Annotated in this window: 50 protein-coding genes and 1 pseudogene (2 of these 51 cut by a window edge); 20 read left to right on the top strand and 31 right to left on the bottom strand. The window is 70.7% G+C overall.

Annotated features, from left to right (window positions below):
- The 7 genes from ASF43_RS06730 to pdeM form a co-directional block, all read left to right on the top strand.
- Window positions 1-391: the 3' portion of an arsenic transporter gene (locus ASF43_RS06730; RefSeq protein ID WP_056177902.1), read on the top strand. Its footprint begins 893 nt before the window's first position; only the last 391 of its 1,284 coding nucleotides appear in the window; the start codon falls outside the window, past its left edge; the stop codon is at window positions 389-391.
- 13 nt (window positions 392-404) lie between these two features.
- Entirely contained in the window at window positions 405-1,580 is a 1,176-nt protein-coding gene (gene chrA / locus ASF43_RS06725) for a chromate efflux transporter (protein WP_056177900.1), read from the top strand.
- A gap of 18 nt (window positions 1,581-1,598) precedes the next feature.
- Complete coding sequence (gene arsC, locus ASF43_RS06720) at window positions 1,599-2,030, top strand: arsenate reductase (glutaredoxin) (RefSeq protein WP_056177898.1); 432 nt, start codon at window positions 1,599-1,601, stop codon at window positions 2,028-2,030.
- Window positions 2,014-2,157: a hypothetical protein gene (locus tag ASF43_RS30475; RefSeq protein WP_156373172.1), complete on the top strand. Its 144-nt coding sequence runs from the start codon at window positions 2,014-2,016 to the stop codon at window positions 2,155-2,157. Before arsC ends, ASF43_RS30475 begins: the two co-directional genes overlap by 17 nt.
- A 14-nt stretch (window positions 2,158-2,171) precedes the next feature.
- Window positions 2,172-3,377, top strand: coding sequence for an MFS transporter (locus tag ASF43_RS06715; protein WP_056177896.1), 1,206 nt, complete (start codon window positions 2,172-2,174; stop codon window positions 3,375-3,377).
- A gap of 134 nt (window positions 3,378-3,511) precedes the next feature.
- Complete coding sequence (locus ASF43_RS06710; RefSeq protein WP_056177895.1) at window positions 3,512-6,073, top strand: ligase-associated DNA damage response DEXH box helicase; 2,562 nt, start codon at window positions 3,512-3,514, stop codon at window positions 6,071-6,073.
- Window positions 6,073-6,735 carry a ligase-associated DNA damage response endonuclease PdeM gene (gene pdeM, locus ASF43_RS06705; protein ID WP_056177893.1) on the top strand — a complete coding sequence of 221 codons (663 nt, stop codon included), beginning with the start codon at window positions 6,073-6,075 and terminating at the stop codon, window positions 6,733-6,735. The genes ASF43_RS06710 and pdeM overlap by 1 nt, the downstream gene beginning before the upstream one ends.
- A gap of 94 nt (window positions 6,736-6,829) precedes the next feature.
- Here pdeM and ASF43_RS06700 read toward each other — a convergent pair whose 3' ends face one another.
- From ASF43_RS06700 to ASF43_RS06670, 7 genes are read right to left on the bottom strand one after another with little or no spacing between them, the layout of a single operon-like run.
- Complete coding sequence (locus tag ASF43_RS06700; protein ID WP_056177891.1) at window positions 6,830-8,284, bottom strand: amidohydrolase family protein; 1,455 nt, start codon at window positions 8,282-8,284, stop codon at window positions 6,830-6,832.
- Window positions 8,281-9,183 (bottom strand): MurR/RpiR family transcriptional regulator, encoded by a 903-nt coding sequence (locus tag ASF43_RS06695; RefSeq protein ID WP_056177889.1) that lies wholly within the window; start codon window positions 9,181-9,183, stop codon window positions 8,281-8,283. Before ASF43_RS06695 ends, ASF43_RS06700 begins: the two co-directional genes overlap by 4 nt.
- 2 nt (window positions 9,184-9,185) lie before the next feature.
- Window positions 9,186-10,475 carry an amino acid deaminase gene (locus ASF43_RS06690; RefSeq protein ID WP_056177887.1) on the bottom strand — a complete coding sequence of 430 codons (1,290 nt, stop codon included), beginning with the start codon at window positions 10,473-10,475 and terminating at the stop codon, window positions 9,186-9,188.
- Complete coding sequence (locus tag ASF43_RS06685) at window positions 10,475-12,370, bottom strand: dipeptide ABC transporter ATP-binding protein (protein ID WP_056177884.1); 1,896 nt, start codon at window positions 12,368-12,370, stop codon at window positions 10,475-10,477. Before ASF43_RS06685 ends, ASF43_RS06690 begins: the two co-directional genes overlap by 1 nt.
- A 2-nt stretch (window positions 12,371-12,372) precedes the next feature.
- Window positions 12,373-13,212, bottom strand: a complete 840-nt coding sequence (locus tag ASF43_RS06680) for an ABC transporter permease (RefSeq protein ID WP_056177882.1) — start codon at window positions 13,210-13,212, stop codon at window positions 12,373-12,375.
- Window positions 13,209-14,150 (bottom strand): ABC transporter permease, encoded by a 942-nt coding sequence (locus tag ASF43_RS06675; protein ID WP_056177879.1) that lies wholly within the window; start codon window positions 14,148-14,150, stop codon window positions 13,209-13,211. The genes ASF43_RS06680 and ASF43_RS06675 overlap by 4 nt, the downstream gene beginning before the upstream one ends.
- A gap of 3 nt (window positions 14,151-14,153) precedes the next feature.
- The gene (locus ASF43_RS06670) at window positions 14,154-15,719 is read right to left on the bottom strand and encodes an ABC transporter substrate-binding protein (protein WP_056177877.1); all 1,566 of its coding nucleotides are present in this window, start codon (window positions 15,717-15,719) and stop codon (window positions 14,154-14,156) included.
- Window positions 15,720-15,868: 149 nt separating this feature from the next.
- Between ASF43_RS06670 and ASF43_RS06665 the strand changes: the two genes are divergently transcribed.
- The 3 genes from ASF43_RS06665 to ASF43_RS06655 all read left to right on the top strand — a co-directional run bounded on the left by ASF43_RS06665 (window position 15,869) and on the right by ASF43_RS06655 (window position 18,234).
- Entirely contained in the window at window positions 15,869-16,258 is a 390-nt protein-coding gene (locus ASF43_RS06665; RefSeq protein ID WP_056177875.1) for a RidA family protein, read from the top strand.
- Between the two features lie 112 nt (window positions 16,259-16,370).
- Window positions 16,371-17,366, top strand: a complete 996-nt coding sequence (locus ASF43_RS06660; RefSeq protein WP_056177873.1) for a tripartite tricarboxylate transporter substrate binding protein — start codon at window positions 16,371-16,373, stop codon at window positions 17,364-17,366.
- Window positions 17,367-17,646: 280 nt separating this feature from the next.
- A complete protein-coding gene (locus tag ASF43_RS06655) occupies window positions 17,647-18,234 on the top strand; it encodes a hypothetical protein (RefSeq protein ID WP_056177871.1) in 588 nt (195 codons plus the stop codon).
- Between the two features lie 7 nt (window positions 18,235-18,241).
- On the opposite strand, the gene ASF43_RS06650 is transcribed toward ASF43_RS06655, so the two are convergent.
- The 7 genes from ASF43_RS06650 to cyoA are packed head-to-tail and all read right to left on the bottom strand — an operon-like array spanning window position 18,242 to window position 24,983.
- Entirely contained in the window at window positions 18,242-18,784 is a 543-nt protein-coding gene (locus ASF43_RS06650) for a response regulator transcription factor (RefSeq protein WP_056177869.1), read from the bottom strand.
- Window positions 18,774-20,111 carry an ATP-binding protein gene (locus tag ASF43_RS06645; RefSeq protein ID WP_082497647.1) on the bottom strand — a complete coding sequence of 446 codons (1,338 nt, stop codon included), beginning with the start codon at window positions 20,109-20,111 and terminating at the stop codon, window positions 18,774-18,776. Before ASF43_RS06645 ends, ASF43_RS06650 begins: the two co-directional genes overlap by 11 nt.
- Before the next feature lie 37 nt (window positions 20,112-20,148).
- Complete coding sequence (locus tag ASF43_RS06640) at window positions 20,149-20,883, bottom strand: SURF1 family protein (RefSeq protein ID WP_056177866.1); 735 nt, start codon at window positions 20,881-20,883, stop codon at window positions 20,149-20,151.
- The gene (gene cyoD, locus ASF43_RS06635; protein ID WP_056177864.1) at window positions 20,880-21,299 is read right to left on the bottom strand and encodes a cytochrome o ubiquinol oxidase subunit IV; all 420 of its coding nucleotides are present in this window, start codon (window positions 21,297-21,299) and stop codon (window positions 20,880-20,882) included. The genes ASF43_RS06640 and cyoD overlap by 4 nt, the downstream gene beginning before the upstream one ends.
- Complete coding sequence (gene cyoC / locus ASF43_RS06630) at window positions 21,299-21,967, bottom strand: cytochrome o ubiquinol oxidase subunit III (RefSeq protein WP_056177862.1); 669 nt, start codon at window positions 21,965-21,967, stop codon at window positions 21,299-21,301. Before cyoC ends, cyoD begins: the two co-directional genes overlap by 1 nt.
- Window positions 21,960-23,963: a cytochrome o ubiquinol oxidase subunit I gene (gene cyoB, locus ASF43_RS06625; protein ID WP_056178187.1), complete on the bottom strand. Its 2,004-nt coding sequence runs from the start codon at window positions 23,961-23,963 to the stop codon at window positions 21,960-21,962. Before cyoB ends, cyoC begins: the two co-directional genes overlap by 8 nt.
- Before the next feature lie 9 nt (window positions 23,964-23,972).
- Window positions 23,973-24,983 carry a ubiquinol oxidase subunit II gene (cyoA, locus tag ASF43_RS06620; RefSeq protein WP_082497679.1) on the bottom strand — a complete coding sequence of 337 codons (1,011 nt, stop codon included), beginning with the start codon at window positions 24,981-24,983 and terminating at the stop codon, window positions 23,973-23,975.
- A 177-nt stretch (window positions 24,984-25,160) separates the two neighbouring features.
- Here cyoA and ASF43_RS06615 point away from each other — a divergent pair, with 177 nt between their 5' ends.
- Entirely contained in the window at window positions 25,161-26,492 is a 1,332-nt protein-coding gene (locus ASF43_RS06615; RefSeq protein WP_056177860.1) for an MFS transporter, read from the top strand.
- A gap of 121 nt (window positions 26,493-26,613) precedes the next feature.
- Here ASF43_RS06615 and ASF43_RS06610 read toward each other — a convergent pair whose 3' ends face one another.
- Window positions 26,614-27,204 carry a molybdopterin-dependent oxidoreductase gene (locus ASF43_RS06610; protein ID WP_056177858.1) on the bottom strand — a complete coding sequence of 197 codons (591 nt, stop codon included), beginning with the start codon at window positions 27,202-27,204 and terminating at the stop codon, window positions 26,614-26,616.
- A 197-nt stretch (window positions 27,205-27,401) separates the two neighbouring features.
- On the opposite strand from ASF43_RS06610, the gene ASF43_RS06605 reads away from it, so the two are divergent.
- On the top strand, window positions 27,402-28,271 hold the full coding sequence (locus tag ASF43_RS06605; protein ID WP_056177856.1) for a pirin family protein: 870 nt from the start codon (window positions 27,402-27,404) through the stop codon (window positions 28,269-28,271).
- A 49-nt stretch (window positions 28,272-28,320) separates the two neighbouring features.
- On the opposite strand, the gene ASF43_RS06600 is transcribed toward ASF43_RS06605, so the two are convergent.
- Window positions 28,321-28,611 (bottom strand): YkvA family protein, encoded by a 291-nt coding sequence (locus ASF43_RS06600; RefSeq protein ID WP_056177854.1) that lies wholly within the window; start codon window positions 28,609-28,611, stop codon window positions 28,321-28,323.
- A gap of 88 nt (window positions 28,612-28,699) precedes the next feature.
- On the bottom strand, window positions 28,700-30,748 hold the full coding sequence (locus ASF43_RS06595) for a diguanylate cyclase domain-containing protein (RefSeq protein ID WP_056177852.1): 2,049 nt from the start codon (window positions 30,746-30,748) through the stop codon (window positions 28,700-28,702).
- A gap of 87 nt (window positions 30,749-30,835) precedes the next feature.
- Here ASF43_RS06595 and ASF43_RS06590 point away from each other — a divergent pair, with 87 nt between their 5' ends.
- The 3 genes from ASF43_RS06590 (at window position 30,836) to ASF43_RS31335 (ending at window position 33,166) form a co-directional block, all read left to right on the top strand.
- On the top strand, window positions 30,836-31,279 hold the full coding sequence (locus tag ASF43_RS06590; RefSeq protein WP_056177850.1) for a YbaN family protein: 444 nt from the start codon (window positions 30,836-30,838) through the stop codon (window positions 31,277-31,279).
- Window positions 31,276-32,481 (top strand): VanZ family protein, encoded by a 1,206-nt coding sequence (locus tag ASF43_RS06585; RefSeq protein ID WP_162241774.1) that lies wholly within the window; start codon window positions 31,276-31,278, stop codon window positions 32,479-32,481. Before ASF43_RS06590 ends, ASF43_RS06585 begins: the two co-directional genes overlap by 4 nt.
- A gap of 88 nt (window positions 32,482-32,569) precedes the next feature.
- Entirely contained in the window at window positions 32,570-33,166 is a 597-nt protein-coding gene (locus ASF43_RS31335) for a PEP-CTERM sorting domain-containing protein (protein ID WP_235578149.1), read from the top strand.
- A 76-nt stretch (window positions 33,167-33,242) separates the two neighbouring features.
- On the opposite strand, the pseudogene ASF43_RS06575 reads toward ASF43_RS31335, so the two are convergent.
- The 9 genes and pseudogenes from ASF43_RS06575 to ASF43_RS06535 form a co-directional block, all read right to left on the bottom strand.
- A pseudogene (locus ASF43_RS06575) lies at window positions 33,243-34,240 on the bottom strand (NAD(P)H-dependent flavin oxidoreductase).
- A 28-nt stretch (window positions 34,241-34,268) separates the two neighbouring features.
- Window positions 34,269-35,768, bottom strand: a complete 1,500-nt coding sequence (locus ASF43_RS06570) for an AMP-binding protein (protein ID WP_082497645.1) — start codon at window positions 35,766-35,768, stop codon at window positions 34,269-34,271.
- A gap of 112 nt (window positions 35,769-35,880) precedes the next feature.
- On the bottom strand, window positions 35,881-36,576 hold the full coding sequence (locus ASF43_RS06565) for a TetR/AcrR family transcriptional regulator (protein WP_056177844.1): 696 nt from the start codon (window positions 36,574-36,576) through the stop codon (window positions 35,881-35,883).
- A 50-nt stretch (window positions 36,577-36,626) separates the two neighbouring features.
- Window positions 36,627-37,211, bottom strand: coding sequence for a GNAT family N-acetyltransferase (locus tag ASF43_RS06560; RefSeq protein ID WP_056177842.1), 585 nt, complete (start codon window positions 37,209-37,211; stop codon window positions 36,627-36,629).
- Window positions 37,208-38,623, bottom strand: coding sequence for an efflux transporter outer membrane subunit (locus ASF43_RS06555; RefSeq protein ID WP_056177840.1), 1,416 nt, complete (start codon window positions 38,621-38,623; stop codon window positions 37,208-37,210). Before ASF43_RS06555 ends, ASF43_RS06560 begins: the two co-directional genes overlap by 4 nt.
- Complete coding sequence (locus ASF43_RS06550; RefSeq protein ID WP_056177838.1) at window positions 38,605-41,742, bottom strand: efflux RND transporter permease subunit; 3,138 nt, start codon at window positions 41,740-41,742, stop codon at window positions 38,605-38,607. Before ASF43_RS06550 ends, ASF43_RS06555 begins: the two co-directional genes overlap by 19 nt.
- A 289-nt stretch (window positions 41,743-42,031) precedes the next feature.
- A complete protein-coding gene (locus ASF43_RS06545) occupies window positions 42,032-45,166 on the bottom strand; it encodes an efflux RND transporter permease subunit (RefSeq protein ID WP_056177836.1) in 3,135 nt (1,044 codons plus the stop codon).
- 12 nt (window positions 45,167-45,178) lie between these two features.
- Complete coding sequence (locus ASF43_RS06540) at window positions 45,179-46,357, bottom strand: efflux RND transporter periplasmic adaptor subunit (RefSeq protein ID WP_235578148.1); 1,179 nt, start codon at window positions 46,355-46,357, stop codon at window positions 45,179-45,181.
- A gap of 184 nt (window positions 46,358-46,541) precedes the next feature.
- On the bottom strand, window positions 46,542-46,979 hold the full coding sequence (locus ASF43_RS06535; RefSeq protein ID WP_056177832.1) for a universal stress protein: 438 nt from the start codon (window positions 46,977-46,979) through the stop codon (window positions 46,542-46,544).
- A gap of 240 nt (window positions 46,980-47,219) precedes the next feature.
- Here ASF43_RS06535 and egtB point away from each other — a divergent pair, with 240 nt between their 5' ends.
- From egtB to ASF43_RS06520, 3 genes are read left to right on the top strand one after another with little or no spacing between them, the layout of a single operon-like run.
- Window positions 47,220-48,536 (top strand): ergothioneine biosynthesis protein EgtB, encoded by a 1,317-nt coding sequence (gene egtB / locus ASF43_RS06530; RefSeq protein ID WP_082497644.1) that lies wholly within the window; start codon window positions 47,220-47,222, stop codon window positions 48,534-48,536.
- A gap of 8 nt (window positions 48,537-48,544) precedes the next feature.
- Complete coding sequence (gene egtD / locus ASF43_RS06525; protein WP_056178182.1) at window positions 48,545-49,510, top strand: L-histidine N(alpha)-methyltransferase; 966 nt, start codon at window positions 48,545-48,547, stop codon at window positions 49,508-49,510.
- A gap of 28 nt (window positions 49,511-49,538) precedes the next feature.
- Entirely contained in the window at window positions 49,539-49,820 is a 282-nt protein-coding gene (locus ASF43_RS06520; protein ID WP_056177830.1) for a DUF427 domain-containing protein, read from the top strand.
- Between the two features lie 13 nt (window positions 49,821-49,833).
- Here ASF43_RS06520 and ASF43_RS06515 read toward each other — a convergent pair whose 3' ends face one another.
- The 4 genes from ASF43_RS06515 to ASF43_RS06500 form a co-directional block, all read right to left on the bottom strand.
- Complete coding sequence (locus tag ASF43_RS06515) at window positions 49,834-50,508, bottom strand: class I SAM-dependent methyltransferase (RefSeq protein WP_235578147.1); 675 nt, start codon at window positions 50,506-50,508, stop codon at window positions 49,834-49,836.
- Window positions 50,505-51,266 (bottom strand): PIG-L deacetylase family protein, encoded by a 762-nt coding sequence (locus ASF43_RS06510; protein ID WP_056177828.1) that lies wholly within the window; start codon window positions 51,264-51,266, stop codon window positions 50,505-50,507. The genes ASF43_RS06515 and ASF43_RS06510 overlap by 4 nt, the downstream gene beginning before the upstream one ends.
- Window positions 51,254-52,252, bottom strand: coding sequence for an acyl-CoA dehydrogenase family protein (locus tag ASF43_RS06505; protein ID WP_056177827.1), 999 nt, complete (start codon window positions 52,250-52,252; stop codon window positions 51,254-51,256). The genes ASF43_RS06510 and ASF43_RS06505 overlap by 13 nt, the downstream gene beginning before the upstream one ends.
- Before the next feature lie 83 nt (window positions 52,253-52,335).
- Window positions 52,336-54,741 (bottom strand): catalase, encoded by a 2,406-nt coding sequence (locus ASF43_RS06500; protein ID WP_056177825.1) that lies wholly within the window; start codon window positions 54,739-54,741, stop codon window positions 52,336-52,338.
- A 145-nt stretch (window positions 54,742-54,886) separates the two neighbouring features.
- Between ASF43_RS06500 and ASF43_RS06495 the strand changes: the two genes are divergently transcribed.
- Both ASF43_RS06495 and ASF43_RS06490 read left to right on the top strand, forming a co-directional pair.
- Window positions 54,887-55,669 carry a transglutaminase family protein gene (locus tag ASF43_RS06495; RefSeq protein ID WP_056177822.1) on the top strand — a complete coding sequence of 261 codons (783 nt, stop codon included), beginning with the start codon at window positions 54,887-54,889 and terminating at the stop codon, window positions 55,667-55,669.
- A 2-nt stretch (window positions 55,670-55,671) separates the two neighbouring features.
- Window positions 55,672-55,902 carry a hypothetical protein gene (locus tag ASF43_RS06490; RefSeq protein ID WP_056177820.1) on the top strand — a complete coding sequence of 77 codons (231 nt, stop codon included), beginning with the start codon at window positions 55,672-55,674 and terminating at the stop codon, window positions 55,900-55,902.
- Between the two features lie 72 nt (window positions 55,903-55,974).
- On the opposite strand, the gene ASF43_RS06485 is transcribed toward ASF43_RS06490, so the two are convergent.
- Window positions 55,975-56,084: the 3' end of a Crp/Fnr family transcriptional regulator gene (locus ASF43_RS06485; RefSeq protein ID WP_056177818.1), read on the bottom strand. 610 nt of this gene lie beyond the right edge of the window; the window shows 110 of its 720 coding nt (coding positions 611-720); its start codon lies off the right edge, out of view; its stop codon occupies window positions 55,975-55,977.

Raw genomic sequence — 56,084 nt, 5'->3', positions numbered from 1 at the left:
TGCAGGGCTGACGGACCGCATGGCCTCGTGGCTGGACTGGTTCGCGCAGGGCGGCATCTGGGGCGCGGCGCTGGGCACGGGGGTGCTTGCGGCGCTGCTGTCGTCGGTCATGAACAACATGCCCACGGTGCTGGTCGGCGCGCTGGCCATCGATGCCTCGCAGGCCAGCGGCGTGGTGAAGCAGGCCATGGTCTACGCCAATGTGATCGGCTGCGACCTGGGGCCCAAGATCACGCCCATCGGCAGCCTGGCCACGCTGCTGTGGCTGCACGTGCTGCACAAGAAAGGCACCACGATCACCTGGGGCTACTACTTCAAGGTGGGCATCGTGCTGACGCTGCCCGTGCTGCTGTTGACGCTGGCCGCGCTGGCGCTGCGGCTGAGCCTGTGAGGGTGTGCAGGGCATGAGGTCCACGCTCAAAGTCTTCCTGGCCTTCCTGCAGCTGGGCCTGACCTCGTTCGGCGGCCCGGTGGCGCACATCGCGTACTTCCGCGCGGAGTTCGTGGACAAGCGCCGCTGGCTCGACGAGGCGAGCTTCCTCAATCTCGTAGTGTTCTGCCAGTTCCTGCCGGGGCCGGCAAGCAGCAAGGTCGGCATCGCGCTGGGCCTGCGGCGTGCAGGCGGGTGGGGTGCGCTGGCGGCCTGGCTGGGGTTCACGATGCCCTCGGCCATCGCGCTCATCGTGTTCGCGTACGGCGCCACGCGGTGGACCGGTCTTGCGTCGTCGGGCGCCGTGCAGGGCCTGAAGATCGCGGCCGTTGCCGTGGTGGCGCAGGCCGTGTGGTCCATGGGCAAGGCGTTTTGCCCCGACCGGCTGCGGGCCAGCCTGGCTGTGGCCGCCGCGCTGCTGGTGTGGGCCGTGCCGGGAGCGGCCGGGCAGTTCGCCGCCATCGCGCTGGGCGCCGTGGTGGGGCGCTGGGCCTTGCGGCTGGACGGGCTGGCCCCGCTGGCGCAGCACGACTACGGCGTGTCCCGGCGCACCGGGGCGATGCTGCTGGCCGTGTTCGGCTTGCTGCTCGTGGCGCTGCCGGCCCTGGCCGCGGGCATGGACTCGCTCTGGGTCTCGGCCATCGCGGCGATGGTCCAGGCCGGCGGCCTGGTCTTCGGCGGCGGCCACCTGGTGCTGCCACTGCTGCATGCCGGCGTGGTGGCGCCGGGCTGGGTGGGCAACGACGCCTTTCTTGCGGGCTACGGGGCCACGCAGGCGGTGCCGGGGCCGCTGTTCACCTTCGCGGCCTACCTGGGCGCCGTGATGCCGTCGCCGCTGGGCGGCTGGGCGGGCGGCCTGGTGCTGCTGGTGGCCATCTTCGTGCCGGGCTTCCTGCTGGTGGTGGGCGCGCTGCCGTTCTGGGAGTCGCTGCGCCAGCAGGTCGGCGTGCGGCAGGCGGCCGCGGGCATCAACGCCGCGGTCGTGGGCCTGCTGGCGTCGGCATTGGTCGACCCGGTGGGCAAGAGCGCCATCCACTCGCTGGCCGACGGGCTCATCGCGCTTGCCGCCTTCGCGCTGCTCGTGGTCTTCAAGGTCTCCCCGGTGGCGGTCGTCGGCTTCGCGGCCGTCTGCGGCTGGCTTGTCTTTTAACCACCTCATACTTCGAACATGAGCGACATCACGATCTACCACAACCCCGCCTGCGGCACCTCGCGCAACGTGCTGGCGATGATCCGCAACACCGGCGAGGAGCCGCAGGTCATCGAGTACCTGAAGACCCCGCCCGACCGCCCGACGCTGGAACGGCTGATCGCGGCCATGGGCATCACGCCGCGCGAGCTGCTGCGGAAAAAGGGTGAGCGTTACGAAGCGCTGGGTCTGCAGAGCCCCACGTGGACCGACGCGCAGATTGTCGAGTTCATGCTGCAGGAGCCGATCCTCATCGAGCGGCCCATCGTCGTCACGCCACTGGGCACGCGGCTGTGCCGGCCGTCGGAACGTGTGCTCGACCTGCTGCCTCGGCCGCAGCAGGGCGCGTTCGCCAAGGAGGACGGCGAGCCCGTCGTGGACGAGAAGGGCATGCGTGTCGCCAAGCCCTGAGCTGCCGAACCTCGAGGGCGCGGGCTTGCGCCGGCCCGACCTGGCGCAGTGTCTCGGGCACTGCTGCAGCGAGCGGCGCGAGAGCGCCCGGGCGCTGCGCCAGCGGGCGCGCCTGCGCAACACCTGACGGGCGCAGCCCAGGTGCAAAGCCGAACCCTGACCACCGTACTGCTGGGCGTGGCGCAGACCCTGGCCTGGGCGTCTTCGTACTACCTGCCCGCCATCCTGGCGGACGCGATCGGCCGCGACGTGGGGGCCACCAGTGCCACGGTCTTCGCCGCCTTCTCGGTGGCTTTGCTGATGTCCGCGGCCATCGGTCCGTTCGCCGGCAGGTTGATCGACCGGCACGGTGGGCGGCCCGTGCTGATAGGCAGCAGCCTGGTGTTCGCGGCCGGGCTGGTGGCGCTAAGCCAGGCCCGGCAGCCGCTGCACGTCTTCGAGGCCTGGGCCGTGATGGGCCTGGCGATGGGCAGCGGGCTCTACGAAGCGGCGTTTGCCACGGCGGTGCGGCTGCACGGCCAGCAGGCGCGGCGCACCATCACTGGCATCACGCTGTTCGCGGGGTTTGCCAGCACGGTCGGCTGGCCTTTGAGCGCCTGGCTGCATGCCAGCGTCGGCTGGCGCGGGGCCTGCCTGGCATGGGCCGGCCTGCACCTGGCCATCGCCTTGCCGCTGTACGCGATGCTGCCCCGGGCCAGCCGTGCCGCGCCCATGCCGACAGAGGCAGCGAGCACGCCGGGCGGCCCCGCGGGCCTGCCGCCGCACCAGCAGCGCCGCGCGGCCGTGCTGCTTGCCTTCGTGTTCGCAGCCGCATGGTTCATCAGCACGGCCATGGCCGCGCACCTGCCCCAGCTCCTGCTGGCCGTGGGGGCCGGCGCGGCGGCGGCGGTGGGCATCGCGGCACTGGTGGGGCCGGCCCAGGTGGCTGGGCGCCTGATCGAATTCGCGTTCCTCGGCCGCGCGCATCCGCTGCTGTCGGCGCGCCTGGCCACGCTCGCCCATCCACTGGGTGTCCTGTGCATGGCGGCGTTGGGTGGCGCAGGTGCCATCGCATTTGCGGTGCTGCATGGGCTGGGCAACGGCATCCTGACCATCGCGATCGGCACGCTGCCCTTGCTGTTCTTCGGCGCGCAGGGCTATGGCCAGCGCCAGGGCTTTCTGATGGTGCCGGCCCGCGTGGTGCAGGCCGGCGCGCCGTTCCTGTTCGGGCTGGCGGTGGCGCGGTGGGGCGTGGGGGCACTGTGGATCTCGGGTGGCCTGGCCATCGCGGCGTGCCTGGCGTTGGGCTGGCTGGCACAGGGCATGCGCGCAGAGGCGGCGCGGTCTGCGCGCACCGGTGCGCAGTAGCGGGCTTGTCCTGCACCAAAGCCGGGGAGGGCGTGGCATCCTGCGCGGCTCATGCGCTGTTGCCTTCACGCTCCCCACCTCGTGTGGCCGCTGCCCCCTGAGGGGGCTGCACTCCAGCTTGGGGCGGCACGTCGATGAAGAAGCCCCTGCAGACCTGGTTCGCCGCCCGCGGCTGGAAGCCGTTCGCGTTCCAGCGCGAGGTGTGGCAGGCCATCGCCGCGGGCGAGAGCGGCCTGCTGCATGCCACCACCGGCGCGGGCAAGACCTACGCCGTGTGGCTGGGCGCGCTGCAGAGCTTCGTGCAGAAGGAGATCGTGCGCCAGGGCAAGCCCGTGGCCGCGCCGCTGACCGTGCTGTGGATCACGCCCATGCGCGCGCTGGCAGCCGACACACTGCGCGCGCTGCGCGAGCCGCTGGCCGAGGTGGCGCCGCACTGGTCGGCCAGCGCGCGCAGTGGCGACACGACCTCGGCCGAGCGCAGCGCGCAGGACCGGCGCTTGCCGACCGTGCTGGTGACCACACCCGAAAGCCTGTCGCTGCTGCTGGCCAAGGCCGACGCGCGGCAGCTGTTCGCGCACTTGCGCCTGGCCGTGGTGGACGAATGGCACGAGATGCTGGGCAACAAGCGCGGCGTGCAGGTGCAGCTGGCGCTGGCCCGGTTGAGGCTGTGGCAGGGCGCGCTGTGCACCTGGGGCATGTCGGCCACGCTGGGCAACCTGGAGCAGGCAAAGGATGTGTTGCTGGGCCCGGGCCGACCCGGCCGCCTGGTGCGCGGCGCCGTGCCCAAGAAGCTCACGATCGACACCTTGCTGCCGCCGCGCGCCGAGCGATTTCCCTGGGCCGGCCACCTGGGCCTGGCCATGCTGCCGCAGGTCGTCGCCGAACTGGCGGCCAGCAGCACGGCACTGGTGTTCACCAACACGCGCTCGCAGGCCGAGATCTGGTACCAGGCGCTGCTGGAGGCGCGGCCCGACTGGGCCGGTGAGATCGCACTGCACCACGGCTCGCTGGACCGCGGCGTGCGCGAGTGGGTGGAGGCCGGGCTCAAGGCCGGGCAACTGCGCGCCGTGGTCTGCACGTCCAGCCTCGATCTGGGCGTGGACTTCCTGCCCGTGGAGCGCGTGCTGCAGATCGGCTCGCCGCGTGGCGTGGCGCGGCTGCTGCAGCGCGCGGGCCGGTCCGGCCACGCGCCGGGCCGGCCATCGCGCATCACGCTGGTGCCCACGCACAGCCTGGAGCTGGTGGAGGGTGCAGCGGCACGCGTGGCCGTGGCGGCCGGGCAGGTGGAGGCGCGCGAGCCGCCATCGCAGCCGCTGGACGTGCTGGTGCAGCATCTCGTGACGGTGGCGCTTGGCGGCGGGTTCATGCCCGATGCGCTGTACGCCGAGGTGCGCACGACCCAGGCCTATGCGCTGCTGGCGCCCGACCGCTGGCAGTGGTGCCTGAACTTCGTGCGCCAGGGCGGCGCGGCGCTGGCCGCGTACCCCGACTACCAGCGCGTGGTGCCCGACGAAGAGGGCGTCTGGCGCGTGCCCGACGCAAGGCTGGCGCGCCGGCACCGCTCCAACATCGGCACCATCGTGTCGGACGCCAGCATGGCCGTGCAATACGTGGGCGGCGCGCGCATCGGCAGCGTGGAAGAGAGCTTCGCGGCGCGGCTCAAGCCCGGCAATGCGTTCATGTTCGGCGGCCGGCTGCTGGAGCTGGTGCGCATCCACGAGATGACGGCCTGGGTGCGCAAGGCGACGGGCAGCAAGGCCGCAGTGCCGCGCTGGAACGGCGGGCGCATGCCGCTGTCGTCGCTGCTGGCCGATGCGGTGGTGGCCGAGCTGGCCGAAGCCGGGCAGGGCCGTTACGACAGCCCCGAGATGCAGAGCGTGCAACCGCTGCTGGACGTACAGCGCCGCTGGTCCGCACTGCCCACGCCCACCACCTTGCTGGCCGAGACACTGAAGTCGCGCGAGGGCTGGCACCTGTTCCTGTACCCGTTCGCGGGCCGCCAGGTGCACCTGGGTCTGGCCAGCCTGCTGGGCTGGCGCGCGGCCCAGGCCACGCCGCGCACCTTCTCCATCGCCGTGAACGACTACGGCTTCGAGCTGCTGTGTGCCACCGAGCTCGACTGGCACGTGTTGCTGCCCGACCTGCTGCACCGCGCCACCGACGGCCCGGCGCTGCTGGCCGAGGTGCTGGAGAGCCTGAACGCGGGCGAGCTCGCGCAGCGGCGCTTTCGCGAGATTGCGCGTGTGTCCGGCCTGATCTTCCAGAGCCACCCGGGCGAGAAGCGCAGCAGCCGGCAATTGCAGGCCTCGTCCTCGTTGTTCTGGGAGGTGTTCCGCAAGTACGACCCGGCCAACCAACTGCTGCTGCAGGCCGAGCAGGAGCTGCTGGCGCAGGAGCTGGAGGTGGGCCGTCTGCAAGGCGCGCTGCAGCGCATGGCCGCGCAGCAGCTCGTGCCGGTGGCGCTCGCGCGGCCCACGCCGTTCGCGTTTCCGCTGATGGTGGAGCGCTTTCGCGAAAAGCTGTCGAACGAGAAGGTGGCCGACCGCATCGCGCGCATGCTGGCGCAGCTGGAGAAAGCGGCGGGCGGCCAGGCCGAGGGCGGTGGCGACAGCGTGCAGGCCGGCCTGCAATTCGGCCGGCAGAGCGACATCACGCCGCGCCCGCCCAGGCCGCCGCGCAGCCGGGGGCGGCGCTGATGGCGGGCCACACCGTCCACGCCGTGGAATGGGCCGGCGAGACGCTGGTGCTCCTGCCCGAGCGTGCGCTGTGGTGGCCCGCGCGCCGCATGCTGCTGATCGCCGACCTGCACCTGGGCAAGGCCGCCACCTTTCGCGCTGCCGGCCAGCCCGTGCCGGCCGGCACCACGCAGGAGAACCTGGCGCGGCTGGACGCGCTCATCGCGCAGCACGGCGCCCGGCATCTCGTGGTGCTCGGCGACTTCCTGCATGCCGAGCAGGCGCGCACAACGTCGCTGCTGGCCGCGCTGGCCGCGTGGCGCGCGCGCTATGGAGGGCTGGCCATCACGCTGGTGCGCGGCAACCACGACAGCCATGCGGGCGACCCGCCGGCCGACCTGGGCATCGCCATCGTCGACGAACCGTACCTGGTCGGCCCGTTCGCCCTGTGCCACCACCCGCAGACGCACGCCACGCATTTCGTGCTGGCCGGCCATGTGCACCCGGCCTGCCTGCTGTTCGGCGCGGGGCGCGACCGGCTGCGCCTGCCGTGCTTCGTGGCGGACGCAGGCCAGGCCGTGCTGCCGGCCTTCGGCGAGTTCACGGGCGGCTGGCGCGTGGAGGCGGCGCCGGGGCGCAGGCTGTATGCGGTGGGAGATGGTGGCGTGTGGCCGCTGCCGTGAACTGGCGCGGCCGCTCGCGCCAGGTGCAAAGCATCGAAGTGGCGCGCAACCGGCTTTTCGCGCCATTTCGATCGGCGCGCATGCCGCCATGCCACTATGCGCGCGACAGCATCTGCCCCGCCCGCGCCAGCACCGCCGCCTGCCCCTCGCGGTACGCCAGCGCGCCATTCACGAACACCGCCTCCACGCCCACGCTCAACTGCTCGGGCTGCTCGAAGCTCGCCATGTCCGTGATGCGCTGCGGATCGAACACCACCACGTCGGCGTGCGCGCCCGCGCGCAGCAGGCCTCGGTCGGCAATGCGGAACTGCCGCGCCGACAGGCCCGTCATCTTGTGCACCGCCTGCTCCAGCGTGAACAGCCCGCGCCCGCGCCAGTAGCGCGCCAGCACGCGCGGGAACGCGCCCCATAGCCGCGGGTGCGGGTGGCGGTCGTGCGGCAGGCCGTCCGAGCCGATCATGCTGCGCGGGTGGGCGATCACGCGCTCCACGTCTTCTTCCTGCATCTGGAAGTAGCAGGCGCCGCCGGGCATGAGCCGGCGCGCGGCGGCCTTCTGGTCCACGCCCCAGCCGGCGGCGATCTCGGCCAGCATGCGGCCGCCCAGCTCGGGGTGCGGGTCGCTCCAGGTCAGCAGCACGTCGATCACGCCGTCGATCAGGTCCTCGCGCAGCACGGTGGAGCCGGCCACGTAGGGGTAGACGTCCATGGCGATGTCCTGGCGCTGCGCGAGCTGGTCGATCAGCGGCAGCGTCTCGCGCGTGCGGCCCCATTGCGCGGGGCCGGCGCACTTGTGGTGCGAGATCACCAGCGGCAGGCCGGCCTCGAACGCGCAGTCGCCGGCCTCGTGCAGCGCCTCGATGATGGCCTGCATCTCGCTGCGCAGGTGCGTGGCGTAGACGCCACCGGCGCGCGCGGCCACGCGGGCCAGGTCGGTCACCTCGTCGGAAGGGGCGGCGAAGGCTTCTTCGTAGAACAGGCCGGACGACAGGCCCAGCGCGCCGGCATCCATGCATTCCTGCAGCAGCGCGGCCATGCGCGCGCGCTCGTCGGCCGTGGCGGCGCGCGCGAGGTCGTCCATGGCCGCGAAGCGTAACGTGGTGTGGCCGACCAAGGCGGCGACGTTCAGTGCCGGCAAAGCTTGTGTGACTGCTTCCCGGTAGGCGGCCATGCTGGCGTAGCGGAACGCGTCCGGCCCCAGCAGCGTGAGCGGCGGCAGTGCGCGCTCGGTGCGGTAGGGCGCCAGCGAGATGCCGCAGTTGCCGGTGACCACCGTGGTGATGCCCTGCGACAGCTTGGGCAGGTACTCGGGCGTGCGCAGCACGGCCGCATCGTCGTGCGTGTGCACGTCGATGAAGCCGGGCGCGATGACCTTGCCGCGGCAGTCGTGCACCTGCAGGTCGGCCAGGTCCAGGCCGGCGGGCAGATGCTCGCGCAGCCGCTGGCCCAGGCGTTCGATGCGGCCGTCCTGCAGCAGCACATCGCCAGGCCAGCCGGGCGCGCCGCCGCCGTCGACGATGAGGCCGCCTTCGAGCAATGTCGGTGTGCTCATGCCTTCTCCTCCTGGGCTGCCACGTCCCACACCGGCAACGGATAGCCCTGCACGTCGATGCCCTGGCGCTGCAGCGCGGCGCGCACGCGGCGCAGACGGGCCAGCGCGGGCTCGCCGAGCTTCTGCGCGACCAGCACCGACAGGATCTCGATCACCGTCAGGTGCGCGAGGTAGGCGTCGATGCCCACGCGCATCACGGCGTCCTCGGGCACATCCAGCGCCAGCAGCAGATCGGCGCGCGCGGCCAGTGCCGAGCCGGGGCGCGTGATGGCGACCACGCGCGCGCCCTGGGCGCGCGCCACGTCCACGCTGTCCAGCAGCGAGGGCATGCCGCCCACGTGCGAGAACGCCACCACGACCGAGCCCGGCCCGTGCGCGCCGGCCGCCACCTGCTGCAGGTGGTAATCGGCCCACGCGTTGACCGACAGGCCCAGGCGGAACAGCCGTGCCTGCAGGTCGTTGGCCATGAACCAGGAGGTGGCGCCCGCGCCGTAGATGTCGATGTGCGGCGCGGCGGCCAGCGCGGCGGCCGTGGCCTCGACCACGGCCATGTCCAGCTGCGCGCGCACGCCCAGCACCGAGGCCGAGGCGCTGCGCACGATCTTGGCCGTCACGTCGTCGGCCGTGTCGCCGATGCTCACGCTGCGGTGCAGCGGCGAGCCGCCCAGCGCCAGCGCCTGTGCCAGGCCCAGCTTGAATTCGCGCAAGCCGGCGTAGCCCAGGTCGCGGCAGGTGCGCATGATGGTGGGCACCGAGCTGCGCGAGCGCTCGGCCAGCGTCTCGAAGCTTTCCTCCAGCGCGCGCTCGGGGTCTTCGAGGATCAGCTCGAGGATGGCGCGGCGCGTGGCCGGTGCGCTGGCGCGCAGCGCGGCCATCTTTTGCAGCAGGTTGTCGGCCATGGTCAGAACTGAGTGGTGATGGCGTCGACCACGTTCAGGCTTTCGTCCACCACCGGCATCCAGCGCCACTTGTCGAAGGTGGTGCACGGGTGCGAGATGCCCAGGCCGATGCGCTCGCCCACGGCCGGCGCCAGCGCGTCGTCGGCTTCCTCCCAGCGCAGGTAGGCGTGCTGGTCGTTCAGCGCGGTGATGGCCCAGCTGGCGGGCACGCCGGCGGGCGCGAGGCTGCCGCGCGCGGCGCGTGCGATGGGCACAGGCAGCGACAGGTCGAACGAGATGTCGCGCCGGCCCACGGCCACGATGGCCAGCCGCGGCTCGGGCCGCGACTGCACGGTGGCCCAGACCTCCAGCGCGGGCCGCAGGCCTTCGCCGCAATCGCAGCCCAGCCGCTGGTCCACCGCGTCGACCATGCGCTTGTAGAAGCCATGGTCGTGCGTGACATAGCAGCCCGAGCGAAGCAGACCGCGCACGGGCCGGCCCAGCGTGGGCCGCAGCCGGCCGGCCACCAGGTCGAAGATGGCCGAGCCGCCGGCCGAGAACAGCAGCTCGTCGGCCTCGAATAGATCCTCGGCCACGCAGGCGCGGGCCAGGGCGTCGACGCGGTCCATCAGCGTGTTGGCATAGGCAGTGTCGGGTGCGCTCTGGCCGGTGGCGCCCTGGCCCTCATAGCACTCGATGCCGACCAGGCGCGTGGCGGCGCTGGCGCGCACGGCGCGGGCCAGGGCCAGGGCCTCGTCCTGCGTGCGGCAGCCGGTGCGGCCGCCGGCCACGCCGATCTCCAGCATCACTTCGAAGACACCGGGGCGGCCCTGGCGTGCATGCCAGTCGTCGATGAGTGCCAGCTGCGCCAGCGAGTCGACGAGGAACACCACGCGCAGGTCGGCGTGCGCCGCCAGCAGGCCGCGGATGCCGGCCAGGTCGTCGTCGGCCACGACCTGGTTGGCGATCAGCGTGCGGCGTGCGCCCGCTGCCACGCCGATGGCCAGCTGCGCCACCGTGGCGAACGTGATGCCCCAGGCACCTGCGTCGAGCTGGCGCGCGAACAGCTGCGGCGACATGGTGGTCTTGCCGTGCGGCGCCATGTCCACGCCCTGGCTGCGCGCGTACTGCTGCATCCAGGCCAGGTTGTGGGCGAGGGCGTCACGCCGGATCAAGGCGATGGGCAGCGGCAGGTCGCCGGCCAGCACGTTCCAGCCGGCTTGGCCGATCTGGCTGCGCGCGCGCGGCGGCTGGGTGCGGGGATAGCCCTTGTAGCTGGCGTCCAGCTGGGGGTCGAGCAAGGTGTCGTTCATCAGTAGATTCCGGCGATGGAATGGCGGGCCACGAAATGGCCAGGGCCGACTTGTACCAGCGGCTGCACCACGGGCTCGTCGCCCACGGCGCGGATGGGGCTCGGGATATCGCCCTCGATCAGCGCGCGCCCGCCATGGCGGCGCGCGGGGTCCGCCACGGGCACCGCCGCCATCAGCTTGCGCGTGTAGGCGTGCTGCGGGTTCTCGAATACCGCGCGGCGCGGCCCGATCTCCACGATCTGGCCCAGGAACATCACGGCCACGCGGTGGCTGATGCGCTCGACCACAGCCATGTCGTGCGAGATGAACAGGATGGCCACGCCCATCTCGCGCTGCAGCGCCATCATGAGGTTCACGATCTGCGCCTGGATCGACACGTCGAGTGCCGACACGGATTCATCGGCCACGATGAGCTTGGGCTCCAGCGCCAGGGCGCGCGCGATCGCGATGCGCTGGCGCTGCCCGCCCGAGAACTCGTGCGGGTAGCGCTGGGCGGCTTCGGGCGGCAGGCCCACCTTGTGCAGCAGCCATTGCACGCGGGCGTCGGCCGCGCTGCCCTCGGCCACCTTGTGGATCAGCAGCGGCTCGCGGATCGAGAAGCCCACGGTCTTGCGCGGGTTCAGCGAGGCGAACGGGTCCTGGAAGATGAACTGGATGTCGCGGCGCAGGGCCTGCACTTCGTTGGTAGGCAGCGTGAGGATGTTGCGGCCGCCGAACTCGATGGCGCCGCCCTGGCAGTCCACCAGGCGCAGCAGCGAGCGGCCCGTGGTCGACTTGCCGCAGCCCGATTCGCCAACCAGCGCCAGCGTCTCGCCCGGGTGCAGGTCGAAGCTGACCTGCTCGACCGCGTGCACGCGCCGCGTGGGCTTGCCGAACAGGCCGCCCTTGAGGTCGAAGCGCGTGACCAGGTTCTTCACGCGCAGCAGCGGCGCGGCGCCGGGCTGGCGCGTGTCGCTCGTGGGCTCGGCCGCCACGGGCGCGGCATCGTCCACGCGCAGCAGCTCGAAGGGCCGCGGCAGCTCGCTGCCCTGCATGGCGCCCAGGCGCGGCACGGCCGACAGCAGGGCCTTCGTGTAGGCATGCTCGGGGCGCGCGAACACGGCGTCCGTCGTGCCTTCTTCCACGCGGTCGCCGCGCAGCATGACCAGCACGCGGTCGGCCACCTCGGCCACCACGCCCATGTCGTGCGTGATGAAGATGACGCCCATGCGCATCTCTTCCTGCAGCTGGCGGATGAGCTGCAGGATCTGCGCCTGGATGGTCACGTCCAGCGCGGTCGTGGGCTCGTCGGCGATCAAGAGCTGCGGCTTGCAGCACAGCGCCATGGCGATCATCACGCGCTGGCGCATGCCGCCCGAGAGCTGGTGCGGGTAGCGGCCCAGCACGTTGCGCGCCTCGGGGATGCGCACGAGCTCCAGCATGCGCAGCGCCTCGGCCAGCGCGGCGGTGCGGTCCATGTGCTGGTGCACGCGCACCGACTCGGCGATCTGCTCGCCCACGGTGAACACGGGGTTCAGCGAAGTCATGGGCTCCTGGAAGATCATGGCGATGTCGGCGCCGCGCACCTCGCGCATCTGCGCAGGCGCGGCCGGCACGAGGTCCAGCACCTGGCCGTTGCGCCGGCGCAGCAGCGCGCTGCCGCTCGCGATGCGGCCGCCGCCGTGCTCGATGAGCCGCATCAGCGCGAGCGAGGTGACCGACTTGCCCGAGCCCGATTCGCCGACGATGGCCAGCGTCTGCCCGCGCTCGACCGTGAAGCCCAGCCTGCGCACGACATCGACGCTCTGGCCCTGTGGGCCGCGGAAATGCACGCTGAGGTCGTCGACGGCCAGCACGCGGCCTTCGGGCAGGGCCAGCGCCGGCGCGACGGGGCGCGCCAGGGTGGTGGCATCCATGGTCACACCGCTTTCTTGAGTTTGGGGTCCAGCGCGTCGCGCACGCCGTCGCCCAGCAGTTGCAGTGACAGTGCCGTGAGGATGATGGCCAGGCCCGGGAACAGCACGACCCAGAAGGCCTGGTGTGCGTACTGCTGGCTGCCCGCCACCATGGTGCCCCAGGTGGGGATCTCGGGCGGCATGCCCACGCCCAGGAAGGAGAGCCCGGCCTCGGCCAGGATGGCGTAGGCGAAGATGAACGAGGCCTGCACGAGGATGGGCGACATCAGGTTGGGCAGCACGTGGTGCCACAGGATGTGCGGCGTGCGCGCGCCGATGGCCCGCGCGGCCTCCACGAACAGCAGCTCGCGCACCACCAGCGTGGACGCACGCACCACGCGCGCCACGCGCGGCGTGTAGACCAGCACCAGGGCCAGCACCACGTTGCCCAGCGAGGGCCCGAGGATGGCCACGAGCGCGATGGCCAGCAGGATGTCGGGGAAGGACATCATGGCGTCCACCACGCGCATGAGCGGCGCGTCGAGCCGGCGGAAGAAGCCGGCCACCAGGCCCAGCAGCGTGCCGGCCAGCACCGAGCCGGCAGCCGTCAGCGCGGCGATGGCCAGCGAGTAGCGCGCGCCATGCACGATGCGGGCGTACAGGTCGCGGCCGAGCTCGTCCGTGCCCATCAGGTGCGCCTCGCTCGGCGCCTTGAGCCGGTCGAGGATGGCGGTGTCGTTGGGGTCGGCCGAGGCGAACAGCGGCGCGCCGACGGCCAGCACCACGATGGCCAGCAGGATCACGGCGGACAACAGCACGATGCGCCGGCGCAGCAGTTGCTGGAGCAGGGGAGGAAGCTTCATACCTTGACCCGGGGATCGACCACGGCGTACAGCATGTCGATCGCGAAGTTGATGAACACGTAGATCGCCGCGATGACCAGCAGCGCGCCCTGGATCACCGGGTAGTCGCGCCGCAGCACGGCACCCACCACCAGGTTGCCCACGCCGGGCAGACCGAACACGGTCTCGGTGACGACGGCGCCGCCGATCATCAGCGCCATGGTCAGGCCCACCACGGTGACGATGGGCACCAGCGCGTTGCGCAGCGCATGCTTGAGCACGACCACGCCTTCGCCCAGGCCCTTGGCGCGGGCCGTGCGCACGTAGTCCTCGCCCAGCACGTCGAGCATGGACGCGCGCGTGAAGCGGATGATCAGCGCCGAGTTGAGCAGGCCCAGCACGCAGGCCGGCAGCACCAGCGTGTGCAGGCGCTCGGCCAGCGAGGCGTCGGGCTGGCCGTACCCTGACACCGGGAACCAGCCCAGCGACACCGCGAACAGCTGGATCAGCACGATGCCGAGCCAGAAGCTGGGCACGCTGGCGCCGAGCATGGCCACGCCCGTGAACAACTGGTCCACCGCGCGGCCGCGCCACACGGCCGAGACGATGCCGCAGGGGATGCCGATCAGCGCGGCGATGCCGACCGCCATCAGCGTGAGCAGGGCCGTGGGCTCGGCGCGCTCGGCCAGCGCCTGCGTGACGGGGCGCTGCAAAAAGATCGAGTCGCCCAGGTTGCCCTGCAGCACCTCGCGCAGCCAGTAGCCGAACTGCATCGGCAGCGGCCGGTCCAGCCCGTACTGGGCCTGCACGCGCGCGATGTCGGCCGCCGTGGCCTGGTCGCCCAGCAGCACCGCCACCGGGTCGCCCGAGGCCGCGCGCGTGAGCACGAAGACCAGCACCGCGACGATGGCCAGCACGGCCAGCATTCCGGCGGCCTTGGACAGGATGAACTTGGCCATGGCTTACTTGATCTTTGCGTTCCAGAAGAACGGCCAGGTCGCGGGCTGGTAGTTGTCGAGCGCCGGGCTCCTGGCCGACAGGCCGCTGAACTTGCCCACGTTGATGTAGGGCACCTCGTCATAGACCAGCTGCTGCACCTTGCCCCACAGCGCGGCGCGCTTGGCGGGGTTGGGCTCGGCGTTAAAGGCGGCCAGCGCGGCCTGCTTGGTCGGCGTCTCCCACCAGCCGGGCGCGCCGTCGCCCAGTTGCGGCGGCGACAGCATGGGCTCGGGGAACTGGCCGGAGTGGGTCACGTAGATGTCCCACAGCTTGGCGTCGTTGCGGCGCTGCACCAGCGTGGCCCAGTCGACCACGTTGAGGTCGACCTTGAAGCCGGCACGCTTGAGCTGCTCGGCCATCAGCAGCGACATGTTGTAGTGGAAGTCGTACTGCCGGCTGGTCAGCACGCGGATGGGCTGGCCCTGGTAGCCGGCCTTGGCCGCGGCCTCCTTGGCCTTGGGCGCGTTGCGCTGGTTGTAGGCGGCGCTGCCGGCCTCGCTGTAGAACGGCGATCCCTTGGGGAAGTGGTTGGCCTCGACCGTGAAGAAGCGCGTGTCGCCGAAGCCTGCGGCGAGCATCTCGCCCGTGCCCAGCGCCTGTTGCACGGCCTGGCGCAGCGGCGCGCTGGCCATCACGCCTTCCTTGGTGTTGAGCACCAGGTAGGGGAAGCCGAAGGACGGCGTCATGATCGGCACGGTCTTGCCGGCGGCCTTTTCCAGGCGCGGCAGCGACTCGGTGGGCAGCAGGTCGGCGAAGTCGTACTGGCCAGCCAGCGCGCCTTCCACGCGCGTGTTGGCGTTCGGCACCGGCACGAAGCGCAGCTCGGCGATGGCGGCTTCGCGTTTGCCACCGTAGCCGTTGGCCGGCTCGCTGCGCGCCGTGTACTGGTCGAAGCGCGACAGCAGCACGAACTGGTCGGGCCGGCGTTCCTTGAAGCGGTAGGGCCCGGTGCCGACGAATTCCTTGAGCGGCGTCGCGATCGATTCCTTGGCCATGATGGCGGCCATGCCGCTGGGCAGCGCCAGTTGCGCGAGCAGCGGGGCGTAGGGTTCCTTGAGCACGATCTCAACACCCAGCGGGCCCTTGGCGGCGATGCGCTCGACCTGCTTGCCCACGGCCTTGCCGCGCGGCGACTGCTCCATCCAGCGCTGCAGGCTGGCGACCACGTCGTCGGCGGTCAGCGCGCGGCCGCTGTGCAACTGCACGTTCTTGCGCAGCGTGATGGCGTAGGTCTTGCCGTCGGCGGAGATCCTGGGTGCGGCCTCGGCCAGCATGGGCACCACGGCCCACTTGGCGTCGAAGGTGTAGAGCGGCTCGTAGACGTGCTGCATGATGGTGCCGACCAAGTCGGCCGTGGAGGCCATCGGGTCCAGCGTCTGCGGCTCGGCCACCATGGCCAGCGTCGCGTAGGCGCGCGGCGCAGGGGCCTGCGCTTGCACCACGCTGGCGCAGGGCGCCAGGCAGGCCAGCGCCAGCACGGTGCGGCGCAACAGAGGGATGGGGCGGTACGTGGGGATGGCGGGCTTCATGGGTTCTCCTGAGACGCGGCTTGCACCAAAAGTGTGAAAGTAAATTTCAATAACGGCTAAGATATTCGCCAGGATGCAGGTTTTGTGCCAGGGTTTACCCGTATTATTGAAAATTACTTTCAATATTTGATTGTGTCAGGAGCTTTGTGATGCCACTCGAATACCTGGGCCTTCCGCCCATCGCCTCGGACCGCCAGGCCCGCCCCTTGTCGCCTGCCGTGCGCGCGGGGGACTTCGTCTACGTCTCCGGCCAGGTGCCTGTGGACGCGAACGGCGAGCTGGTCGGCGGCGGCATCGAGGCGCAGACGCGCCAGGTGCTGGAGAACGTGCGCGCCGCGCTGGCGCTGGCCGGTGCCGATTTCGACGACGTCTGCAAGTGCACGATCTGGCTTGACGATGCGCGCGACTTCGGCGCGTTCAACCGCGTCTACATGGGCTTCTTCCCGAACGGCAAGCCGGCGCGCTCGACCACCGAGGCGCGGCTGATGGTGGACGCCAAGGTCGAGATCGACGTGATCGCGTACAAGCCCAAGGCGTAAGTTCCTCGGGGAATCCGCTAGGCACGGCAGCCGCCGCGGGTGGCGATGATGCAGGCGGCGCGCGGCCCAGGTGCCGACGCGCTGCTTGCACCACTTCAGGAGACACACCCGCATGGCCTTTTCCCCCGAACTCTCGCGCCGCCGCATCGTGCAGGGCGCAGCCGCCGTTGCCGCCGCCAGCGTGTGGCCCGGGCTGCACGCGCAGCCTGCGCGCTGGCCCGACAAGCCAGTGCGCATCGTCGTGCCCTTTCCGCCCGGCGGGCTGACCGATGCCTACGCGCGTTTGTTCGCCGACCATTTGAGCCAGACGCTGGGACAGCCGGCGGTGGTGGACAACAAGCCCGGCGGCGGCGCCATCATCGGCATCAGCCAGGTGGCCAAGGCGCCGGCCGATGGCTACACGCTGCTGGTCTCCACCTCCGGCACGGTGTGGCAGAACCGCGTGCTCTACAGCAAGTTGCCCTACGACCTGGACAAGGACCTGACGCCGGTCGCGCTGTTCCCCTCCGGCCCTCTGGCCGTGGCCGTGGCCCCCGATGTGCCGGCGAAGAACATGCGCGAGTTCATCGCCTTTGCGAGGGAGAAGCAGGTCAACATGGCCAGCTACGCGCCGGGCTCGTACCCGCACCTGGTGGCCGACCAGTTGAACCGCCACGCCGGCACCAAGATCCAGACCATCAACTACAAGGGCGAGTCGCCGATGTGGATCGACGTGGCCGGCAATGCCACGCAGATCGGGATCGGCAGTTATCAGGCCTTCGCCACCGTGCAGGGCCGCGGCGTGCGCCCCATCGGCGTGACCGGCAAGTACCGCTCGCCCAAGATGCCCGACGTGCCCACGCTCGTGGAGCAGGGCATCGATACGCCCTTGGTGGGCCTGGAGGGCGGCCTGGCGCTGATGGCCCCTGCCGGCACCCCGGAGGCGGTGCTGCAGGCCTTGAACAAGGTGGCCGTGGCCTGCGTGGAGACCGAGCGCGGCGCCAAGCTGCGCGAGAACTTCGGCATCCCCAACAAGCCCAAGAACCTGGCCGGCACGCGCAAGGACTGGGACGCCGAAGTGCCGATGTGGATCAAGGTGGCGGTGGACCTGGGCATCAAGCTGGATTGAGTGCGGCCCGCCCCTCGGGCGGTGCCTTTCGTTCTTTCTACTGTCGTCAACAAGGCGCCTGCACGCGCCTTGCATCGGGCCGCGCAGGCCGCCCGGCGGCTGCGGCCTCAACTGTCGATCGGCCCTGACTATGCTCATGCGCAGGGTGTTGGTCATGCATTCGACCATCTGATTGTTTGCAAGCGCCTGTCACCCATCGTCTTGGGTTCTTGCCTCGCACGGGCGGACTCAGGCCCGTGTCAATCCGCACTTCGCGGTGCGGTCCGGTGGGAGAGAGCAGATGAGGAACACGCTCAAGTGTGCGATGGCGACGGGGGCGCTGGCGATGCTGGCGGCCTGTGGCGGCGGGGGCGGGGATGACGACGAGTTCGAGCCGATCGGCCCGCCTGCCGGGCCGGCCGGCATGCTCGACAAGTATGTCGGGTCCTATTCGGCGTGCGACCTCAATCACACCCGCTTCAACCTGGTTGTGACGAGTGAAGTCAACCGCCTCCATGGCTTCAAGCGGGAGAACGTCACCTACGAGAACGCCGACTGCACCGGCAGTGTGCTGGGGACGCACGCATGGAGCGCGCCCGCGCAACTGGAGTACCTGTCGGCGAGCGACGTCCTCGTCCGCAGCACGGAGTTGCCCGGCAACCTCAGGGTCGACAAGGCTCGCATACTCATGAGCAATGTCCGGTTCAAGGTGGAAGGGCCTGCCGTCGCGAACGACTGCATCACCTATCCGAAAGGCACCATCTGCTACGACACCAAGACCATCAACGGCGACGGCGAGATCGCGCTGTACCTGTCAGGCAGCACGTTGTACGTGATGGCGCAGAACATCCTCGTCTCCGAGCACGGCGTTCCCGTCCACCGTTACTGAACCGCGCTCAACGCACCTGCTGCTTCTCCAGCTTCCTCGCCAGCGTGCGCCGGTGCATGCCCAGCCGGCGCGCGGTTTCGGAGATGTTGAAGCCGGTCTCGGCCAGCACCTCGTGGATGCGCTCCCACTCCAGCGTCTTGATCGACGTGGAGCGGTTCGTGAGCTCGACCTCGATCGTGCCCTCGGCGCGGCCGAACGCGGCCTCGATGTCATCGGTGTTCGAGGGTTTGGCCAGGTAGTGGCAGGCGCCCAGCTTGATGGCCTCCACCGCGGTGGCGATGCTGGCAAAGCCGGTCAGCACGACGATCAGCATGTCGGCATCGTGCGCATGCAGCGCGCGCACGCAGGCCAGGCCCGAGGCCTCGCCCTGCAGCTTGAGGTCGACCACGGCGTAGCCGGGCGCGAAGCTCTGCAGTTGCGTCGTCAGCTGCTCCAGGCTGGCGGCCACGCGCACGGCGTAGTCGCGCCGCTCGAAGGAGCGCGCCAGCGTGCGCGCGAAGGCCGCGTCGTCTTCGACGATCAGCAGGCGGCGTGGGTCTTCAGATGGCATCGGCGTCGTCCTCCTCGGACAGGGTGATGGCGGCCAGCGGCAGGCTGATGCGCACCTCGGCGCCGCCTTCGGGCCGGTTGTGCGCCGCCACCGTGCCCCCCAGTGTGCGCGCAACGTTGACCACGAGGAACAGGCCCAGCCCGCCGCCGGGCCGGCCCTTGCTGGACTGGTAGGGCTTGCCGATCTGCTTGAGCATGTAGGGCAGGAAGCCGGGGCCGCTGTCGCGCACGGTCAGCACGAGCTGGTCGGCCTCGCGCGAGGCGTGCAGGTGCACGGCGTGCGGCGAAGCGTCGAGCGCGTTGTCCAGCACATTGCCGATCATCTGCTTGAGCGCGGAGTCGGACACCATGGGCAGGTCGTCGCCGAACGCATTGGTGTAGGTGAAGCCCGGCGATGGGCGCGCGCGGCGCCAGTTCTGCACCACGCCATCGAGGAACGCGGCGACCGTGGTCGCGCTGGACGATTCGCCGCGCGCCTCGCCGGCCGACAGCAGGATGCCGCTGACGATGGACTTGCAGCGCGCGACCTGGGCCTGCATCTCGGCCACGTCGTTGGCCAGCTCGGGCTCGGAGCTGAAATGCGGCAGGTGCTGCCAGTCGCCCAGGATCACGGCCAGAGTGGACAGCGGCGTGCCCAGCTCATGCGCTGCGCCCGAGGCCAGCAGGCCCATGCGCACAATGTGGTCCTCTTCGGCGGCACGCTGGCGCAGTGCGGCCAGGCGCAGGTCGTGCTCGCGCAGGTTGCCCACGATGCGCGCGATGAAGGTCACGAGCAGCGCCGCATTCAACGCGAAGCACACCAGCATGCCGACCATGTAGGGGCTGGCCAGCCCGCGGTGGTAGTCGGCCGGCAGCGGCAGCGGCTGGGCCCACAGCGCCAGCGCGGCAAAGCAGGCGGTCGTGACGGCCACCATCGCCCAGGTGGCCCATGCCGGCAGCAGCACCGCGCCCAGGATCACCTGCAGCAGGTACAGGAACACGAAGGGGTTGCTGGCACCGCCGGAGAGGTAGAGCTGTGCCGTCAGCGCGGCCACGTCCACCAGCAACGCCACCAGCAGCTCGGCGCTGGTCACGCGGCGGCCCGTGCGCAGGCGGATCACGCTGAGCACGTTGATGGCCACCAGCCCGGCCAGCACCGTGAGCATGGACTCGATCGGGATCGCGATGCGCAGCCCGTAGTGCACGACCTCGATGGTCAGCACCTGGCCGAACACGGCGATCCAGCGCAGCTGGATGAGCTGCTGCAGGTTCTTCAGGCCCGCCGCTTCGCCAGGCGCGCTCTGGCGCGAGGCGAGGAACGGCAGGGCGGGGGGCGATGTCAGCGGCATGGGCCGGGATTGTCGGTGCGCCGCGCGGGGCTGTGGCTCAGGCTTGCGGCTGGCGCGCGCTGCGCCACACGTACACGCCTGCGCCGGCCACCATCAGCGCCAGCACGTACCAGGTGACGGCATAGACCAGGTGGCTGTCGGGCAGGCGCAGCACCGTGAGGCCGCCGACCGGCCACTGTCCCGCGGGCGTGGCCTCGGCGTCCACGAAGTAGGGCGCCACGCGGCCGGCGGGCAGGCCGCGCGCGGCAGCGATCGCCGCCACGTCACGCGAATGCCAGCGGTTGGCGGCCGGATCGTTCTTGCGCAGGAAGCCGCCATGCGGCTCGCTGATGCGCAGCAGGCCGATGACGCTGACCGGGCCGGCCGGTGGCGCGGCCTGTCGCGTGGCGGGCTCGCGCCGGTCCGGCGGCACGAAGCCGCGGTTCACGAGCACCACGCTGCCATCGGCCAGGCGCAGCGGCGTCAGCACCCAGAAGCCCGCGCCCAGCGTGGTGGTGGCCTGCGTGAGCACCTCGTGGCCGTGCAGGAACTCGCCGTCCAGGCGCAGCCGGCGGTATTCGAAATCCAGGGGGGACGCGGTGACCGCCGGCCAGTCCTGCGCGGCTGGCGGTGCGGTCGGCGCGGCGTGCACGCGGGCGTCGATGCGCTCGATGAGCGCGTGCTTCCAGCCCATGCGCTGCACCTGCCATGTGCCCAGCGCGGCGAAGCCGGCGAACAGCAGCACGGCGCCCGCCAGCAGCCAGGGCAGGCCGCGCGCCTGCCGCGCCGTCATTGCGTGACTTGGTGCTGGTGCGGGTGTTGCTGCTGGGCCGGGTCGCCGTTGTGCGAGGGCATCATGTTGGCGTTCATGTAGAACATGACCCACAAGGTGCCGGCGATGGCGATGCCGACGAAGACCACGGTGAAGATGGTGGACAGCATGGTCCAGCCGCCTTCGATCTTGCCGTTCATGTGCAGGAAATACACCATGTGCACGAGGATCTGCGCAATCGCCAGGCCGCCCAGCACCAGCACGGCGACGGTGCGGTTCTCGATGACCTTGTTCATGACGAGCCAGAACGGGATGGCCGTGAGGATGACGGACAGCACGAAGCCGATCACGTAGTCGCGCATCGTGACGTGCGGGCCGTCGTCGTGGTGGTCGTCATGGCTGTCATGGTGACCGTCGTGGTGCGCATGCGTGCTCATCAAAGCACTCCCATCAGGTAGACAAAGGTGAAGACGCCGATCCAGACCACGTCCAGAAAGTGCCAGAACATCGACAGGCACATCAGCCGGCGCTTGTTCTCGCGGATCAGGCCGTGCTTGGCGATCTGCACCATCAGCACGACCAGCCAGATCGAGCCGAAAGTGACGTGCAGGCCGTGCGTGCCGACCAGCGTGAAGAAGGCCGACATGGCGGCGCTGCTCTGCGGCGTCGCGCCTTCGTGGATCAGGTGGTAGAACTCGTACAGCTCCACCGCCAGGAAGCACAGGCCGAACATACCGGTCACGGCCAGCCAGGCCAGCGTGCCGCCCTTGTTGTTCTGCTGCTTTTGCAGCATGGCGAAGCCGAAGGTGATGGACGAGAGCAGCAGGAAGGCCGTGTTGATGGCCACCAGCTTCAGGTCGAACAGCTCGGCACCGCCCGCGCCGCCCGCGTAGTTGCGGCCCAGCACGCCGTAGGTGGCGAACAGGGCGGCGAAGATGAGGCAGTCGCTCATCAGGTACATCCAGAAGCCCAGCGCCGTGCCGTTCTCCGGATGCGGTTCTTCCGCCAGGTGGTAGACGCGCGGGCCGTCGTGGTCGGCCGCGCCGGTTTGGTGGCGCGGGCCCAGGGCCGTGGCGTGGCCGGCAGGGTAGGCGATATCAGACATGGCGGGCCAGCAGTTGGGTGCGCGCGTTCTCGGCGGCGGTGACTTCGTTCGCCGGGATGTGGTAGTCGCGCTTGTAGTTGAAGGTGTGGGCGATGGAGGCCACGACGATGGCGGCGAACGAGGCAGCGGCCAGCGGCCACATGTGCCAGATCAGCGCGAAGCCCAGCACCAGCGACAGGCCGGAGATCACGACGCCGGAGCCCGTGTTCAGCGGCATGTGGATGGGCTTGTAGCCGGACAGCGGACGCTGGTAGCCATGCTTCTTCATGTCCCACCAGGCGTCCATGTCATGCACGACGGGCGTGAACGCGAAGTTGTACTGCGGCGGCGGCGAGGACGTGGCCCATTCGAGCGTGCGGCCGTCCCAGGGGTCGCCCGTCACGTCGCGCAACTGGTCGCGGCGCAAAAAGCTCACGCCCAGCTGGATCATGAAGCTGGCGATACCCAGCGCCACCAGGAAGGCACCCACGGCGGCGATCTGGAACCAGATCTGCAGCGAGGTGTCCTCGAAATGGCTCACGCGGCGCGTCACGCCCATCAGGCCCAGGATGTACAGCGGCGTGAACGCCACCCAGAAGCCCACCAGCCAGAACCAGAACGAGCACTTGCCCCAGAACTCGTCGAGCCGGTAGCCGAAGGCCTTGGGGAACCAGTAGTTGATGCCGGCGAACATGGCGAACACCACACCGCCGATGATCACGTTGTGGAAGTGCGCGATCAGGAACAGGCTGTTGTGCAGCACGAAGTCGGCCGGCGGCACGGCCAGCAGCACACCCGTCATCCCGCCGATGGCGAAGGTGACCATGAAGCCGATGGTCCACAGCATGGGCACCGTGAAGCGGATGCGGCCGCGGTACATGGTGAACAGCCAGTTGAAGATCTTCGCGCCCGTCGGGATCGAGATGATCATGGTCGTGATGCCGAAGAAGCTGTTCACGCTGGCGCCCGAGCCCATGGTGAAGAAATGGTGCAGCCAGACCAGGTACGACAGGATGGTGATACACACCGTGGCGTAGACCATGGAGGTGTAGCCGAACAGGCGCTTGCGGCTGAACGTGGCCACCACTTCGGAGAACACGCCGAAGGCCGGCAGCACCAGGATGTAGACCTCGGGGTGGCCCCAGATCCAGATCAGGTTCACGTACAGCATGGGGTTGCCGCCCAGGTCGTTCGTGAAGAAGTTCGTGCCGACGAAGCGGTCCAGGCTCATCAGCACCAGCGCGGCCGTGAGGATGGGGAACGAGGCCACGATCAGCGCGTTGGTGCACAGCGAGGTCCACGTGAAGATCGGCATCTTCATGAGGTCCATGCCGGGGGCGCGCATCTTGATGATGGTCACCAGCAGGTTGATGCCCGACAGCGTGGTGCCCACCCCCGCGATCTGCAGCGCCCAGATGTAGTAGTCCAGCCCGACCCCCGGGTTCTGGTGCCCCAGGTTGGACAGCGCCAGCCAGCCGGAGGTGGAGAACTCACCCAGGAACAGCGACACCATGACCAGCGCGGCCCCGGCGGTCGTCATCCAGAAGCTGAAATTGTTCAGGAACGGGAAGGCCACGTCGCGCGCGCCGATCTGCAGCGGCACCAGGTAGTTCATGAGGCCGGTGACCAGCGGCATCGCCACGAAGAAGATCATGATCACGCCGTGCGCCGTGAAGATCTGGTCGTAGTGGTGCGGCGGCAAATAGCCCATGTTGTCGCCGAAGGCCATGGCCTGGTGCAGGCGCATCATGATGGCGTCGGCAAAACCGCGCAGCAGCATCACGATGCCCAGGATCATGTACATGATGCCGATGCGCTTGTGGTCGATGCTGCACAGCCAGTCGCGCCACAGCGGGCCCCAGACGCGGTATTTGGTCAGGACGGCCAACAGGCCCAGGCCCCCCAGCGAGACGGCGATGAAGGTCCACAGCAGGATGGGCTCGTGGGCCATCGGGATCGAGTCCCAGGTGATGCGGCCCAGCAGCCAGTGCGCGGGCGCGGTCGTGTGTTCGGTCATGGCCATGGCTCAGAAAATCTCGAGGTCTTTGCGCGTTTCAGCGGTGCAGATGGCGCCTTCGGCTGCGGCCGCCAGCTTTTGGCCGGCCCGGTAGCTCTGGTTGCGCTGGGCGTCCTGGGCCATGGTGGCGTGCATGCAGGGCTGGCCTTCTTCCACGCACAGGTTCAGCACGCGCTGGTACAGGCCGGGCTCCACGGAGGCGAAGCGCTCCACCGGGTTGCGCTCGCTCGGCTTGACCAGGTTGCGGTAGGCGTCGCGCGACAGCGGCTTGCCCTCGGCCTTGGCCTTGGCCACCCAGGCCGCGAAGTCGGCGTCCGACAGGCCGTGGAACTTGAACGTCATGCCCGAGAAGCCGGCGCCGCTGTAGTGCGAGGACATGCCCTGGTACACGCCGGCCTTGTTCATGACGGCGTTCAGCTCGGTCTGCATGCCGGGCATGGTGTAGATCATGCCGGCCAGGTCCGGAATGTAGAACGCGTTCATGGTGTGGCTGGACGTCAGCGTGAAGCGGATCGGCCGGTCCACCGGCGCGGCCAGCTCATTGACGGTGGCGATGCCCTGCTCGGGGTAGAAGAACAGCCACTTCCAGTCCAGCGCGACCACCTGCACCTCCAGCGGCGTGACGCCCTGGTGCACGGGGCGGCCGGGCGCGATGCGGTCCAGCGGGCGGTAAGGGTCGAGCTGGTGCGTGGTGATCCAGGTCAGCGCGCCCAGCGCGATCACGATGACCAGCGGTGCGGCCCAGATCACGAGTTCGAGCTTGGTGGAGTGGTGCCAATCGGGGTCGTACTCGGTCTCGGCATGCTGGCTGCCCTGGCGGTAGCGCCAGGCGAACAGCAGGATCAGCACGATCACCGGCACGATGATCAGCAGCATGAGCACGGTGGCAATGACGACCAGGCGCCCCTGCTGCGCCGCGATGTCGCCCGCCGGGTAGAGCACGACCATTTTGCTGCAGCCGGCCAGCAGGCCGGCCAGGGCCAGCAGGGCCACAGCCCGGAGTGATGTGAGTAGACGCATGCGGTACATGGCAGAGGTCCGTAAATCGCACACGGGAAATCCCGATTGCGGAAAGCGCGCGAATGGTAGCTCCCGGCAAGGAGGGCGGCGATAGGACGTTTTGTCCCACGTCCAGCAGGGGCGTGATTGGAGCGTATACGTTTATAGTGCCTTCACCAACAGGTTCATTGAGAGAACATGTCCAGCATCAGCCACACATCCGTGCCGGGGAACCAGTTCGACCGCCCCGGCGGAGCCGCGCCGGAGAGCGAGCACCATGTCGACCCGGGCGACATCGCGGTCGGCGTGGTGATTGGCCGCACGTCCGAGTATTTCGACTTCTTCGTCTACGGCATCGCCTCGGTGCTGGTGTTCCCGTCGGTGTTCTTCCCGCACCTGGAGCGGCTGGAGGGCACGCTGTGGGCCTTCGCGCTGTTCGCGCTGGCCTTTGTGGCGCGCCCGTTCGGCACGGTGCTGTCGATGGCGGTGCAGCGGCGCTGGGGCCGGGCCACCAAGCTCACCCTCGCGCTGTTCCTGATGGGCTGCTCGACGGCCGGCATCGCCTTCCTGCCGAGCACCACCACGCTGGGCATCACGGCCGTCTGGCTGCTGGCCGCATTGCGTATCGGCCAGGGACTGGCACTGGGCGGCTCGTGGGACGGGCTGCCCTCGCTGCTGGCGCTGAACGCGCCCAAGGACCGGCGTGGCTGGTATTCAATGCTGGGCCAGCTCGGCGCGCCGGTCGGCTTCATCATCGCCAGCGCCTTGTTCGCCTACCTCTACAGCAGCCTGACCCATGCCGACTTCCTGACCTGGGGCTGGCGCTATCCCTTCTTCGTGGCCTTTGCGATCAACGTGGTGGCGCTGTTCGCGCGCCTGCGCCTGGTCGCGGCGCAGGAATACACGGAGCTGCTGGACAAGCAGGAACTGCAGCCCGTCTCGGCCACCGAGCTGCTCAGCCAGCAGGGCACGAACGTGGTCATCGGTGCGTTCGCCGCGCTGGCCAGCTATGCGTTGTTCCACCTGGTCACGGTGTTCCCGCTGTCCTGGATCAACCTGTACACCGAGCAATCGATCCCCGGCTTCCTCGTGGTGCAGATGGTGGGCGGCGTGCTGTGCGCCGGCGGCATCGTGGCCTCGGGCTGGATCGCCGACCGCTATGGCCGGCGCCGCACGCTGGGCTCGCTGGCCGCATTGATCGCCGTGTTCAGCGGCTTCGCGCCCACGTTGCTGGACGGCGGCACGCTGGGCCAGGATGTGTTCATCCTGCTGGGGTCGGTGCTGCTGGGCCTGTCCTATGGCCAGGCCGCCGGCACGGTGACGTCCAACTTCAGCCCGCGGTTTCGCTATACGGGTGCGGCGCTCACGTCCGATATCGCCTGGCTGATCGGCGCGGCCTTCGCGCCCCTGGTGGCGCTGGGCCTGTCGGCCAATTTCGGGCTGGGCTACGTCAGCGTGTATCTGCTGTCGGGCGCGGCCTGCACGCTCGGCGCACTGAGCCTGAACCGCAAGCTCGAATCGCGCGACTGACCACCGGCTCGCAGGCCAAGGCCCATCACGCGGCCGCGGCGCAGGCCCTGCCGGCAGCCGGCGCGCAACGGGCTCCGCCCGGGCGCTGGCGGCGCCCCCTTGAGTGGCCAGACGGGGGTGGTCAGGTTTTTGCTGCGACGTCGATGTAGTACATGCCCCAGGGGCACAGCGCGAAGCGATCGGTCACCGGCTTGTCCCTGAACGCGGGCAGCACGTCCGCGTCGTACACCGCCCACTGCGGCCCCAGGCCGCCCAGCGCCATGGGTTGGTCGTCCAGGTGCGTGGCGACGATCATGCGGTAGGCCTTGATGTCGGCCAGATCGATCTTGGCGTTGTAGCCGTCCACCGCGCGCAGACCGACCGGCAGGTTCGCGTTCGTGTCGACGCCAGCGGCGGCCAGCACGCTGGTCAGCAGCGGGCCGGTCAGCTTGTGCTTCTTGTTGTCGTATTCCAGCGTGGGCCGGATGCTGACCGCCGGCAGGGCCTGCAGGCTCTCGGCGCTGAATGTGAAGGCCTTGCTGAACGCGACGCCATGCTTGGCCATCATCTGGTCCAGTGCCTTGTCCAGCGGGCCGCGGTTGCCTTTGCCGATCAGGCCGCCCACGGTCAGCAGGGTCGGCCTGGCCTTGGCACTGGCCTGGGCCGCGGCCGTGGTCGCGAGCGGCAACGCGCCGGCGGCAGCCGCGGCGGCGAGGAAGTGTCTCTTGTGCATGGGCGCCTTTCTTGTCTGTTTGCGAGAACATTATGGGTGCGGGATTGGGGCGGTTTCCAGTCTGCCGCGCCCGGTCCGGCGTTCCACCGGCAGGACGGTGTGGCCGGCGCAGCGCCTCTATGCATCCGGCGTTGCGCCCGCATCTCCCCCACAGGCCGCAGCGTGTTTGCCGCGGCCACCGCAAGGAGTGCATTGCCATGAAGAAGATCCTGGGTGTCCACAGCGCGCCGCGTCCGCATTGGGTGGGCGACGGCTTTCCCGTGCGTTCGCTGTTCGGCTACGACGGCCTGGGCCGCCAGCTCAGCCCGTTCCTGCTGCTGGACCATGCCGCGCCCACGCACTTCGAGCCTGCCACGCAGCCGCGTGGCGTGGGCTCGCACCCGCACCGCGGCTTCGAGACCGTCACCATCGTCCACCAGGGAGAGCTGGCGCACCGCGACTCCACCGGCGCTGGCGGCCTGATCGGCGCGGGCGACGTGCAGTGGATGACGGCGGCCGGCGGCATCGTGCACGAGGAATTCCACTCGCCCGCATTCACCAAGAGCGGCGGCACGGTGGAGATGGTGCAGCTGTGGGTCAACCTGCCGGCTCGGGACAAGATGGCCCCGGCGGGCTACCAGACGCTGCGGGACGCCGACATCCCCAGCGTCGACCTGCCCGAGGGGGCGGGCCGCGTGCGCGTGATTGCGGGCAGTTTCGACGGCCACCGCGGCCCGGCGCGCAGCTTCACGCCGATGGACGTGTGGGACATGCGGCTGGTGCCGGGCGGGGTGGGGCGCTTCACGGCGACCGAAGGCCACACGCTGGCCCTGGTCGTGCTGCGCGGCACGGTGCTGGTGAATGGCGAAGTCGCGCGTGAAGGGCAGCTGGTGCACTTCGAGCGCGACGGCACGGCCGTGCAGATCGAGGCCCATGGCGAGGCGACCGTGCTGTGGCTGGCCGGCGAGCCGATCGACGAGCCCGTGGTCGGCTACGGCCCGTTCGTGATGAACAGCGAAGCCGAGATCCGCCAGGCGATCGCCGACTTCAACAGCGGGCGCTTCGGGCGGATGCCGCAGGCGGCTTGAGGCCCATCCGCGGCATGGCAGGCCCTGCTGCCGGCGGTGCCGTCGCCGGTCAGGTGGCGCGCGCGGAGGCTCCCATGCGAGCCTCCAGATCCGCCTGCAGACCCGCCGGCAGCCTGGCCAGCAGCCAGCGCACCGCCAGCGGCAGCAGGATCACGTCGTCCATCACGCCCAGGAACGGGATCGCGTCGGGCAGCAGGTCGATCGGCGAGAGCAGGTACAGCACCAGGCCGGCCGTGGCAGCCTTGAGCCAGCCAGGAGCGCGCGGGTCGCGCAGCGCCCACCAGAGCTTCTTCAGGTCGCCGCGGACCAGGGTCCACAGCACGGACAGGCGTTTCCACATGGACGGGTTCCTCATCGCGGGCACATGCCCAGCGCTGAGGTGGGGACAGGCGGCGCCCCTGCAAGAGCGCCAGATGTAACGCCTGCTTTCAGCGCCCGGCCTGGCCGGACTTCTTGGCCGCGTACATCGCCGTGTCCGCGCCCGACAGCAGGTCTTCGGCCGAGCGCCCGCTGCCCGGCGGGTACACCGCGCCTCCGGTGCTGACCGAGACGCGCACCGTGGCAGCGTCCAGCGCGAACGGCTCGCGCAGGGCGGCGTCGATCTTGGCGGCCACGCGCTGCGGGTCGGCGGCGGGGTCGGACACCGGCTCCAGCAGCACCACGAACTCGTCGCCGGCCAGCCGCGCCACGGTGTCGCTGCTGCGCAGCACCCCCTGCAGCCGCCGGCCGACCTGCTGCAGCAGCTGGTCGCCAGCCTCGTGGCCATGCGTGTCGTTGACCTTTTTGAAGCCGTTCAGGTCCAGGAACAGCAGCGCCAGGTGGTGGCCCGTGCGGTCGGCACGCACCAACGCCTTGGGCAGGTACTGCAGCACATGGCGGCGGTTGGGCAGGCCGGTCAGCGCATCGTGCGTGGCCTCGGCCTGCAGGCGCAGCTCCAGTTCCTTGTGCACCGTCACGTCGAAGACCAGCGCGTGAAAGCCGTCGACCCGGCCGTCGGCATCGCGCTGCGGCAGGTAGATGGCGTTGCTGTGCTGGCGCCGCCCGCCCACGACCATGCTGCGCTCGAATTCCACGCGTTCGCCCCGCAGCACACGCTCGAGCTGCGGCGCCCACTGCCGCATCGCGTCGTCGCCATACAGCGCGGCCATCGGCGTGCCGATCAGCTCGTCCGGCTCCACGCCGAACCATGCGGCATAGGCCTGGTTCGCGAAGCGAAAGCGCAGGTCGGCATCGACGTCGGCCACCAGGGCCGGAATGTTGTCGGTGATGGTGCGCAGCTGCGCCTGGCTGGCGCGGATCTGCTCCGTGCGCCGCTCGATGCGCTCTTCCAGGCTGGCGTTCAGGCGTTCCAGCTCCTCGCGGTACAGCAGGGCCTTGTCGGCGGCGTCCGCCAGCACGCGCGACAGCAGGTCGACCTCGCGGTACTGCGTAAGCCGCGGAATCGGTGCGCTCGGGTCGCGCGCGCGCACCTCCAGCGCCTGGGTCAGCTGCGACAGCGGGCGCGTGAGCCGGCGCGCGAGCAGCGGCGCGCACAGCGTGGCCAGCAGGCACACGATCACGCCGCCCAGCAGCATCTCGCGCTGCAGCTGGTGGTAATCGGCGAAGGCCTCGCTCTCGGACTGGCGCGCCACGACGACCCAGCCCAGGCCCGGGTAGTTGCCGTGGCCCGCGGTCGGCACGATGGCCGTGGCGTAGCGCAGCCCGTCGTGCCAGGCGCGCATGCGCGAGGCCGGCGCGCGCAGGGCGGCGATGGCATCGGCCAGGCCCAGGGGCTTGCCTTCCGTGCCGGCCGGGCCGAGCAGCACCTGGCCGGCGGCGTCGACGACGAACAGCTCGACCTGGTAGCTGGAGGCGACCGGCGCCAGCAGGCTGCGCTGCAGGTCGCGTGCCCATTGCCAGCTCAGGTGGGCGCCCACGACGCCGGCCAGCCCGCCGCGCGCGTCGTAGACCGGCATCGCGATGTCGACGAAGCGCCAGGGCTCGGACTGGCTGGGCAGCAGCTTTTCCAGCAACACGGCGGCGTGCAGGTCGCCCACGAACGCGCCCTGCGAGCCGCCCTGGAACCAGGGCCGCTGGGCCACGTTCTGCCCGCGCAGCAGGTCGCCTGTGGCGGCCTCGACCACGCCATCGCGCGTGGCGTAGCCCAGCCAGGCATAGAGCGGAAAGCTTTGCTGCACGCGCTCCAGCGTCTCGCGCACCTGCTCGGGGGCACTGCCGGGCTGCAGCTCGCGCAGGCCGGCCAGGACGCGCAGCTCCTCGTAGCGGTAGGCCATGCCCCGGTCCAGCTGGTCGCGCATCTGCCAGCCGATCTGCTGCAGGGCGGTGGTGGCGGTGCGGGTGGCGTGCTCGCGCGCGAAGCGCTCCACGAAACCCAGCAGCACCAGCGCGGCAATCAGCACGGCCCAGGCCAGCGCGACGGCGATCCAGGCCGTGAGCCCGCGGCGGCGCGGCGCAGGCGCGGCGGTGGTGGCAGGCATGACTTGCTCAGTCATAGGCAATATGTGCTCTCTTATTTGCGCTTGATTGTGAACGAATCGAAGGCTGCGCCAGAATGCAGGCTCGCCATGCCCAACCCGCCAGACCCTGCCGACGCCACCCGGCCCGCGCCCGCACCCGCGCCACTGGCCGCGCCGTGGCGCTGGCTGCTGCTGCTGCTGGCCTGGGTGTCGCTGGCCACGGGCGTGGTGGGCATCTTCGTGCCGGGCTTGCCGACCACCGTGTTCCTGCTGGTCGCGGCCTGGGCCGCAGCACGCAGTTCGCCGCGGCTGCACCGCTGGCTGCTGGCGCATCCGGTATTCGGCAAGCCGATCGCCGACTGGGAGCGCGGTGGCTGGGTGAGCCGGCGTTCCAAGTGGAATGCCAGCGTGGCGATGTCGCTGTGCGCCGGCCTGTTGTGGTGGACGGCCAACCGCTGGTGGGTGGCGGCCCTGGCCACGGGCTGCATGGCCGCGGTGCTGTGCTGGCTCTGGCTGCGGCCGGAGCCGCCGCTGGCGGGCGTGAGCGGGTGAGCAACCCCGCGGCCCGGCCGGCCGCCGCCGCAGCCCCTGCCGAGCGCCGGCTGTTCGCGCTGCGCACGGCCATCGCCATCCTGCTCGTGGCCATCGCCTACGGCTCGCTGTACCCCTTCGCCTGGAACTTCGACGCGCCGCAGGCATTCGTGGTGTCGGGCCGCGTCGGCCGCACCGACCTGGTCGAGAACATCGTGCTGTTCCTGCCGCTGGGCTGCGTGCTGGCCTGGTATTTCGACGCGCGAGGCCGCATGCGGGCGGGCTTCCTGGCCTGGTTCGTGCTGGCGCTGGTGTTCGCGAGCGTGCTGCAGTGGCTGCAGATCTACCTGCCGCGCATCCCGGCGGCTGCCGACATCGTGTTCAACATGGTCGGCCATGTCCTGGGCTGGGGCGTGGGCATGCTCACGGCGCGCGGCGTGCAGCGCCTACTGCAGGCGCACGCGCGCTTCGAGGCCGTGCACCGGCTGGCGCTGGCGCTGGTCGGGCTGTGGATCGTGGCCGAGCTGTTCCCGCTGGTGCCCACGCTGGACCGCTCGACGTTGGCGGCGAACCTCAAGTCGTTGTGGCAGCAAGACCTGTGGCAGCCGCGCCGCCTGCTGCTGCACCTGGGCATGACCGTGATCGGCCTGCATGCGCTGGCCTGGGCCGTGCATTCGCTGGGCTGGCAGCGCCATCTGCGCAGGGCCGCCGTGGCCGCCACGCTGGCGGTGCTGATGGGCAAGTTCGTCGTCATCTGGCAATCGCCCGGCCTGGCCGTGGTGCTGGGCATCGCGGCGGGCCCGCTGCTGTGGGGGCGCATCGCGCGCGCGCCCGAGCGGCAGGCCTGGTTGCTGATGATGGGCGTGGCGGGGTGCACCTACCTGGTCTACGCGCTGGCGCCGTACCGGCTGATGGCAGAGCCCACGCCGATGCACTGGGTGCCGTTCACGTCCTCGCTGGAAAACGGCATCCACCGCGTGCTGCCCACCGTGGCGTTCGAATGCCTGGTGTATGGCGCCATGCTGTGGAGTGCCGCACGCCTGGGCGCATCGGCACGTGCCAGCGTGGTGCTGCTCGCCGTGCTGGTCCTGGCCTGCGAATACCTGCAGCGCTACCTGCCGGGCCGCACGGCGGAGATCTCCTCCGTGCTGTGGGTGGCGGGCATGGGGTGGCTGGTGGCGGTGCTGGAGCCGCAGCACTTGCGGCGGGGTCCGCCGGTCTGAGTGTCCAGGCCTTCGTGGCTCGGTTACGCTCGCGCCCGGCCACGCTGGCAGGCCATGGTGCCGGCATGCAGAAAGCAGATGAATGAGATTGCGAGAGATCGCCGCGGGCTTGGGCCTTGCGGCAGGCGTAGCGCTGAGCGCACAAGCCGCAGTGGTGCGGGTGGACTTCACCGGGACGGCTTACTACATCGAGCGAGAGCTGCCGATGACGTTCTGGATGGCCTACGACACCGTCCGCGGGGCCGAGATCAATGCCAATGGTGGGCTCACCGGTGGCTACTACGGCGGGCCGGGCCTGCTGGGCTTCTTCCTTGACGTTGGCGGCGCTCGATGCGGGTCGCCCATGTCACAGCACAACCTGGGCGCATTGAGCGCGGACCCCAAGTCTTTCAACGCCAACGCAGCACCGTTGCATGTGCCGGAGTGCCTGGTCATGCTCCGCGGCAACTTCGGCTCCGGCGTCGGCGTGGTCGATGGCCCCATTCCCGAGTCGTCGATCAGCGGCACTGCGTTGATCAATGGCCACAGCGTGCTTCCCACCAGCATCACCAGCTTCTCGTACAGCGTGGACGGACGCGTCTACGCTGCGAGCGACCCGAGCCTGGTTCCCGAGCCGGCAACGCTGGCGCTCACAGGGCTGGGCCTCGCAGGCCTGGGCGCCAGCCGGCGCCGCAGGCAGGCTTGAAGGCCCGCGCACCGGCAGACGCAGGGCATGCCGGTGTCTTCAGCGGGGCGGGGACGTGCGACCTGCCGTGTCCCGCTTACGCCGTCTCAGCCTCGTGCGCCGCCACCGCTTGCCCCGCCCCCAACAACGCCCCCCGTGCCGCCCGGTACTCCGCCGCCAGCCGCTCCACCAGCGCACCCGCGGTTGGAATGCTGTCCAGCACGCCGATGCCCTGGCCGCAGCCCCAGATGTCTTTCCAGGCCTTGGGCTTTTGCCGGTCGGAGCCGAAGTTCATCTGCGTCGGGTCGCTGGTGGGCAGGTTGTCCGGGTCCAGGCCGGCGTTGACGAGCGAGGGCTTGAGATAGTTGCCGTGCACGCCGGTGATGAGGTTGGTGTGCACCACGTCGCGCGCCGAGCACTCGGTGATCATCTGCTTGTAGCCGGGGACCGCGTTGGCCTCCTGCGTGGCGATGAAGGCCGAGCCGATGTAGGCCAGGTCGGCGCCCATGGCCTGGGCGGCCAGGATGGCGCGGCCGTTGGCGATGGCGCCCGACAGCAGCAGCGGGCCGTCGAACCACTGGCGGATCTCCTGCACCAGCGCGAAGGGCGACTGCGTGCCTGCATGGCCGCCCGCGCCGGCGGCCACGGCGATCAAGCCGTCGGCGCCTTTGTCGATGGCCTTGCGCGCGAAGTTGTTGTCGATCACATCGTGCAGCACGATGCCGCCGTAGCTGTGCACTGCATCGTTGATCTCGCGGCGCGCGCCCAGCGAGGTAATGACGATGGGCACCTTGTAGCGCACACAGACCTCCATGTCGTGCTCCAGCCGGTCGTTGGAGCGGTGCACGATCTGGTTCACGGCGAACGGCGCGCTGGGCCGGTCGGGGTGGGCACGGTCGTGCGCGGCAGTTCTTGCGTGATGCGGTCCAGCCACTGCTCCAGCGCCTCGGCCGGGCGCGCGTTCAGCGCCGGGAACGATCCGACGATGCCGGCCTGGCACTGCGCGATCACGAGCTCGGGGTTGGAGATGATGAACAGCGGCGACGCCACCACGGGCAGGCGCAGGCGTTGCGACAGGATGTTGGGCAGGCTCATGAGGGTCTTTCGGTGCAGGAGGGAGGAATCAGATGGCGCGCTGCTGCTGCGCCCAGTGCGGCTCGCGCAGCCGGCGCTTGAAGATCTTGCCGGTGTCCTCGCGCGGCAGCGCGGCGTGCATCTCGACCAGGCGCGGCACCTTGTAGTTGGCGATGCGCTCGCGCAGGAAGGCCTGCACGTCGGCCGGCTCCAGCACACTGCCGTCCACGGGCTGCACGGCCGCAGCCAGCGCTTCGCCGAACTCGGCGTCGGGGATGCCGAACACCGCGCAGTCGGCCACGCCGGGCATGGTCTGCAGCACGGACTCGATCTCGGCCGGATAGATGTTCACGCCGCCCGAGATCACCATGTCGGCCTTGCGGTCGCAGATGTAGAGGAAGCCGTCTTCATCCAGGTAGCCCATGTCGCCCAGCGTGATCAAGCCGTCGCGCTCGATGGCGGCGCGCGACTCCGGCCGGTTGATGTAGCTGAAGTCGGGCACGGCATGCTGGCGCACGTAGATCAGGCCGATGGCGTTAGCCGGCAGCGGCTGGCCTGCGTCGTCCAGGATACGCACCTCGGCATGCGGCAGCGGCCGGCCGGCCGAGCCGGGGTGGCGCTGCCATTCGTCTGCGGTGGCGAAGGTGGTGTAGCCGGCCTCGCTGGAGCCGTAGGCCTCGGTCACGATGGGGCCCAGCCAGTCGATCATGGCCTGCTTGAGCGGCACGGCGCAGGGCGAGCCCGTGGACGCCACGTGCTGCAGCGAAGACAGGTCGTAACACGCGCGCACGGCGGGCGGCAGGGCCAGCAGGCGCTGGAACATGGTGGGCACGAGGTAGGCATGCGTGATGCGGTGGCGCTCGATCAGCGCCAGTGTCTTCTCGGCGTCGAAGCGCGGCTCCAGCACCAGCCTGGCGCCCAGGCGGCTGAAGTGCGTGAGGTAGCCCATGGCCGCGCTGTGGTAGATCGGCGCGGCCAGGTAGGCCACGATGTGCTCGCCGGTGCCGTAGACGATGCCGCTCACCTGCTGCAGCTGCTGTTCCATGGCGGCGGCCCGGCCGGCGGGCGCGGCGATGCGGCGCACGCCCTTGGGCTTGCCGGTGGTGCCCGAGGTGTAGGCGATGGCACCGTGCGCGAAGCCCGTGCGCGGCGGCATGGCGGGCAGGCCGAGGCCGAAGCGCGCCCAGGCGGTGGAGGCGTCGTCGCTCGCGTCCGCGGGCACGGGCACCACGGCCACGCCATCGGGGACGCCGGATGCGACGGCCTGCAGCAGGTCGTCATGCACGAACAGCGCACGCGCCCCGCTGTCCTGCAGGATGTGCCGGGCCTCCAGCGCCTTGAAATGCCAGTTGATCGACGCGAGGTACAGCCCGGCCTGTCGGCAGGCCAGCACCACGGCCACGTAGGCAGGGCTGTTGCGCAGCATCACGGCGATGGTGTCGCCCTGCTGGCACTGCAGCACATGCAGCCCGGCCAGCACGCGCTGCACCTCCTGCTGCATCCAGTCGGGGGAATGGTCGCGTTCGGCGAACACGAGGGTCGGGATCATCCTGTCTCCTGCGGCGTGGGTGCCTTAACTAGTCACTGTCTAGTTGGCGGCACTCTAGCAGCCGGCCGGGCGATGCGCAAGCGGGTTGGCGCGCGCTGCTGTCGCGCGTGTTTCAGCGTGGGGGTGCGTCGGCCGGCTGCGGCACGCCCAGCGCGGCCAGGCAGAAGCGCACCACCATGTCGGCGAACTGCTGCGCGCCGGGGCGCTGCGTGCCGACGAGGGGCAGGCGCAGGTTGTGCACGCTCAAGGTGGCCAGGCCGTGCGTGGCGGCCCAGATCGCGAACGACAGTTGCTCTTCGTCCAGGGCCTGGGCATGGCCGGGCGGGGCTAGCGGCGCGACCACGCTGCGCAGCAGCTGGAACGAGGTGGAGCCGGCCTCGACCAGCTCCGGGTAGTCCTGGCGCCGCTCGATCTGAGGGCCGAACATCAGATGAAAGCGCGCGGGGTGCGCCTGCGCGAACTCCACGTAGGCCAGCATCACGGCGCGCAGGCGGCCCTGCGCGTCACCGGCGTCGATGGCAGCCAGACGCCTGTGCCGCAGTGCACCCATGTCGCGAAAGGCCTGCGCGGCGATGGCGGCCAGGAGGCCGTTGCGGTCCTGGAAGTGGTGGGCCGGCGCACCCTGGGACACACCGGCCAGCTTGGCCGCGGCGCGCATGCTCATGCCGGCGATGCCCTCGGTGTCCAGCAGGTGCGTACCCCACAGGATCAGCGAGGCGCGCAGGTCGCCGTGGTGCCACTGGCCTTCGGGCTTGGCACGGGCCTTGGCGGGCGGCTTGCGCCTGGGGCTGGGGGGCGGTGGGGTCATGCGGGGCGTCGTGGGCGTGGGCTCGGCCTTGTCCGGGGCAGCGTCCTCGGTCAGCGTGTCACGGCATAGACACAGGTGTCGCGCAGCACGCCCTGCGGGTCTGCCCGCTCGTGCTCCAGCACGCCTTCGAACTGCAGGCCCACGCGTTCGCACAGCGCGCGGCTGGCGGTGTTGCGCGCATCGGTCAGGCTGTAGACGCGGCGCGCGTCCAGGCCTGTCAGCGCGTACTGCACCAGCGCGCCCACCGCCTCCTGGCCATAGCCTTTGCGGTGGCTGCTCGTCCGGCACCAGAAGCCCACCTCGAATTGGGGCACGGACCAGTCGATGTTCTGCAGGCTGGTGCTGGCGACGAAGCGGCCCTCGGCATTGAACGCGAAATAGGTCAGCGTCGTGCGCGCGGCGAAGGCGGCTTCGCTCTCGCGCGCAAAGGCTTCGGACGCGGCGACCGAGGGCTCGGCCCGGGCCCAGGGCAGCGAGGCCGGCCAGGCGCGCAGGTCGTCCAGGCTTTCGACGACGGCTTCGTGGATCGCCTGGCCGTCGCCGGCGCGGGCGCGGCGCAGCAGCAGGCGGCCCGTGCGCAGGGCGGGCGCAATGTCGCGAGGAATCGTTGTCGGGGGGGGCGGGGATGCGGTCATGGCGCCATTGTTCCCTGCATCTGCCATCCGCCGCCGAGCGCGGCGATGAGTTGCATGCTGGCGGTCAGCCGCTCGGCCTGCACGTCGAGCGCCGCGCGGCGGCTGGTGAGGGCCAGGTTCTGCGCGGTCGCCACTTCCAGGAAGCTGATCTCGCCGGCCTCGTAGCGGTAGGTGACCACGCGCTCGTTGTCGGTGGCCAGCGCCACCAGGCGCTGCTGCTGCTGGTCCTGCGCAGTGAGCGAAGCCAGCGCGACGAGCGCGTCCTCGGTCTCGCGCACGGCCTGCAGCACGGCGGCGCGCCAGGCCGCGGCCTGCTCGTCATGCACGGCCCAGGCCTGGGCCTCGGCGGCCCGGCGCGTGCCACCGTCGAACAAGTTGGCGGCCAGGCTGGGCCCCAGCGCCCAGACGCGCGCGGGCGCCTGCAGCCAGCGGCCCAGGCTGCCCGACTGCAGCGCGCCGCTGGCCGACAGCGTGAGGTCGGGCAGCCACGCGGTCCGGGCCACGCCGATGCGCGCGTTGGCCGCGGCCACCAGGCGCTCGGCCGCGGCGATGTCGGGGCGGCGCAGCAGCAGCGCCGCCGGCACGCCGGCGGGGATCGCGGGCACGGGCGGCAGCGCGGCGTCGCGTGCGGCGATGCGCAGCTGCGCCGGCGTGGTGCCGGCCAACGTGGCGAGCGCGTTTTCCTCGAGCGCGCGCTGGCGGCCGATGGAGAACACCTGCGTGCGCAGCGACTGCAGCTGTGTCTCGGCCTGGATCACGTCGGCGCGCGCGACGATGCCGGCCTCGTACTGGTAGCGCGTGAGCTGCAGCGAGCGCGCGTAGGCGGTCTCCGCCTGGGCCTGCAGCGCCAGGTGCTGGTCCAGCGCGCGCAGCCGCACGTAGCCCTGGGCGGCCGCCAGCTGCAGCGCCAGGCGCGCGGCGGCGACCAGCGCGTCGGCAGCCTGCACGCCCGCGCCGGCGGCCTCGCGTTCGCGTGCGACACGGCCCCACAGGTCGGGCGTCCAGGCCAGGTCCAACCCGGCCGTGTACAGGCGGCCCGTGCCGGTGCTGCTGTTGCCACCGCCGCTGCGGCTGGCCGCGGCGCTGGCGCCCAGCTGCGGCAGGCCCAGCGCACGCGCCGCATCGACCTGGGCCAGGGCCTGGCGCCAGCGCGCCTCGGCCTGGGCCAGCGTGGGGTTGGCCTGCGCCACCTGGGCCAGCAGGCCGGCCAGCACCGGGTCGCCGTAGGCGGCCCACCAGTCGGGCTGCAACGGCACGGTGGCGGCCTGCGCCGCCTGCCAGCCGGCCTCGTGGCGGAACGCCTGCGGCAGTGCGATCTCGGGTGCCCGGTGGTCGGGGCCGGTGGCGCAGGCGCCCAGCAGCCAGGGCAGGGTGCACAGCGCAAGTCGGGGGATCAGGGTCGTGGAGCGCATGTCGTCGGTGTCGTGGCAGGGCGCAGGAAGCGCTGGCGCAGCCGTTCGAGGTACAGGTAGACCACGGGCGTGGTGTAGAGCGTGAGCAGCTGGCTCACGGCCAGGCCGCCGATGATGGCGATGCCCAGCGGGCGCCGCATCTCCGAGCCCTCGCCCAGCCCCATGACCAGCGGCACGGCACCCAGCAGCGCCGCCAGGTTGGTCATCAGGATGGGGCGCAGCCGGCGCAGCGCGGCCTCGAAGATCGCATCGCGCGGCGCCAGGCCGCGTGCGCGCTCGGCGCTCAGGGCGAAGTCGATCATCAGGATCGCGTTCTTCATGACCACGCCGATCAACAGGAACAGGCCCAGCAGCGCGATCAGGGTGAAATCGGTGTCGGACAGGCGCAGTGCCAGCAGCGCGCCCACGCCGGCCGAGGGCAGGGTGGACAGGATGGTCAGCGGGTGCAGCGTGCTCTCGTACAGGATGCCCAGCACCAGGTAGACGGTGACCAGCACGCCCGCCAGCAGCCACGGCTGGCGGCGCAGCGTCTCCTTCAGGCTGGTGGCGTCGTCGGTGCGCTCGCCGGCGTAGATGCTTGCCGGCAGCATCAGGCCGTTGGTGGCGCGCTGGATCGCCTGCTGGGCCTGCTGCAGCGTCACGCCTGGCGCCAGGCCGTAGCCGATGCCCACGGCGGCGAACTGGCTGTCGTGGAACACGCGGTCGGTCGTGAGCGTGTAGCGCCACTTGGCAATCGCCGACAGCGGCACGCGCTGGCCCGCGTCCGTCAGCACCTGCACGTCCTCCAGTGCGGCCGGCTCGCCCGCGGCGCGCGGGTCCAGCTCCATGACCACGCGGTACTGGTTCAGCGCGTCGTACAGCGTGGCCACCTGGCGCTGCGAGAACGCGTTGTTGAGCACCGATGCGATGGTGTCCATGCGCACGCCCAGCCGGCGCGCGGCCTCGCGGTCCACCTCCAGCGTGACCTGCTGCGTGTCCTCGCCGCCCGGCACGTCCACGTCCACCAGCTCGGGCAGCTGGCGCAGCGCCTCACCCACGGGCTTGGTCCAGCGCCGCAGGTCGGCCAGCGAGTCCGAGCGCATCACGTACAGGTATTCGCCCTCGCCGCCCTGGCTGGACAGGCGGATGTCCTGGTCGATCCACACGATCAGCACGCCGCCCGGTATCTTGGGCGCCTTGGCACGCAGCCGCGCGGTGACGGCCTCGGCCGGCTCGCCGCGCTCGGCCAGGGGCTTGAGCCGGATGCGGAACCACGAGTTGCTGATGCCGCCGCGCCCGCCGCTGGAGCCGGTCACGTCGGCCACGGCCGGGTCGGCCACCAGCAGGCGCCGGTAGGCCTCGACCTTGGGCTGCATGACCTGGAACGAAAAGCCGTCGTCGCCGCGCACGAAGCCGCCGAGCTGGCCCGTGTCCTGGCGCGGCAGCATGCCCTTGGGGATGTCGACGTAGAGCCACACGTTCAGCGCCACGGTGGCGGCCAGGATCAGCAGCGTGAGCACGCCGTGGCGCAGCGCGAACGCCAGGCTGCGGCCGTAGCCGGCCTGCAGCTCCGTGAACATGGCCATGAAGAAGCTCTTGCCGGGGCCGGCCGCGCGCCCGGCGGGCAGGCCGTGCGCGCACAGCGCGGGCGTGAGCGTGACCGACACGGCCAGCGAGATCACCATCGCGGCGGCCAGCGTGATCGAGAACTCGCGGAACAGCCGCTCGACCACGCCGCCCATGAACAGCGTGGACACGAAGACCACGATCAGCGCCAGGTTCATGGCCAGCAGCGTGAAGCCGACCTCGCCTGCGCCGCGCAAGGCGGCGCGCCAGACCGTGCGCCGGCCCACCTCGCGCAGCCCGGCGGCGGCCTGCGCGGCGCGCGCGCGTTCGATGTGGCGCTGGATGTTCTCCATGACCACGATGGCGTCGTCCACCACCAGGCCGGCAGCCACGATCAGCGCCATCAGCGACAGGTTGTTCAGCGAGAAGCCCTGCCACCACATGACGGCGAACGCGCCGATCAGCGACACGGGCAGTGCCAGCGCCGGGATCATGGCCGTGCGCAGGCTGCCCAGGAACATCCACACCACGGCCATGACCAGGAGGCACGACAGCGCCAGCGTGAACTGCGCCTCCTTCAGCGTGGCGCGGATGCCGGGCGAACGGTCCATCACCACGCGCAGCGAGGCGTCAGCCGGCAGCAGCGCGCGCAGCTGCGGCATCTGCGCGTGGATGGCGTCGATGGTCTGCACGATGTTGGCGTCGGCGCGGCGGCTGACCAGCAGCACGACGGCCGGGCGGTCGTTGTGGTAGCCGCTGGTGTAGCGGTTCTCCACCGAGTCGGTGACCTGGGCCACGTCGGCCAGCCGCACCACGGCATCGCCCTGGCGCCGTACGACGAGCTGCGCGAAGTCGGCCGCCGTGCGCAGCGGCGAGGACAGCGCGATCTGCCAGCGCTGCGCGTCGTGCTCGACCTGGCCCAGCGGGCGCCAGGCGTTGGCGTCGGCAATGGCGCGGCGCACGTCCTCCAGCGACATGCCACGGTGCGACAGGGCCTCGGGCGTGATCTGCACGCGCACGGCCGGCAGCGAGGAGCCGTCGACCCGCACCTCGCCCACGCCCACGACCTGTGCGAGCTTTTGCGCCAGCACGGTGGACGCGTTGTCGTACAGCGCCGAGGGCGGCAGCCGCGGCGAGCTGAGCGCCAGCGCCATGATGGGTGCCTGCGAGGGGTTCACCTTCACGTAGCTGGGGTTCTCGGACATGCCCGAGGGCAGCTGGCTGCGCGACGCGTTGATGGCCGCCTGCACTTCGCGCGCAGCCTCGTCGATGTCGCGGTTCAGGTCGAATTCCAGCGTGACGCGGGCCGAGCCCTGGTTGCTGCTGGACTGCAGCTTGGTCACGCCGGCGATGCTGCCCAGCGCGCGTTCGAGCGGGCCGGCCACGGTGGCAGCCATGCTCTCGGGGCTGGCGCCGGGCAGGTTGGCGCGCACCTCGATGACCGGGAAGTCCACGCGGGGCAGAGGTGCGACGGGGAGCAGCCGCCAGGCCAGCAGGCCGGCGAGCACGATGCTGATGGCGAGCATGACGCTGGCCACCGGGCGGTGGATGAAGAAGCGGGCGAGGGAGTTCATGGCGCGTGCCCGGGCCGCTGCCCCTCACCCCAACCCTCTCCCCAGAGGGGCGAGGGAGCCTGGCCGCGCGCATGCCTGAATTTGCTTCCTCTCCCGCTGGGAGAGGGCTGGGGTGAGGGCGGGCGGCGGTGGATAAGGCGCGGCGCTTGCCCAGGCCGCGGCCCCTCACCCCAACCCTCTCCCCAAAGGGGCGAGGGAGCCTGGCCGCGCGCATGCGTGACTTTGCTCCCTCTCCCGCTGGGAGAGGGCTGGGGTGAGGGCCAGCAGCGGTGGATCAGTCGCAGCAGCCTCATGCCACCTGCCCCTTGCGCGCCGCCCGGCGCCTGCCGATCCGGTCGAACGCCAGATACACCACGGGCGTCGTGAACAGCGTCAGCACCTGGCTCACGATCAGCCCGCCCACCATCACGATGCCCAGCGGTTGCCGCAACTCCGCCCCCGAGCCGGCCGCCAGCATCAGCGGCACGGCGCCGAACAGCGCGGCCAGCGTGGTCATGAGGATGGGGCGAAAGCGCAGCAGCGCGGCGCGGCGGATGGCCTCGTGCGGGCTCATGCCGAGGCGGCGCTGCGCGTCCAGCGCGAAGTCCACCATCATGATCCCGTTCTTCTTCACGAGGCCGATCAGCAGCACGACGCCGATCACGGCGATCAGGTCCAGCGGCCGGCCCATCAGCAGCAGCGCGGCCAGCGCGCCCACCGTGGCGGACGGCAGCGTGGACAGGATGGTCAGCGGGTGTACCGCGCTTTCATACAGCATGCCCAGCACCAGGTACATCACCACCACCGCCGCGAGCACCAGCCACAGCGTGTTGGCCAGCGAGCTGCGAAAGGCCTCGGCCGCGCCCTGGAACGCCAGCTCGACGGAGACCGGCAGGGCCACGGCGTCACGCACCGCCTCGATGGCGGCCACGGCCTCGCCCAGCGAATGCCCGGGCGCGAGGTTGAACGACAGCGTGACGGCCGGGAACTGGCCCTGGTGGTCGATGGCCAGCGGCGCCAGGCGCTGGCTCACGCGCGCCACGGCGGCCAGCGGCACGGGCGTGGCCGCCGGGCTGCCTGCGGTGCCGGCCGGCGTGACGAAGATGCCTTCCAGCGCGCGCAGGCCGCCACCGGCCGCGTCGTCGCTCTCCAGCACCACGCGGTACTGGCTGGCCTGCGTGAACATGGTGCTGACCTGGCGCTGGCCGAACGCGCTCTGCAGGGCCGAGGCCACGTCGCTCACGCGCAGGCCCAGGCGCGAGGCCGCGTCGCGGTCGATCTCCACATAGGCCTGCAGGCCATCGCGCTGCAGGTTGCTGGCCACGTCGATCAGCTCGGGCCGCTGGCGCAGCGCGTCCAGCACGGTCTGTGTCCAGGTGGCGAGCAGTGACGCGTCGGGCGAGCTCAGCGTGAACTGGTACTGCGTACGGCTGATGCGGTCTTCCAGGCTGAGCTCCTGCACGGGCTGGAACCAGGCCGTGATGCCGGGCACGCGGGCCGCGCGTTCGCGCAGGTCGGCGATGAGCTGCTGCGCCGACACGCTGCGCGCGGCGTGCGGCGCCAGCGTGAGCAGCATGCGGCCGCTGTTCATGGTGGCGTTGTTGCCGTCCACGCCAATGAAGGACGAGATGCTCTGCACCGGTGCCTGCTGCAGCAGCGCCGCGGCCAGTGCCTGCTGGCGCTCGGCCATGGCGGCGAACGAGACGGTCTGCGGTGCCTCGGTCACGACCTGGACGGCGCCCGAGTCCTGCACTGGAAAGAAGCCCTTGGGCACGGCCAGGTAGAGCAGGGCCGTCAGCGCCAGCGTGGCGGCCATGGCCAGCAGCGCGAGCGGCTGGCGCGCCAGCACCCAGTCCAGCGCGACGGCATAGCGGGCGATCGTGCCGTCCAGCCAGTCGCCTTTGTCGTGCGTGTGCGGGGCCTGGCGCAGCATGCGCGCGGCCATCATGGGCGTGAGGGTCAGCGACACCACGAGCGAGATGCCGATGGCCACGGCCAGCGTCACCGCGAACTCATGGAACAGCCGGCCCACCACGTCGCCCATGAACAGCAGCGGGATCAGCACCGCCACCAGCGACACCGTGAGCGACACCAGCGTGAAGCCGATCTCGCCCGCGCCCTTGAGCGCCGCCTGCATGGGCGGCAGGCCGTCCTCGCGGTGGCGCGCGATGTTCTCCAGCATCACGATGGCGTCGTCGACCACGAAGCCGGTGGCGATCGTGAGCGCCATCAGCGACAGGTTGTTCAGCGAATAGCCCAGCAGGTGCATGGCCGCGAAGGTGCCCACCAGCGACAGCGGCACGGCCACGCTGGGGATGATGGTGGCCGGCAGCGTACGCAGGAACACGAAGGTCACGAGCACCACGAGGCCGATGGCGAACAGCAGCTCCTTCTGCACGTCGCGCACCGAGGCGCGGATGCTCTCCGTGCGGTCGGACACCACCTGCACCTGCACGGCGGCCGGCAGCGTGGCCGTGAGCTGCGGCAGCAGCGTGCGCACGCGCTCTGCCACGTCGATCACGTTGGCGCCGGGCTGGCGCTGGATGTTCAGCAGCACGGCCGGCATCACGCCGCAGCCCTGGGCCTGGCCGTCGGCGCAGGCCATGCCGGCCCAGGCGGCGAGGAAGCGGTCTTCGGCGCCGTCGCCCACCTGGGCCACGTCGGCCAGGCGCAGCGGCGCGCCGTCCTTCCAGGCCACGATCAGGCGCCGGTATTCCTCCACCGTGCGCAGCTGGTCGTTCGCGTCCAGCATGGTGCTGCGCGTGGCGCCGTCGAAGCTGCCCTTGGGCTGGTTGCTGTTGGCCGCGGCAATCGCCGTACGCAACTGCTCCATGCCCAGGCCGTTGGCTGCCAGCGCGCGGCTGTTGGCCTGCACGCGGATGGCGGGGCGCTGGCCGCCGGCCAGGCTGACCAGGCCCACGCCGGGCAGGCGCGAGAGCTTCTGCGCCACGCGCGTGTCCACCAGGTCGACCACGCGCGGCAGCGGCAAGGTCGCCGAGCTGATGGCCAGCGTGAGGATGGGCGTGTCGGCCGGGTTCACCTTGCGGTAGATGGGCGGGGTGGGCAGGTCGGCGGGCAAGAGGCTGCTGGCGGTCTGGATCGCGGCCTGCACATCCTGCTCAGCCACGCCCAGGTCCACCTGCAGCGCGAACTTCAGCGTGATGACCGAGGCGCCGCCGGAGCTCGTGGACGACATCTGCGTGAGCCCAGGGATCTGCCCCAGCCGGCGCTCCAGCGGCGCGGTGACGGTGCGCGCCGTCACGTCCGGGCTGGCGCCGGGCTGGAAGGTGAAGACCTGCATCACCGGGTAGTCCACCTGCGGCAGCGCGGCCACGGGCAGCTGGCGCCAGGCCAGCAGGCCGGCGATCAGCACGGCCAGCATCAGCAGCGAGGTCGCCACCGGCCGCAGGATGAAAGGGCGCGAGATGGAGGAAGACAGCGCCATGCCCGGCCCCGTTCAGCGCGCTGCGGCCGGGGCCGAGGCAGCGTCGGCCGGCGCTGCCAGCGGCGACGCGGCGGGCAGGGCCGGCGTGTCGACCACGACCACGGCCTTGCCTTCGTCCAGCCGGTCCAGGCCCTCGAGCACCACGGGCTCGCCGGCCGCCAGTCCGCTGATGACCACCGTGCGACCGCCGCTGGCAGGCCCCAGCGTCAGCACGCGCACATGCGACTTGCCATCGGCCACCACATACACATAGCTGCCGCGCGAGCCGTGCTGCACGGCGTCGGTCGGGATGGTCACGGCGCCCGGCAGGCGCTGCAGCGCCAGGCGCACGTTGACGAACTGGTTGGGGAACAGCGCATCGTCGGCATTCTCGAAGCGCGCCTTGAGCTTGAGTGTGCCGGTGGCGATGTCGATCTGGTTGTCCAGCGTGTCGAGCCGGCCCGTCGCCAGCTGCGTGCGGCCGTCGCGGTCCCAGGCCTCGGCGAGCGGCGCAGCGCGGCCGGCATGCGCGGCGCGCACGGCGGCCACCTGCGGCTCGGGCACGTTGAACACCACCGACACGGGCTGCGTCTGCAGCAGCGTGAACAGGCCGTTCGCATCGTTGGCCGTCAGCAGGTTGCCGGCGTCCACCCGGCGCAGGCCCACGCGGCCGGCAATCGGTGCCAGGATGCGCGTGTAGGAAAGCTGCAGCTTGGCGTTGTCGACCTGCGCCTGGTCGGACTGCAGCGTGCCGCGCAGCTGCTGCACCAGCGCCTGCTGGCGGTCGAGCTGCTGGCGCGCAATGGCGTCCTGCTTGAACAGGCCCTGGTAGCGCGCCAGCTCGCTCTGCGCGTTCTGCAGCTGGGCCTGGTTCTGCTGCTGCTGGCCCTGCGCCTGGGCCAGCGCCACGCGCAGCGGCTCGGGGTCGATCTCGGCCAGCAGCTGGCCCTTGGCGACCTTCTGCCCCTCCTGCACCAGCACGCGCGCGAGCTGGCCGTCCACGCGGCTGCGCACGGTGACCGTGTTGAACGGCGTGACGGTGCCGATGGCGCGCGCCTGCACGGTGAAGTCTTCGGTCCGCGCCACTTCCACGCGCACGGCGACCGGGCCGCCCCAGGGCCCGGGGCGCGGCGGCTCGACCTTGGCCGTGGTGCGCTGGAACAAATACCAGCCCAGCAGGCCGAGCAGCGCCAGCGCGACAAGCCAGAGCATGCGCCGGGGCCAGGGGCTGCGGGAGGGGGCGTGAAGGCTGTCGTCCGGATGGAGCATGGAGGCTGGCAAAAATGGAACACGCGCGCGCTGCCGACCGCCGCGACCACGGCCCTGCAACGGCAGGGCCGCAGTATCGTTCGGTGCGACGGGTTGTACGGCAGCAGCGGGCCGACCGGGCGATGGACTAGCGGATGATCGACACCAGCACGCTGCAATGCGCATGCTCGATCAGCGCGCCGGAGATCGCGCCCTGCCACCAGCGCGCGGCCCAGCCTTCCAGGTGCTTGTGGCCCACGACGATGAGGTCGGCGTCGATCTTCTTCGCGGCGCGCGTGATCTCGCTGACCGAGTCGCCGGCCACGAGTTCGCCGCTCACCTTGTGGCCCGCGGCGCTCAGCCGCGCAAGACCGGCGTTCAGGATGGCCTGATAGCGCTCGCGCTCGCGTTCCTCGGCTGCCTGGTCGTAGACGCCGACCTCCAGGCCGATCGAGCCCATGTGCAGCGGCATGACCGCGATCAACGACAGCTCGGCGCCGCTCAGGTTGGCCAGGTCGCCGCAGTCCAGCAAGGCCTTCTGGCCGGCTTCGGATCCGTCATAGGCGAGCAGGATGCGCTTGTACATGTCGGTTCTCCCAAGGAAGTCGTGCCGGGCGAGTCTAGGCAGGCGCGGGCATGGCGTCGAATCGGTGAATGCCCTTGCCGGCGATGGGGTGTAGGACTCGTCCTGCGCCGGCGCCTGAAGCCGGCCGACCCCGGCTGCTGCGGTGCAGGGACGTGCACTGCGCGGCGACAACCCGTATCGTGGCTGCTCTACGCGACCTACCGCACAAGAATCGATACAAGAAAGACACGAGACCCTCGCATGCATCCAATCCCCGCGCCGTCCGACCGGGCCAGCGCAACGGCTGACCCTGACGCGATCCCCCCCGGACGGCACGAGCTGGCAGAGCGCTTTGCCCAGGTCCGTGCGCATACCCAGGCCCTGGCCGCACCGCTCTCGCCAGAGGACCAGTGCGTGCAGTCCATGCCGGACGCCAGCCCGGCCAAGTGGCACCTGGCCCATGTGACGTGGTTCTTCGAGGCCGTGGTGCTGCGCCCGCATGTGCCGCACTATCTGCCGTTCGACGAGCGCTTCTTCTTCCTGTTCAACTCGTATTACGAAGCCCTGGGCCCGCGCCATCCGCGTGCACAGCGCGGCCTGCTCACGCGGCCCTCGGCACAGCAGGTCATGGACTACCGCGCACATGTGGACGCGGCCATGCAGACGTTCATCCGCGAGGCGGACGATGGGGTGTGGGCCCGTGTCGCCGACCTGGTCACGCTGGGCCTGCACCACGAGCAGCAGCACCAGGAGCTGTTGCTCACCGACCTGCTGCACGCCTTCTCCTGCAACCCGCTGCTGCCGGCCTATGCCCCGGCCGAGCCACCCGTGCTGCGGCTGGCCAGCAACAGCACGCCGCTGCGCTGGCTGCCCTGCCACGAGGCCATCGTCGAGGTCGGCCATGCCGCGGCGCCCGGCAGCTTTGCGTTCGACAACGAAGGCCCGCGCCACCGCCGGCTGCTGCCGGCCTACGAGATCGCCGACCGGCTCGTCAACTGCGGCGAATACGCGCGCTTCATCACCGACGGCGGTTACCGGCGGCCCGAGCTGTGGCTGTCCGACGGATGGGCCGCCGTGCAGGCCGGCGGCTGGCAGGCGCCGCCGTACTGGATCGGGGCAGGCGACCCGCGCGCGCCCAGCGACGACTGGCAGGTGTTCGGCCTGCAGGGCGTGCGCCCGCTCGACCCGAGCGCGCCGGTCGCGCAGCTCAGCTTCTATGAGGCCGCGGCGTTCGCCGAGTGGGCGGGTGCGCGGCTGCCGACCGAGTTCGAGTGGGAGGCGGCGTGCGGCCGCGCCGGCCTGGTCGACATGACCGGCAAGGTCTGGCAGTGGACGCGCTCGGCCTACGAGCCTTACCCCGGCTTCAAGCCCATGGCCGGCGCCGTCGGCGAATACAACGGCAAGTTCATGGTGGGCCAGATCGTGCTGCGCGGCGGCAGCCTGGCCACACCGGCCGGCCACACGCGGCCGACCTACCGCAATTTCTTCCCGCCAGCGGCCCGCTGGCAGTTCACGGGCCTGCGCCTGGCGCGCGACCTGGTCCCCGCATCGTCCAACCTCGGAGAGCCCGTTTTATGAGTTTCGTCATGCCAACGCCCCTGCGCGTGGTCGGCCGCCCCGAAGAGGCCGACCGCGATTTCCGCGGTGACATGCTGGCCGCATTGGCCGCATCCGAGCGCAGCATCTCGCCCAAATATTTCTACGACGCGCAGGGCTCGGCGCTGTTCGACGAGATCTGCGACCTGCCCGAGTACTACCCCACGCGCACCGAGATGGGCATCCTGCGCAGCCACGCGGCCGAGATCGCAGCCCTGGCCGGCCCGCAGGCCGAGGTGGTGGAGTTCGGCGCCGGCTCGCTGACCAAGGTGCGCCTGCTGCTGGCCGCGCTGGAGCAGCCGGTGCGCTTCCTGCCGATCGACATCTCGGGCGAGCATCTGCAGGCCGCGGCGGCGCGGCTGCGCCTGGACTACCCCGGCCTGGCCGTGCTGCCCGTGGTGGGTGACTACACGCAGGCCCTGGTGCTGCCGGCCAAGCCGCCGGGCGCGGGCCGTCGCGTGGGCTTCTTCCCGGGCTCGACCATCGGCAACTTCAACCCCGAGCAGGCGCTGCGCTTCCTGCGCATGGCAGCGCGCGTGCTGCGCGGCGGCGCCCTGGTGCTGGGCGCCGACCTCGTGAAGGACCCAGCCGTGCTGCATGCGGCCTACAACGACGAGCAGGGCGTGACGGCCGCGTTCAACCTGAATCTGCTGGCGCGCGCCAACCGCGAGCTGGGCACCGATTTCGCGCTCGATGGATTTGCGCACGGCGCGTTCTACAACAGCCCGCAGCGCCGCATCGAGATGCACCTGTTCAGCCGCGTGCGGCAGCAGGTGACGCTGGACGGCCAGGTGTTCGACTTCGAGGAGGGCGAGACGCTGCACACCGAGAACTCCTACAAGTTCAGCGTGGACAGCCTGCGCGCGCTGGCACGACAGGCCGGCTTCGAGCCCGGGCCGGTGTGGACCGACCGCAATGCACTGTTCAGCGTGCACTGGCTGCAGGCTCCGGCATGATCGGGGCTACAACCTCAAGGAGTGGGCCATGAAAGCCATATGGAACGGCGCGGTCATCGCGCAGAGCGACGACCTGGTGGTGGTCGAGGGCAACCAGTACTTCCCGATGGATTCGCTGAACCGCGAGTACGTGACGTTCAGCAACCACAAGACCACCTGCCCCTGGAAGGGCCAGGCCAGCTACTTCTCGCTGCTGGTCAACGGCGAGCTCAACACCGACGCCGCCTGGTACTACGCCGACCCCAAGCCAGCGGCCGAGGAGGTGAAGAACCGCGTCGCCTTCTGGAAGGGCGTGGCGATTTCGCCCTGAGCGCGGCGCGCCCTCAGCGAATGCCTTCGCGCTGCGCGACGGAACGCGGGTCGCGCGACCAGACCATGAGCCGGAAATCGTCCTCGGCGTGCGTGACCAGCGGCACCAGTCCGATGGCGGCCAGTTCGCTGTGGATGGCACCCGTGCTGGTGGCCCGCGTGTCGAAATCGGGCAGCCAGTCGCACGCGACGAGCACGCCGTCCTCGTCCAGCCCGCTTGCGCAACACTGCGCGATCTCCCGCACCGCCGGCAGCGCCAGGAAGTAGCCCACCTCGCTCAGCACGATCAGGTCGAAGCGCTGCGCGCGCGGCCAGTCCTGCGGCAGCGCGTGGCGCGCCAGCGTGACGTTCGGCAAATGCTCGGTCCGTGAGCGCGCAGCGCGCAGGGCAGCGGGCGCGAAGTCGGCGGACAGCAGGGCGTCGCAGCGCGCAGCCAGGCCGACCGTCAGCTCGCCGTTGCCGCAGCCGGGCTCGTAGCAGCTGCGAAAGCGTGGGCGCGGCAGGCAGGCCAGCAACACGTCGCGCTTGCGCTGCTCATAAAAGCGCGCGCGCGTGCCGTAGGGGTCCTCCGAGCGTGCGTACATGTCGTCGAACAGCGCCTGCATGCCGGGCGGCTCCGGGGCCACAGGGGTCGGCTCGGCGTCGCCCGCGGTGCGCGCAGGCCGGGGGCCGGCGGGCCGATCGTTCATGCGAACACCACTTCGAACGGGCGCTGCGCGCGTTGCACGGTGGAGGGGCGCAACACCGCCGCCGCGGCGCAGGAGGCATCGGGCTCCAGTTGGGTGGCGAAGGCCTGCAGGGCTGCGTTCTTGCGCCGCACGGAGTCGGGCGTGAGCGGCACCATGCAGGCATTGGACCAGGGCATGCGCGCGTCGCCCACCGGCGCCCAGTGCCATCCCCAGACCGGCACCTCGAACACGCGGGCGCCCACGGCCTGGGCCGCGGCGCGCGTGGCCAGGGCCGTGGCTTCGTGGTCGGGGTGGCCGTCGAATCGCCACGTGGTGAACACCACGTCGCCCGGCATGAGCAGGTGCTGCAACAGGTCGGTCAGCAGCGCCGCATGCGCGGTCACGCCACCGTCGGGCAGGCCCAGCCGCATCATGAGCGGGTCTGCGCCCAGGGCCTGCAGCGCAGCGCCGGTTTCGCGGATGCGCTGCTGCGCCAGCCGCGCGGGCGGCCAGGCCGGCGAGCCGGGGTGGCTGGCCTCGCCATCGGTCACCGCCACGACGGCCAGGCTGCGGCCCAGGCCGGCCAGCTGCGCCATCACACCGCCGACCGCCAGCACCTCGTCGTCGGGATGCGGCGCGATGACGACGGCGCGCTCGGCCGGCTGGACCAGGCCTTCGACGGCCATGCAGGGCAGGGCCTGGCGGCACAGCCAGTCCAGCCATTCGGCCTCGGGGGTGCCATCGCCTTCGGCGATATGGCGGGGGTTCAGAGTGTCCATGCGTCGTGTTCCTCGTCGATCTGTTGACCCAGTGCCGCGAGATCCTTCTCGGCATGGCTTTGCCGCATGAAGACCGGCAGGTCGGCCATGGCACGCGCAAAGCCCGCGTTCTTGCACAGGGGGCCGGCGCCCACCGCGCGGCCGGCGTGCCACAGCACCTGGCCTGCGTCGCGCTCGACGGCCAGGCGCACGCGCAGGGCCAGGGCCTGCGCATTGGCCTGCGGATGCGCGTCGATCCAGGCGGCGGCCTCGCGCAGCAGCGCGGCGCTGCTGCGCAGAGCGATGTCGATCTGGCCCAGGTGGGCGCTCTGGTGCGGGTCGGGCGATGCGTGGCGGCGTGCGGCCTGCGCCAGCACCACCCGGCCGATGCCGACCGCGCCGCCCCACCAGCAGGCAGCGATGCCGGCGCCGCCATGCCAGAAACCGGGGCGCTGCACATAGGCATGTGGCGCGCCCACGGCCAGCGCCTGGGCGCCGTCGAACCACACGTCCACGCTGGCGGTGCCGGCCATGCCGACGGCGTTCCAGCCTTCGCCGGTTACGCGCACGCCGGGTTGGTCCATGGCGACCGCAGCCAGGCAGGGCTCGCCTGCAGGGTTCCAGCCGCTGACGATGGCATGCGAGACATGCTGGGCGCCCGAGCACCAGGCCTTGCGGCCGTCCAGCCGGATGCGGCCTTGCGCATCGGGCGCGCTGCATTGCAGCCGCGCATCCGGCGGCTCGGCGCACCAGGTGCCCCAGATGCCTTGTGCGGCGTGCACGCCGAGCTCGGCCTGGATGGCCAGCGCATCGGTGTGACCCTCGAACAGCTTGATCAGCGACAGGTCGCGCTGCGCCACGTCGGCCAGCGCCTGCCAGCGTTGCAGCGTGCGGCCGCTGCCGGGAAGGGGAATGTCGTCGTCGCCGCTGGCGATGAGAGCTTGCAGCGCCTGCGCCGTGTCGCGTCCGGGAGAAGGGGGCAGGGGGTTGGCGGCAGGGGCGAGCATGTGGGCTGACGTTAATGCCGTGAGCAGGCGCGCGTTGTCGGACGACGGCGCGCGCCAGCCTTCCGGCTGGCGCGTCTCGCGTGTCAGACCCGGGGCGGGTCGGTCTCGCGCGAGGGATGGCGGTGCTGCGCCACGCCCTGCACGAAGGCTTGCAGTGCCGCAGCCGTGTCCTGGCCGGCGGCCAGCACCAGGCCCGGGTCGGCGCTGCCGTCGGGCAGCTTGTCGTCGATACCGGCCGCGTCCAGCAGCGCCTGCGACGCGGCGAACACCAGCAGCGTCTTGCAGTGGCGGTACTGGTCCTTCACGAACTCCATGGTGCGGCCGTCCGCGGCCAGGGCCGTCACGGCCTGGGCACCGTCGGGCAGCACGATCGCATCGAACAGGAAGCCGGGCTCGTTTTCCAGGGAGGCGTCGGCGTCCAGGCTGCCGCCGTCGGCCGTCACGATGGTCCCCACGTGCGGCGCGACCAGGCGCGGAACGGCACCCGCGTCGACCAGGGTCTGCACGACCTGGGCGACCACCGTGCCGTCCACCCCATCGGCCACCAGCACCGCGATCTTGCGTGCGCGGATGCTGCCGTCACCGGGCCGCGCCAGCAGCGACAGCGTGGGCGATTGGCGCACCTCGGGCTTGGCGGGCTTGTCGAGTGCGCGCGGCATGGCCGGCGGCAACTCGCGCATGCCCAGGCCTGCTGCAACCTTGCGCGCCAGCTCCTCCGATGCGTTGCGCAGCGAGCCGATCATGCGTTCGCGGATCGCAGGCACCGTGACCTTGCTCAGCTCGAAGCGGAAGGCCGCCGCGATGTGGGCCTGCTCGGCCGGTGACTGGCTTTCGAAGAACAGGGTGGCCTGCGTGTAGTGGTCGGCGAACTTCTCGGGCTTGCCGCGCACCTTGCCTTGCTCTTCCCTGGCCTCCTGCCGCGACGACACGGAGACGAAGCCCTGGGCCGCACCGGCCTGGAACGGGCAGCCGCCGCCCAGCGAGTTGGGCTCGTAGGACACGCGTCCGCGCGGGATGGCCTGGCGGTGCAAGCCGTCGCGCTGGTTGTTGTGCACCGGGGCCACGGGTGCGTTGATCGGGATCTCGTGGAAGTTCGGCCCGCCCAGGCGCGTGATCTGCGTGTCCACGTAGGAATGGATGCGTCCGGCCAGCAGCGGGTCGTTCGAGAAATCGATGCCGGGCACGACGTGGGCCGTGCAGAAGGCGACCTGCTCGGTCTCGGCGAAGAAGTTGTCGGGGTTGCGGTTCAGCACCATGCGGCCGACCTTGACCACGGGCACCAGCTCTTCAGGCACGATCTTGGTCGCATCCAGGATGTCGAAGCTGAAGCTCTCGGCCTGCTCCTCGGTGAAGACCTGAAAGCCCAGCTCCCACTCGGGGAACACGCCGGACTCGATGCGTTCCCACAGGTCGCGGCGGTGGTAGTCGGGGTCGGCGCCGGAGATCTTGACGGCTTCGTCCCAGACCAGCGATTGCGTGCCGAATTTCGGCTCCCAGTGGAACTTCACGAACACCGACTCGCCCTGTGCGTTGACGAGGCGGTAGCTGTGCACGCCGAAGCCCTGCATGGTGGCATAGCTGCGCGGGATGGCGCGGTCGCTCATGGCCCACATCAGCATGTGCGTGGACTCGGGCATCAGCGAGACGAAGTCCCAGAAGGTGTCGTGTGCGCTGCCGGCTTGCGGCATGCCGTGGTGCGGCTCGGGCTTGACGGCGTGGACCAGGTCGGGGAACTTCATCGCGTCCTGGATGAAGAACACCGGCATGTTGTTGCCCACCAGGTCCCAGTTGCCTTCGTCGGTGTAGAACTTGACGGCGAAGCCGCGCACGTCGCGCGCCGTATCCTTGGAGCCGCGCTCGCCGGCCACGGTGGAGAAACGCACAAACACGGGCGTGACCTTGCCCGCCTCCTGGAACGGGGCGGCGCGCGTGAGCTGCGTCTGCGGCTCGTAGCACTCGAAGAAGCCATGCGCCGCGGAGCCACGCGCATGCACGATGCGCTCCGGGATGCGCTCATGGTCGAAGTGCGTGAGCTTCTCGCGCAGGATGAAGTCTTCCAGCAGCACCGGGCCACGCAGTCCGGCCTTCAACGAATTCTGGTTGTCGGCGATCTTCACGCCCTGGTTGGTCGTGAGCGCCTGGCCCGTGGAGTCCACGCGCACACGGTCCAGCGGCTCGATGCTGGCGTTCACGCCGGGGGGCGCCACGCTACCGGTCTTCTGCGTGCCCGTCTCTTCCGTCAGCGTGCTGGCACCGGGCAGGCGCGAAGGCGCCTCCACCGTGGCGCCGGCCGGCGGGGCCATGCCATGGGCCATGCCGTGCTCGGCGGCCTTATTCGCGTTGTAGGGCATGCCGGCGGCCAGCGTCTGCGTGTCCGCCTTTTGCTGCATGGCCGGGTCGGAGGGCGAGCCGGTCGGCGCCTTGGCGGGCGCGCTGTCGGTGTTGCGGGCGGCGGCCTTGGTCGCGGCGGGCGTCTTGCTTTTGGGCATGGGGTGGGGCTCTTGTGAGGCTGGCAAGATTGCCAAGCTCTCGAGCGTATGGGCGGGCCGGCCATGCGTGGTGTAGGACCGCAGGCCGCATGTCCGGGCCTGGCCGCTGACAGAGCGCCCGCGCCCCAGCGCTTACCGTCGCTGCATGCTGCTCAACACCCAATCCACGATCACCGTCGACTGCCCCCACGACTGCCCCGTCGTCGCCATGCTGCGCCCGCGCAGTGGCGCCGCCCAATGGGTGGTCTCCGAACGCTACGGCATCTCGCCCTGGTCGCGGCCGCGCGAATACGTGGACGCCTTCGGCAATGTCTGCCAGCGCTTCGTCGTGCCGGCTGGCCGCTCGACGCTGGACGTGCAATCGCAAGTCGAGGTCGACGAATACCTGGCCGTCGACTTCAACGCCGGCACCACGCCCATCGACCAGCTGCCCGACGACGTGCTGGTCTACCTGTTGCAAAGCCGCTATTGCCCTTCGGACAAGATGTCCGACAAGGCCCGCGAGGTCGTGGCCGGCGTCGCGCCCGGCTACGCGCAGGTGGAGACCATCCGGCGCTGGATCCACGACAACCACGAATACCGCTACGGCGTGAGCCAGGCCAGCACCGACGCGATGGACACCATCCAGGCCGGGGCCGGCGTGTGCCGCGACTTCGCGCACATCGGCGCGGCGCTGTGCCGCGCGCTGCGCATCCCGGCGCGCATCGTCGTGGGCTACCTCTACCAGCTCGACCCGATGGACCTGCACGCCTGGTTCGAGGCCTTCGTCGGTGGCCGCTGGTACACCTTCGACGCCACGCAGACCGAGCCGCGCGGCGGGCGTGTCGTGATGGCCTATGGGCGCGACGCGGCCGACGTGGCCTTCCTGTCGAACTACGCCGACATGGAGATCGTGGAGATGCAGGTCAGCGTCGCGCTGGGCCAATGAACATGGAGTGGCTGGACCTGGTGCAATGGCCCGCGATGGTGGTCACGGTGCTGGCGTCCTGGCTCGTGGCCTCCGAAGACAAGCGCCGGCGCAACTGGGGCTTCTGGGTCTTCCTGCTCAGCAACGCGCTGTGGATCGCCTGGGGCAGCCAGGCCGCGGCCTGGGCACTTGTGAGCCTGCAGGTGGCGCTGGCGGCCATGAACATCCGCGGCGCGGCCAAGACGGACGACTAGGTTTGCCGGGCACGCGCCACATCGACAGGGCGTCGACTCCCGGTGGGCCCGCAGCCTGCGCCGCGCTCCTGTTCAGGTGGCGGGCAGTGCTGGCAGCAGCCGGTCGTATTCCTTCTTGACGACGGCATAGCACTCGCAGGTGCGCCGCTCCAGGCCCGGCCGGTCCAGCACGGTGATGCGCC

Source organism: Pseudorhodoferax sp. Leaf267 (assembly GCF_001422405.1).
In the GTDB taxonomy this organism is placed as follows: domain Bacteria; phylum Pseudomonadota; class Gammaproteobacteria; order Burkholderiales; family Burkholderiaceae_C; genus Pseudorhodoferax.
The sequence above is the reverse complement of the archived record's forward strand: the minus strand, read 5'-3'. Positions and strand labels throughout refer to the sequence as shown.

Coding starts and splice junctions, on each gene's coding strand:
- ASF43_RS06600 (WP_056177854.1), bottom strand. CDS start 28,611: ATGTGGAAACGCCTGTCCGTGCTGTGGACCCTGGTCCGCGGCGACCTG.
- ASF43_RS06690 (WP_056177887.1), bottom strand. CDS start 10,475: ATGAACGACACCTTGCTCGACCCCCAGCTGGACGCCAGCTACAAGGGC.
- ASF43_RS06645 (WP_082497647.1), bottom strand. CDS start 20,111: ATGCCGCTGACATCGCCCCCCGCCCTGCCGTTCCTCGCCTCGCGCCAG.
- ASF43_RS06665 (WP_056177875.1), top strand. CDS start 15,869: ATGCCACTCGAATACCTGGGCCTTCCGCCCATCGCCTCGGACCGCCAG.
- ASF43_RS06695 (WP_056177889.1), bottom strand. CDS start 9,183: ATGGCCGACAACCTGCTGCAAAAGATGGCCGCGCTGCGCGCCAGCGCA.
- ASF43_RS06655 (WP_056177871.1), top strand. CDS start 17,647: ATGAGGAACACGCTCAAGTGTGCGATGGCGACGGGGGCGCTGGCGATG.
- ASF43_RS06510 (WP_056177828.1), bottom strand. CDS start 51,266: ATGGACACTCTGAACCCCCGCCATATCGCCGAAGGCGATGGCACCCCC.
- ASF43_RS06710 (WP_056177895.1), top strand. CDS start 3,512: ATGAAGAAGCCCCTGCAGACCTGGTTCGCCGCCCGCGGCTGGAAGCCG.
- cyoC (WP_056177862.1), bottom strand. CDS start 21,967: ATGTCTGATATCGCCTACCCTGCCGGCCACGCCACGGCCCTGGGCCCG.
- egtB (WP_082497644.1), top strand. CDS start 47,220: ATGCATCCAATCCCCGCGCCGTCCGACCGGGCCAGCGCAACGGCTGAC.
- ASF43_RS06615 (WP_056177860.1), top strand. CDS start 25,161: ATGTCCAGCATCAGCCACACATCCGTGCCGGGGAACCAGTTCGACCGC.
- chrA (WP_056177900.1), top strand. CDS start 405: ATGAGGTCCACGCTCAAAGTCTTCCTGGCCTTCCTGCAGCTGGGCCTG.
- ASF43_RS06660 (WP_056177873.1), top strand. CDS start 16,371: ATGGCCTTTTCCCCCGAACTCTCGCGCCGCCGCATCGTGCAGGGCGCA.
- ASF43_RS06595 (WP_056177852.1), bottom strand. CDS start 30,748: ATGCCTGCCACCACCGCCGCGCCTGCGCCGCGCCGCCGCGGGCTCACG.
- ASF43_RS06555 (WP_056177840.1), bottom strand. CDS start 38,623: ATGCGCTCCACGACCCTGATCCCCCGACTTGCGCTGTGCACCCTGCCC.
- arsC (WP_056177898.1), top strand. CDS start 1,599: ATGAGCGACATCACGATCTACCACAACCCCGCCTGCGGCACCTCGCGC.
- ASF43_RS06500 (WP_056177825.1), bottom strand. CDS start 54,741: ATGCCCAAAAGCAAGACGCCCGCCGCGACCAAGGCCGCCGCCCGCAAC.
- ASF43_RS06540 (WP_235578148.1), bottom strand. CDS start 46,357: ATGCTCTGGCTTGTCGCGCTGGCGCTGCTCGGCCTGCTGGGCTGGTAT.
- ASF43_RS06640 (WP_056177866.1), bottom strand. CDS start 20,883: ATGACGGCGCGGCAGGCGCGCGGCCTGCCCTGGCTGCTGGCGGGCGCC.
- ASF43_RS06685 (WP_056177884.1), bottom strand. CDS start 12,370: ATGGATGCCACCACCCTGGCGCGCCCCGTCGCGCCGGCGCTGGCCCTG.
- ASF43_RS06670 (WP_056177877.1), bottom strand. CDS start 15,719: ATGAAGCCCGCCATCCCCACGTACCGCCCCATCCCTCTGTTGCGCCGC.
- cyoB (WP_056178187.1), bottom strand. CDS start 23,963: ATGACCGAACACACGACCGCGCCCGCGCACTGGCTGCTGGGCCGCATC.
- ASF43_RS06560 (WP_056177842.1), bottom strand. CDS start 37,211: ATGACCGCATCCCCGCCCCCCCCGACAACGATTCCTCGCGACATTGCG.
- ASF43_RS06495 (WP_056177822.1), top strand. CDS start 54,887: ATGCTGCTCAACACCCAATCCACGATCACCGTCGACTGCCCCCACGAC.
- ASF43_RS06565 (WP_056177844.1), bottom strand. CDS start 36,576: ATGACCCCACCGCCCCCCAGCCCCAGGCGCAAGCCGCCCGCCAAGGCC.
- ASF43_RS06535 (WP_056177832.1), bottom strand. CDS start 46,979: ATGTACAAGCGCATCCTGCTCGCCTATGACGGATCCGAAGCCGGCCAG.
- ASF43_RS06610 (WP_056177858.1), bottom strand. CDS start 27,204: ATGCACAAGAGACACTTCCTCGCCGCCGCGGCTGCCGCCGGCGCGTTG.
- ASF43_RS06505 (WP_056177827.1), bottom strand. CDS start 52,252: ATGCTCGCCCCTGCCGCCAACCCCCTGCCCCCTTCTCCCGGACGCGAC.
- ASF43_RS06490 (WP_056177820.1), top strand. CDS start 55,672: ATGGAGTGGCTGGACCTGGTGCAATGGCCCGCGATGGTGGTCACGGTG.
- pdeM (WP_056177893.1), top strand. CDS start 6,073: ATGGCGGGCCACACCGTCCACGCCGTGGAATGGGCCGGCGAGACGCTG.
- ASF43_RS06545 (WP_056177836.1), bottom strand. CDS start 45,166: ATGGCGCTGTCTTCCTCCATCTCGCGCCCTTTCATCCTGCGGCCGGTG.
- cyoA (WP_082497679.1), bottom strand. CDS start 24,983: ATGCGTCTACTCACATCACTCCGGGCTGTGGCCCTGCTGGCCCTGGCC.
- ASF43_RS06605 (WP_056177856.1), top strand. CDS start 27,402: ATGAAGAAGATCCTGGGTGTCCACAGCGCGCCGCGTCCGCATTGGGTG.
- ASF43_RS06680 (WP_056177882.1), bottom strand. CDS start 13,212: ATGAAGCTTCCTCCCCTGCTCCAGCAACTGCTGCGCCGGCGCATCGTG.
- ASF43_RS06570 (WP_082497645.1), bottom strand. CDS start 35,768: ATGATCCCGACCCTCGTGTTCGCCGAACGCGACCATTCCCCCGACTGG.
- ASF43_RS06700 (WP_056177891.1), bottom strand. CDS start 8,284: ATGAGCACACCGACATTGCTCGAAGGCGGCCTCATCGTCGACGGCGGC.
- ASF43_RS06520 (WP_056177830.1), top strand. CDS start 49,539: ATGAAAGCCATATGGAACGGCGCGGTCATCGCGCAGAGCGACGACCTG.
- ASF43_RS06550 (WP_056177838.1), bottom strand. CDS start 41,742: ATGAACTCCCTCGCCCGCTTCTTCATCCACCGCCCGGTGGCCAGCGTC.
- ASF43_RS06515 (WP_235578147.1), bottom strand. CDS start 50,508: ATGAACGATCGGCCCGCCGGCCCCCGGCCTGCGCGCACCGCGGGCGAC.
- ASF43_RS06675 (WP_056177879.1), bottom strand. CDS start 14,150: ATGGCCAAGTTCATCCTGTCCAAGGCCGCCGGAATGCTGGCCGTGCTG.
- ASF43_RS06650 (WP_056177869.1), bottom strand. CDS start 18,784: ATGCCATCTGAAGACCCACGCCGCCTGCTGATCGTCGAAGACGACGCG.
- cyoD (WP_056177864.1), bottom strand. CDS start 21,299: ATGAGCACGCATGCGCACCACGACGGTCACCATGACAGCCATGACGAC.
- egtD (WP_056178182.1), top strand. CDS start 48,545: ATGCCAACGCCCCTGCGCGTGGTCGGCCGCCCCGAAGAGGCCGACCGC.
- ASF43_RS06590 (WP_056177850.1), top strand. CDS start 30,836: ATGCCCAACCCGCCAGACCCTGCCGACGCCACCCGGCCCGCGCCCGCA.